This window comes from Ureibacillus acetophenoni (genome assembly GCF_900220965.1).
Classification (GTDB): domain Bacteria; phylum Bacillota; class Bacilli; order Bacillales_A; family Planococcaceae; genus Ureibacillus; species Ureibacillus acetophenoni.
The window spans coordinates 24,470-65,047 of the sequence record NZ_OBQC01000019.1; the positions used below are offsets into that span (position 1 = coordinate 24,470).

At 36.1% G+C, this 40,578-nt stretch carries 44 protein-coding genes and 1 pseudogene; 8 read left to right on the forward strand and 37 right to left on the reverse strand.

What is annotated here, in order from left to right; translation table 11 throughout:
• Positions 1-936: 936 nt before the first annotated feature.
• The 7 genes from CRO45_RS18075 to CRO45_RS18105 all read right to left on the reverse strand — a co-directional run bounded on the left by CRO45_RS18075 (position 937) and on the right by CRO45_RS18105 (position 6,919).
• Complete coding sequence (locus CRO45_RS18075; protein WP_097151029.1) at positions 937-2,337, reverse strand: M20 family metallopeptidase; 1,401 nt, start codon at positions 2,335-2,337, stop codon at positions 937-939.
• Entirely contained in the window at positions 2,334-3,554 is a 1,221-nt protein-coding gene (locus CRO45_RS18080; RefSeq protein WP_097151030.1) for an MFS transporter, read from the reverse strand. The genes CRO45_RS18075 and CRO45_RS18080 overlap by 4 nt, the downstream gene beginning before the upstream one ends.
• 198 nt (positions 3,555-3,752) lie before the next feature.
• Positions 3,753-4,148: an acyl-CoA thioesterase gene (locus CRO45_RS18085; RefSeq protein ID WP_097151031.1), complete on the reverse strand. Its 396-nt coding sequence runs from the start codon at positions 4,146-4,148 to the stop codon at positions 3,753-3,755.
• Between the two features lie 103 nt (positions 4,149-4,251).
• Complete coding sequence (locus tag CRO45_RS18090; RefSeq protein WP_097151032.1) at positions 4,252-5,187, reverse strand: LLM class oxidoreductase; 936 nt, start codon at positions 5,185-5,187, stop codon at positions 4,252-4,254.
• 91 nt (positions 5,188-5,278) lie between these two features.
• On the reverse strand, positions 5,279-6,286 hold the full coding sequence (locus tag CRO45_RS18095) for an LLM class flavin-dependent oxidoreductase (protein ID WP_097151033.1): 1,008 nt from the start codon (positions 6,284-6,286) through the stop codon (positions 5,279-5,281).
• 106 nt (positions 6,287-6,392) lie between these two features.
• Positions 6,393-6,662, reverse strand: a complete 270-nt coding sequence (locus CRO45_RS18100) for an ArsR/SmtB family transcription factor (protein WP_097151034.1) — start codon at positions 6,660-6,662, stop codon at positions 6,393-6,395.
• Positions 6,663-6,697: 35 nt separating this feature from the next.
• The gene (locus tag CRO45_RS18105; RefSeq protein ID WP_097151035.1) at positions 6,698-6,919 is read right to left on the reverse strand and encodes a DUF896 domain-containing protein; all 222 of its coding nucleotides are present in this window, start codon (positions 6,917-6,919) and stop codon (positions 6,698-6,700) included.
• Positions 6,920-7,166: 247 nt separating this feature from the next.
• Here CRO45_RS18105 and CRO45_RS18110 point away from each other — a divergent pair, with 247 nt between their 5' ends.
• Positions 7,167-7,610: a YfmQ family protein gene (locus tag CRO45_RS18110; RefSeq protein WP_097151036.1), complete on the forward strand. Its 444-nt coding sequence runs from the start codon at positions 7,167-7,169 to the stop codon at positions 7,608-7,610.
• A gap of 149 nt (positions 7,611-7,759) precedes the next feature.
• On the opposite strand, the gene CRO45_RS18115 is transcribed toward CRO45_RS18110, so the two are convergent.
• Positions 7,760-7,978 (reverse strand): hypothetical protein, encoded by a 219-nt coding sequence (locus CRO45_RS18115; RefSeq protein WP_097151037.1) that lies wholly within the window; start codon positions 7,976-7,978, stop codon positions 7,760-7,762.
• Between the two features lie 133 nt (positions 7,979-8,111).
• On the opposite strand from CRO45_RS18115, the gene CRO45_RS18120 reads away from it, so the two are divergent.
• Entirely contained in the window at positions 8,112-8,699 is a 588-nt protein-coding gene (locus CRO45_RS18120) for a VanZ family protein (protein WP_097151038.1), read from the forward strand.
• A gap of 607 nt (positions 8,700-9,306) precedes the next feature.
• Here the strand turns inward: CRO45_RS18120 and CRO45_RS18130 are convergent.
• The 5 genes and pseudogenes from CRO45_RS18130 to CRO45_RS18155 all read right to left on the reverse strand — a co-directional run bounded on the left by CRO45_RS18130 (position 9,307) and on the right by CRO45_RS18155 (position 12,873).
• Positions 9,307-10,005, reverse strand: a complete 699-nt coding sequence (locus tag CRO45_RS18130; RefSeq protein ID WP_097151040.1) for a PoNi-like cognate immunity protein — start codon at positions 10,003-10,005, stop codon at positions 9,307-9,309.
• Between the two features lie 16 nt (positions 10,006-10,021).
• Positions 10,022-11,686: a T7SS effector LXG polymorphic toxin gene (locus CRO45_RS18135; RefSeq protein WP_097151041.1), complete on the reverse strand. Its 1,665-nt coding sequence runs from the start codon at positions 11,684-11,686 to the stop codon at positions 10,022-10,024.
• A gap of 24 nt (positions 11,687-11,710) precedes the next feature.
• Positions 11,711-11,962: a hypothetical protein gene (locus tag CRO45_RS18140; protein WP_097151042.1), complete on the reverse strand. Its 252-nt coding sequence runs from the start codon at positions 11,960-11,962 to the stop codon at positions 11,711-11,713.
• A gap of 3 nt (positions 11,963-11,965) precedes the next feature.
• Positions 11,966-12,571, reverse strand: a pseudogene (locus tag CRO45_RS18145) (T7SS effector LXG polymorphic toxin).
• Complete coding sequence (locus CRO45_RS18155) at positions 12,571-12,873, reverse strand: YwqI/YxiC family protein (protein WP_097151045.1); 303 nt, start codon at positions 12,871-12,873, stop codon at positions 12,571-12,573. The pseudogene CRO45_RS18145 and the gene CRO45_RS18155 overlap by 1 nt, the downstream one beginning before the upstream one ends.
• 471 nt (positions 12,874-13,344) lie before the next feature.
• Between CRO45_RS18155 and CRO45_RS20360 the strand changes: the two genes are divergently transcribed.
• Together CRO45_RS20360 and CRO45_RS19945 are read left to right on the forward strand one after the other, a co-directional pair.
• Positions 13,345-13,479: a hypothetical protein gene (locus tag CRO45_RS20360; RefSeq protein WP_268878138.1), complete on the forward strand. Its 135-nt coding sequence runs from the start codon at positions 13,345-13,347 to the stop codon at positions 13,477-13,479.
• Between the two features lie 171 nt (positions 13,480-13,650).
• Positions 13,651-13,926: a hypothetical protein gene (locus tag CRO45_RS19945; RefSeq protein WP_141400343.1), complete on the forward strand. Its 276-nt coding sequence runs from the start codon at positions 13,651-13,653 to the stop codon at positions 13,924-13,926.
• A 9-nt stretch (positions 13,927-13,935) separates the two neighbouring features.
• On the opposite strand, the gene essA is transcribed toward CRO45_RS19945, so the two are convergent.
• The 6 genes from essA to CRO45_RS18195 all read right to left on the reverse strand — a co-directional run bounded on the left by essA (position 13,936) and on the right by CRO45_RS18195 (position 23,803).
• Entirely contained in the window at positions 13,936-14,427 is a 492-nt protein-coding gene (gene essA / locus CRO45_RS18170; protein ID WP_097151048.1) for a type VII secretion protein EssA, read from the reverse strand.
• Complete coding sequence (gene esaA, locus CRO45_RS18175) at positions 14,417-17,221, reverse strand: type VII secretion protein EsaA (protein WP_097151049.1); 2,805 nt, start codon at positions 17,219-17,221, stop codon at positions 14,417-14,419. Before esaA ends, essA begins: the two co-directional genes overlap by 11 nt.
• Entirely contained in the window at positions 17,218-21,687 is a 4,470-nt protein-coding gene (essC, locus tag CRO45_RS18180) for a type VII secretion protein EssC (protein ID WP_097151050.1), read from the reverse strand. The genes esaA and essC overlap by 4 nt, the downstream gene beginning before the upstream one ends.
• 22 nt (positions 21,688-21,709) lie before the next feature.
• Entirely contained in the window at positions 21,710-23,101 is a 1,392-nt protein-coding gene (essB, locus tag CRO45_RS18185; RefSeq protein ID WP_097151051.1) for a type VII secretion protein EssB, read from the reverse strand.
• Between the two features lie 15 nt (positions 23,102-23,116).
• Positions 23,117-23,356: an EsaB/YukD family protein gene (locus CRO45_RS18190; protein ID WP_097151052.1), complete on the reverse strand. Its 240-nt coding sequence runs from the start codon at positions 23,354-23,356 to the stop codon at positions 23,117-23,119.
• 153 nt (positions 23,357-23,509) lie between these two features.
• Complete coding sequence (locus CRO45_RS18195; protein ID WP_097151053.1) at positions 23,510-23,803, reverse strand: WXG100 family type VII secretion target; 294 nt, start codon at positions 23,801-23,803, stop codon at positions 23,510-23,512.
• A 352-nt stretch (positions 23,804-24,155) separates the two neighbouring features.
• On the opposite strand from CRO45_RS18195, the gene CRO45_RS18200 reads away from it, so the two are divergent.
• On the forward strand, positions 24,156-24,512 hold the full coding sequence (locus tag CRO45_RS18200) for a YwqH-like family protein (protein WP_097151054.1): 357 nt from the start codon (positions 24,156-24,158) through the stop codon (positions 24,510-24,512).
• 494 nt (positions 24,513-25,006) lie between these two features.
• On the opposite strand, the gene CRO45_RS18205 is transcribed toward CRO45_RS18200, so the two are convergent.
• The 3 genes from CRO45_RS18205 to CRO45_RS18215 form a co-directional block, all read right to left on the reverse strand.
• Complete coding sequence (locus CRO45_RS18205; protein ID WP_097151055.1) at positions 25,007-26,179, reverse strand: M20 metallopeptidase family protein; 1,173 nt, start codon at positions 26,177-26,179, stop codon at positions 25,007-25,009.
• A gap of 144 nt (positions 26,180-26,323) precedes the next feature.
• Positions 26,324-27,463 (reverse strand): cation:proton antiporter, encoded by a 1,140-nt coding sequence (locus tag CRO45_RS18210; RefSeq protein WP_097151056.1) that lies wholly within the window; start codon positions 27,461-27,463, stop codon positions 26,324-26,326.
• 175 nt (positions 27,464-27,638) lie between these two features.
• Complete coding sequence (locus CRO45_RS18215) at positions 27,639-28,145, reverse strand: GNAT family N-acetyltransferase (RefSeq protein WP_235864659.1); 507 nt, start codon at positions 28,143-28,145, stop codon at positions 27,639-27,641.
• 203 nt (positions 28,146-28,348) lie between these two features.
• Here CRO45_RS18215 and CRO45_RS18220 point away from each other — a divergent pair, with 203 nt between their 5' ends.
• The gene (locus tag CRO45_RS18220) at positions 28,349-28,831 is read left to right on the forward strand and encodes an SRPBCC family protein (protein ID WP_235864660.1); all 483 of its coding nucleotides are present in this window, start codon (positions 28,349-28,351) and stop codon (positions 28,829-28,831) included.
• A 62-nt stretch (positions 28,832-28,893) separates the two neighbouring features.
• Here the strand turns inward: CRO45_RS18220 and CRO45_RS18225 are convergent, their stop codons facing one another.
• Complete coding sequence (locus CRO45_RS18225) at positions 28,894-29,478, reverse strand: nucleotidyltransferase family protein (protein ID WP_097151058.1); 585 nt, start codon at positions 29,476-29,478, stop codon at positions 28,894-28,896.
• A 147-nt stretch (positions 29,479-29,625) separates the two neighbouring features.
• Here CRO45_RS18225 and CRO45_RS18230 point away from each other — a divergent pair, with 147 nt between their 5' ends.
• Entirely contained in the window at positions 29,626-29,982 is a 357-nt protein-coding gene (locus tag CRO45_RS18230) for a VOC family protein (protein WP_097151059.1), read from the forward strand.
• Between the two features lie 130 nt (positions 29,983-30,112).
• Here CRO45_RS18230 and CRO45_RS18235 read toward each other — a convergent pair whose 3' ends face one another.
• From CRO45_RS18235 to CRO45_RS18295, 13 genes are all read right to left on the reverse strand, one after another.
• A complete protein-coding gene (locus tag CRO45_RS18235; RefSeq protein ID WP_097151060.1) occupies positions 30,113-30,616 on the reverse strand; it encodes a DNA topology modulation protein in 504 nt (167 codons plus the stop codon).
• Between the two features lie 19 nt (positions 30,617-30,635).
• Positions 30,636-31,079: a GNAT family N-acetyltransferase gene (locus CRO45_RS18240; protein WP_097151061.1), complete on the reverse strand. Its 444-nt coding sequence runs from the start codon at positions 31,077-31,079 to the stop codon at positions 30,636-30,638.
• A gap of 138 nt (positions 31,080-31,217) precedes the next feature.
• A complete protein-coding gene (locus tag CRO45_RS18245; RefSeq protein WP_097151062.1) occupies positions 31,218-31,748 on the reverse strand; it encodes a hypothetical protein in 531 nt (176 codons plus the stop codon).
• Between the two features lie 123 nt (positions 31,749-31,871).
• The gene (locus CRO45_RS18250) at positions 31,872-32,492 is read right to left on the reverse strand and encodes an NAD(P)-dependent oxidoreductase (RefSeq protein WP_097151063.1); all 621 of its coding nucleotides are present in this window, start codon (positions 32,490-32,492) and stop codon (positions 31,872-31,874) included.
• Between the two features lie 224 nt (positions 32,493-32,716).
• Positions 32,717-33,265 carry a hypothetical protein gene (locus CRO45_RS18255; protein WP_097151064.1) on the reverse strand — a complete coding sequence of 183 codons (549 nt, stop codon included), beginning with the start codon at positions 33,263-33,265 and terminating at the stop codon, positions 32,717-32,719.
• A gap of 204 nt (positions 33,266-33,469) precedes the next feature.
• On the reverse strand, positions 33,470-33,883 hold the full coding sequence (locus tag CRO45_RS18260) for a flavoprotein (RefSeq protein WP_097151065.1): 414 nt from the start codon (positions 33,881-33,883) through the stop codon (positions 33,470-33,472).
• Between the two features lie 89 nt (positions 33,884-33,972).
• Positions 33,973-34,632, reverse strand: a complete 660-nt coding sequence (locus CRO45_RS18265) for an HAD family hydrolase (protein WP_097151066.1) — start codon at positions 34,630-34,632, stop codon at positions 33,973-33,975.
• 66 nt (positions 34,633-34,698) lie between these two features.
• Positions 34,699-34,881, reverse strand: a complete 183-nt coding sequence (locus tag CRO45_RS18270; protein ID WP_097151067.1) for a hypothetical protein — start codon at positions 34,879-34,881, stop codon at positions 34,699-34,701.
• Positions 34,882-34,898: 17 nt separating this feature from the next.
• Positions 34,899-35,354, reverse strand: a complete 456-nt coding sequence (locus CRO45_RS18275) for an 8-oxo-dGTP diphosphatase (RefSeq protein ID WP_097151068.1) — start codon at positions 35,352-35,354, stop codon at positions 34,899-34,901.
• A 26-nt stretch (positions 35,355-35,380) separates the two neighbouring features.
• Positions 35,381-35,611: a hypothetical protein gene (locus tag CRO45_RS18280; protein ID WP_235864661.1), complete on the reverse strand. Its 231-nt coding sequence runs from the start codon at positions 35,609-35,611 to the stop codon at positions 35,381-35,383.
• 103 nt (positions 35,612-35,714) lie between these two features.
• Positions 35,715-37,328 (reverse strand): PAS domain S-box protein, encoded by a 1,614-nt coding sequence (locus CRO45_RS18285; protein WP_097151069.1) that lies wholly within the window; start codon positions 37,326-37,328, stop codon positions 35,715-35,717.
• A 375-nt stretch (positions 37,329-37,703) separates the two neighbouring features.
• On the reverse strand, positions 37,704-38,060 hold the full coding sequence (locus CRO45_RS18290) for a cupin domain-containing protein (protein WP_097151070.1): 357 nt from the start codon (positions 38,058-38,060) through the stop codon (positions 37,704-37,706).
• 71 nt (positions 38,061-38,131) lie between these two features.
• Complete coding sequence (locus CRO45_RS18295) at positions 38,132-38,614, reverse strand: hypothetical protein (RefSeq protein ID WP_097151071.1); 483 nt, start codon at positions 38,612-38,614, stop codon at positions 38,132-38,134.
• Positions 38,615-38,858: 244 nt separating this feature from the next.
• On the opposite strand from CRO45_RS18295, the gene CRO45_RS18300 reads away from it, so the two are divergent.
• Positions 38,859-39,230, forward strand: coding sequence for a hypothetical protein (locus CRO45_RS18300; RefSeq protein WP_097151072.1), 372 nt, complete (start codon positions 38,859-38,861; stop codon positions 39,228-39,230).
• Positions 39,231-39,859: 629 nt separating this feature from the next.
• Here the strand turns inward: CRO45_RS18300 and CRO45_RS18305 are convergent.
• Positions 39,860-40,477 carry a nitrite reductase gene (locus CRO45_RS18305; protein ID WP_097151073.1) on the reverse strand — a complete coding sequence of 206 codons (618 nt, stop codon included), beginning with the start codon at positions 40,475-40,477 and terminating at the stop codon, positions 39,860-39,862.
• Positions 40,478-40,578: the final 101 nt, after the last annotated feature.

The window sequence follows — 40,578 nt, forward strand, 5'->3', positions numbered from 1 at the left end:
TCTGTCCTTTAGAGGCCTTATAAAAGACAGTTCTCCGTGAATTTCCGGTTCTTTTGTCCTTTAGAGGCCTTATAAAAGACAGTTCTCCGTGAATTTCCGGTTCTTTTGTCTTTTAGAGGCCTTATAAAAGACAGTTCTCCGTTATTTTCCACTTCTACTGTCCTTTAGAGGCCTTATAAAAGACAGTTCTTCGTTAATTTCCCTTTCTTTTGTCCTTTAGAAGCCTTATAAAAGACAGTTCTCCGTGAATTTCCGGTTCTTTTGTCTTTTAGAGGCCTTATAAAAGACAGTTCTCCGTGAATTTCCACTACTTTTGTCTTTTAGAGACCTTATAAAAGACAGTTCTCCGTTATTTTCCACTTCTACTGTCCTTTAGAGGCCTTATAAAAGACAGTTCTCTGTTAATTTCCACTACTTTTGTCTTTTAGAGACCTTATAAAAGACAGTTCTCCGTTATTTTCCACTTCTTCTGTCCTTTAGAGGCCTTATAAAAGACAGTTCTTTGTGAATTTCCGGTTCTTTTGTCTTTTAGAGGCCATATAAAAGACAGTTCTCCGTTATTTTCCACTTCTACTGTCCTTTAGAGGCCTTATAAAAGACAGTTCTCCGTTATTTTCCACTTCTTCTGTCCTTTAGAGGCCTTATAAAAGACAGTTCTCTGTGAATTTCCGGTTCTTTTGTCCTTTAGAGGCCTTATAAAAGACAGTTCTCCGTGAATTTCCGGTTCTTTTGTCCTTTAGAGGCCTTATAAAAGACAGTTCTCCGTGAATTTCCGGTTCTTTTGTCCTTTAGAGGCCTTATCTCCGTGAACTTCAAATTTCCATACTCAAATGTCCTTCATCCTCTCGGAATACCTGCGCAAACTACCCTTTTCCTCTATAGTACCAAACTATCCATAAAAAGAGATGCCCCTCCGCGGAACATCTCTTTCAACAGTTAATTCGTTGGGATTAATGAAGTATATTTTTGACCGTTTAGTCTCTTCTTCAACTCGTCTTTCGCTTCCTCAATCACTTGAGGATTTTCCATACAGCTGATCGCTGTTCTTGCCATAATTTCCGCTGCATAGAGCATCCCTTTATGGCCAATCGATGTTTTTCCTACAGAAACGACTTGCCATGTATGAAGAGGAGTTCCTAAAACTAAGCATGTTGTAGTACATTGAACAGTTGGTGTGACCCAACTAACATCGCCAACATCTGTTGAACCGTAAAGCATAGCTTCAGGAGCCAAAGGAGTAATCACATTACATAAACGCTTGTCCCCTAACTGGTTCTTCTGTTCCTGAGTCAAGATTGAATGGGCTACAGCTTTACTTTCCGAATCCAATGTTTCAAAAATCTTTCCCGCAAACTGAAGTTCCTCATCATTAAACTCAAGTGGCTCTGCTGTTTCAAACTGCGCCTGCATTACTTTTGCAAGAGTCTCATTTGGAATTAAATCCGATGCTGTCCCCTCGAATTGTTCTTCAAAAGTCGTCTCCGTCATTAACGCTGCTCCAGAAGCAATCTTTTGAATACGGTTATAAATTTCAACTACTTGTTCCTTTTTAGGAGCACGAATTAAATACGTCACTTCCGCGTAAGGCTGAACAACGTTTGGTGACGTTCCACCTGTGTGAGTCACTGCATAATGAACCCTCGCATCTTGAATGATATGTTCACGCAAGTAGTTCACACCTACATTCATTAACTCGACAGCATCTAATGCACTTCGTCCGAGATGCGGAGCTGCTGCAGCGTGGGCACTTCTTCCTTTAAACTTGAATACGGCAGCATAGTTAGCTAAGGATCTTAAATTCATTGTTGAATTAAAAAAGTTTGGATGCCATGAAATTGCTAAATCTACATCATCAAAAACACCTTGTTTTACCATGTGTGCTTTACCTGAACCATTTTCCTCAGCGGGACAACCGTAATATCGAATCGTAAATGGTGCATTTGTTTTTTCTACAAAAGCCTTTGCAGCAACGGCTGCCGCAAAAGAACCAACTCCAAGAAGGTTATGTCCACAACCATGACCAGCTCCACCTTCTTCAATCGGATTGTATTCCGCCTTACCACCTTCCTGACTTAAATACGGGAGTGCATCATACTCTCCCAGGAAGGCAATAACAGTGGGACCGTTACCGTAGCTCCCCATGATAGCTGTTTCCAAATTCGCTACATTTTTCGTAACACTAAATCCCTCGGCAGTTAAAGCTTCTTCCATCGTGCCTACCGCAAATTTTTCTTGGAAATGCAATTCAGGATGTTCCCAAATTTGATCGCTTAGAGAAGTGAAAAATGGTTTCTTTTCATTTAAATATCCCTTTATATCAAATTCCGGTGCGTTCATGCTGCTTCCCCCTCAACGTTTTCATCTTTTTTAACAATTGATAATATGGCAAGCACGCAGATGACAGAGATTCCAACAAGTAACCAAACAGCCGCATTATATGAACCGTCAAATGCATCGACCATCGCACCAATTAATGTTGGTGTCACAAAACCTGCTAACTGTCCACCCGTATTTGCCATCCCCATCGCAGACCCTGAATATTCTGCAGGTATGTTCTTTAAAATGAAGGACGGTAGAAGTAAGACAACAAACGTCATCACAAACGTCACGATACATTGATAGACGATAAATAATGATATTGAATTTGCGTTAAACATTAGAAGTAAAAATACTGCCAATAACAGTGCAAAAAACGCGCCAATATATTTCGAAATCCTTAGTTCAATTTTATCGATAATATATCCACTTAAAATCATAGAAACAATCATTATAAAACCAGGAATTAGTTGTAACCCACCAATGGACAATAAATCAAGGCCACGAACATCAGTTAAGTACTTTGGTAACCATGAATTCAGTCCCCAGTTTACAGCGTAAATCGTAAAGTATGAGATAACTAAACTCCACATAAAAGGCATCCTTAGTAATTTGCCTAATATTCCTGTTATCTTTGGTGCACCATCCGTATTAACAGCGACTCTATCTTTCGGAATAACTTTCCAATATAAAACAGCAATGATTGCTCCAATCGCACCTGCAATGACAAAAAATGCTCGCCATCCAATGGATAATAATAGAACGGCGGAGATAATTGGTACTAACATCGCCATAATAGCGCTTGATGAAAGCATAATGGACATCACTTTACTACGCTCATTTTTAGGATAATATGTCGTAATTAATTTCGATGCAGAAGGTTGGAACCCGCCTTCTCCAATTCCAAATAAAAAACGAATAATTACCATAATACCTAAGCCCCACGCAATAGCAGTGAGTCCTGTAAAGATTGACCACACAATGACAGCAATTAGCAATATCCGCTTAGCGCCAAATCGGTCGGCCAAAATTCCTCCGGGTAGTTGCATTAAAGCATATCCGAGAAAAAATGAACTTAATACTAACCCTGTTTCTGTGTTCGTCAATGACAAATCTTCTCCAATATTGACGATGGCATAGTTCATTACATAGCGATCTAGATTACCTAAAGCCCATCCTAAAAAAAGAAGTACTAACAAGGTAGTTCTTGCTTTTTTCTCTAAAATCAGTTCATTCATATAACAATCCCCTTTTACCGACATTCGTAATTTTTTCCTTGTGCACATGAATAAAAGGACAAAAGAAAAAGCATTTTCATATGTTGAAAATGCTTTAATTTACGTATTAATTTAACCGATTAAGAACAAAGTATTCTTTGTTTTCAGTCGGATCATTTATTAATTTTTAGGCAAAACGATCGTTTAATCTCACTAACTTTAGAGGTTTACCTTAAATTTTGCAATTTCAGCAGGAACTGGAATTGCTTTTCTTTTTTGTAAATCCATAATTGCCATAATCGCCGTAGTTGTTGCAGAAGTTTGACCTTCATGTATCATAGTTTGCTCAAGAGTAAAGCTTTTCGTCCCCACTCTAATTAAGTGTGAACGTATTTCCACTGTATCACCAAGACGAACTTCTTTTGAATATTCCGTTTCTAGTTTTAACAGAACCGGTCCAAGTTGTTCTTCTAATAAATTTTCAAAGCGGAGTCCAATTTGCTCGAACCAACCGAAACGTGCAGTTTCAAAAATCTTTATATATCTCAAGTAATTCATATGTCCAAGTTCATCAAGATCACTTTCCACGATGGTATATGTTTTTGAATGTTCCATATCATTTCACAGCCTCTCAATCATTTTCATAAATTTTACTAGAATATCAACACTATTTATTATTCAACTTCGGTGAAAATATCCCTTTATTAACTAAGTAAGTTTAACGAAAATGCGGAATTACTTGTTCTCCGAGTTCTTGTATGACTTCTTCTACCGGACGTTTACTTCCTTTCAAGCTAATGATGATATGATTTACCCCGGCTTCTTGATAAGCATGGAGATAGTCTAACAAAAATTTATAACCTGTTCTAAATCCAATTCGTATCGGCTTAGGGGCCTCATTCGCTCTTTCAGACAAATCAAGGGCTAACGGTTGTATAAATGGTTTAAATTCACCACTTACACGACGCCAATCTTGAATTAATTTACGCTGAGATGCAACGTCTTGTGGATAAAACAACCAACCGTCGGTATTCGCGCCTAACCATTCAATTGACTGACCTGCGTAACCAGTTCCTAACATTGGAATATCTGTTAAAAGCGGTTTTGGAACAACATCGCCTTGAGTCATTTCCACTCTTTTTGTATGAATTTGTGGAAACGACTCTCCCCACACTTTTCTCATCACTTCTATGGATTCCCTAAAGAGCTCACCTCTTTCATCTCTGTCCACCTTAAATGTAGGAAATTCGATTATCCGATCACCAGTCGCAACGCCAAATAAAAATCGTTGGTTTGACAGTTTATCTAAAGTCGCTGCTGACTTAGCTAAATGGAGAGGGTGACGAAACGTTGTAACGATGCTTGCTGTCCCTAAAGCGATTTTTTCTGTATGTGCAGATACATAACTAAGAAACATCATTGGATCATAGAGAAATCCAACTTCCCCCAAACCCGGATCATAAAGAGGAGCATCTCTAACAAATAAAGAAGCAAATCCATAATTCTCCGCCATTTTGGCTAGTCCCATTTGTTCTTCTAAATCCATTTTAGGAAAACTTCCTGTATAGGATTCTAAAGGCATAAAGAGCCCAATCGTTAATTGATTTTGTTTAAATGTTCGAGCAAAACCTTGGTGTGATTGAAATTTTTCCATGTAAATGTTTCTCCTAATTGGTTTTGAGTTAATTAACATTCGAGCTATCATTCAAGTCTCCAAAGTAATAACTCTACTACCAAACTTTTATTTATTTGTTAAATCCATCAACTACCTCTTTTAAAATTTCATATGATCGAATTAGTTTTTCCATATCATAAATATACGTAACAGCCATAATCTCATCCGCAACAAATTGTTGTTGGAAACTCATTAACTGTTCATAGATGTTTTGACGGTCACCAATAAACGTAGTGGATAAACTTGAATTTAGTAAGTTCACTTCTAATGGAGTTAAAGATTGCTCAAAATTTTCGACTGGTGGTTTTAATGGACCACTTTTGTTAGTGAAAACATCACGATAAAATTGTAATAGAGATGATGATAGGTAGTTTGCTTCTTCCATACTGTCTGCCGCAACCACATTTACACATGCAATCGTATAAGGTTTTTCTAAATAGACAGATGGCTTAAATCGACTACGGTAAATCGCAAAAGCATCCGCCATAGCTGTTGGCGCAAAATGAGCTGCAAAGGCATACGGTAAGCCAAGTTCTGCAGCTAAGTAAGCAGAGCTTGTGGAAGAACCAAGTATATACACGGGTACATTTGTCCCAACACCTGGAAATGCCTTTACAGGTCCTTGTATTTCTTCAGGACCTACATATGTTAAAATATCCCTTACTTCATTTGGAAACTGTTCTACAGCTTGATGTTGTGAACGTCGCAATGCATTTGCTGTTAATCCATCTGTCCCTGGCGCACGACCTAACCCTAAGTCAACACGACTCGGAAACATCGTTGCCATCGTACCGAATTGTTCAGCTACCACTAATGGTGAATGATTAGGCAGCATAATTCCCCCTGAACCTACACGAATACTTTCCGTATGCTCGAGTGTATGGTTGATTAAAATGGCTGTTGCAGAACTTGCCACGGACGTCATATTATGATGTTCAGCAATCCAATAACGTGTGTAGCCCATCTTTTCGGTTGCTTGGGCTAACGTCACCATATGATCAATCGAATCTTTCACAATTTGATCTTGGCGATTAGGTACTAGATTTAAAACAGATACAGGTATATTTAGACTTTTCATTATTTACATCCCTTTCTAACATCTATTAAGTCTTAATTCATTTTCATGCTTCATTCCTTATTTCTATAAATATCGAAATATACACGAAAATTTTTTTACTAAAATATCATTCAGAAATTAAAGTTGGTGCGTATTTTTTCAGAACATCCTTCTGTAAACTGTAGTAACGATAAGTACCTTCTTTTTCTACCACTAACAATCCACAATCTGTTAACAACTTTAAATGATGTGTTAATGTAGAATTCGCTTGTATGTCTAGCTTTTCTGCTATATCCTGACAAGCCATTTGCGGTGCAGATACCAAAGCTTTGACGAGCTTTAATCGAGTTGGCTCTCCAAGTGCTTTATATACTTTTACTAATTGTTCTTCATCCATGTGCAGATCCTGCCTTTTCGAGAATCATAAATCCTTTAATCTTCTTTTGTATTTAAATTACGTATTTTCTCAGGTGTTACATCATTCCCTAGCGGATCCATTACCTTTATCCCTGAAAAAGTATCGAGAACTTGTCCTCTTATTTGACGCAAGTAATCTTCTCGAAGTACTTGTTGTTCGACTTTTTCCGCATTTGTTAATCCTTCTTCACGTTGCTTTTTTGCTAATTGATTAATTCGATTTAATATTTCTATCATGTTGTTCACCTCTAGTTAAGTTTTTGGTTATTTAGATAAAAACTATCATGTAATAATAACAGACTATTAAAGATTGTCGAATCATTTGCTCTCTAACATCAAATTGAACTAAGTTATTGTAGCCACTATTGTTGAAAAATGGTCAAATTAAGAATCAAAATTTTATGATAATCTATAACTATTATTGTTTAAATAAATCCCTACTAGCGATTAGGAAACAATTGCAGTATACGAGGAGTTGGCTTATATGACATGGTGGGCTGTCTTACTAATATTGATTGGCGTAATTCTTAAATTTGCGATGAGTCCTCCAAGTGCCTTGGTTGGATGGGTTGTCAGTAAATTTGCCCTTCATCCAAAACTGGATTCAAAGGATGTGACAATTACATTCAATGAGAAGAAACTGGTAGATGAAGAGAAAGATACACTTATTAACTATTTTAATGAATCATTATTTTTAGAAAGAAATCATATTTTTCCTGGAAATGAAGAAGCCTTTCTTAATCCTGATACTGATATTACTCCTTTTGTCATTAATGTAAAAAAGAAAAACAAAGAAATGAACTTCTTCCTATATTGTTCCACTGACCAAATTGAAGTCGTGAAGCAATGGAAGAAAAAAGTCGCATCTTATAGTCTAAGTTCTGAGCCGCTACAGAAGTTTACTCCTTCAAATGGTTTTAGTGCTTAAAAGATAATAATAGTAATCCCTCATTATTAAAATTTGGGATTACTTTTTTTAGCTTACGGGCTCAAACAAATAAAATATTCAAACAGAAAATAGAACTTTCCCCTCTTCTAGGAAAGTTCTATTTAAATGGATCTGTATTTAGTATTAAACTAATATCCTTCGCGATCGCCTTCTTTAATTGAAGCTTGTGGAGTCAAGTCGTCGTTATCTTCGAGTTTTTTGAATCCTTTATCTAATTGACCTGCATTTTCAATGTCGCCAGAAGCTTGATAGCCGCCGACTGGGGCATTTGAAGTTGTCCCAAAAAGATCCATGCCACCTAATTCCACATTGATTTTTTGTTTGTCTCTTTTCTTCGTCACTTTCATCACCTCTACATTGTAATATGCCCAAAGTCGAAAATTATATAGATTCTTCTTTTTCGGACAGTTAAGGTGTGTAGCTTTGATATAATGGTACTATAGAAAAGGTACATACTAAAACAACGGAGCCTGATGGAATATGAATAAACACATATTACTTAGTTTTTTATTTGCTCAGATTATTTTTATCATTTTATTACCCGTATGGAGTGAACTAACCAACTACTTACATCCAATAGTTATGGCCGTTGTTTGGTTTCTAATCACGTTTCTTTTTGTATTTTTTGTTTGTTGGATTAAAAAAATAAAGATTCATCTATCGAAACGGATCCTCAACATAGCGATTGTGTTCTACGCACTTGGATTGATTATTTTATTATTCTTCAGGCCAGGTGGTTCAAGTTATGGCAGTGTTAATTTAATTCCATTAAATACAATTACTTATTATCTAATTGGAAAAGTGGATTTTTTAATTGCTCTATATAATTTAGGGGCAAATATCGGTTTATTTATACCTTTTGGATTGTATTATCGATATGTACAAAAAGTTGCCTCTATGAAGCATTTGCTTTTGATTAGTTTATGTACTATTAGTGTTATTGAAGGACTACAATTTATAACAAAAAGAGGAAGTTTAGATATAGATGATCTGATCTTAAACGTGCTAGGAATTTGCCTAGGTTATTTACTTTACCCCGTTTTTCGAAAAGTTTTGGTATTTTACTGAAAAAGAAATGAGCTGTTAAAACAGCTCTTGTCCAATTTATTTATTCATGTCTCTTGCTGAAATAAGTAAAAATGGTTGTTAAAATAAATCCCGCTCCTAAACCAATGAACATCCCTGCTGCAACTTCATCCATCGCTAAACCGATCCCCATTCCCAGTAGCAAACCACCTGGAATGAGCAAGTTTTCTTTATTCGTTAAAATTGCATTCTCCCCCCTTTATATATAAACTATTTATCTTTCTTCGCGATAAGAACATACAATTAAAAACAAAAAAACCATGGAGTTTCCCATGGTTATTAATTGTTTGAACTCAGTTCACTTTAGAGTGTATCTTGTGTTAACTACTTTATGAAAACCTCGTAATAACTAGTTTTGTTTATTTAACTCTTCAATACTTCATCAAAACAAGCTTTGAAAATATTACTCGGCAGAAGCGAATCATCATTAGAATATACTAATTCATAGTTATATTTGCCTTGTAATTTATTATTTTTTATATCGTAACGTAATTTTATTTCAGTTGGCATTTCACGATTAAATTCTTTACACCTTTGATGGATCTCTTCTAAAATAATCTTCAATTACTTTCACTGTTATCCCCTCTGATTATTTATAATGAACCAAATCATAAGGATAATATGGTACTCCTCTTAAATGCTCATCATCTAATTGAAGAATTTTTGCAATTGCACCACTTTCAAAGCTCCAATAGCCAAAATATAATTTTTCATTATGTTTATGACACTCATACCAGCCCATGTCACTATGTCCAACATACCAATGTTTTGTAAGGTATTCCTTCAAATAATTAATAGCTTTTGTATCATCTTCACTTACAATAACATTATTAAGATATTTGAAGGGTTCTTTAAATAACCAAGCACTATTCTGATAATCTATACCTTTCTTTCTAGAATTGATAATAAAGTTATATAAAAAATCATTTATATTACTGTTCTCTACTAATTTCACAAGAGTATTAAATGTATTTTCATCAATTTCAAGCATAATGCCTATAGAAAGCATCCACAACATATCTTCGTAAAGCTCGGAAACCCAAAGTTCTTTCATTTCTTCTACCAGTTCTTTATAGTCTTCTACAAGAGATTCAACTGGATCTCCCATAGAATACTTAGCTATAAAAATCTGAAATCTTAAATCATGAACTTTTTTTCGAACACTTAAAACTCTATCTTCTCTTACTTCGTGATTATTTAGTTTTGTTTCGAATTTTTTTATTCTAGCCGTCTCTTCTGCAATATACTCTATAAAGTATTCTTCCTCTTTAAGTAAATCTCTTATCATTATTATTTGTCACCTCTTACTTTTTTATATTGCCCTTTGCATCTAACACTTTCGTAACTACTGTTCCATCTTCTTTAGTATTCACTAAAACTTTATCATATCCTTCTAGTAAAATATCGTCAGCTGCATCTTTTCCAACTGCTTTTTCTAGTCTGTTCTTTCCTTCGACCCATGTATCACTCATTTGTTTCCCATCTTTAGTTTGACTAAGATTCGAACTACCATATTTAGCTTCACCAATTATATATTTGGGAGGTGGACCTGGGTCAAAATAAACACCGTCTATTCCTTTAATTACTTTATCATCTAAACTAGTTACTCTATCAATATTAATTCTTTCATAACCTTGACTTTCAAAATGAACATCCATCTTCATTTCGCCATAATTCCCTTTGTGTTTGTTCGTTTCTAAAGAGACTTTTCCAGATTCCACGTCATCTATAACCTTTGTTTGAGTCTTATTTACATTTGTAACTTTACCCTTCCCTTTATCAACCACTTCATCTACATTACTTTTCTTAACAACATCATCCACGTCACTATCTATAATTTTACCAACCAATTTGCCACCTTTCACTAATTTTCCAATTGGAATAAAGGAAGCAACAGCGAAGCCTTTGTCAGCACCTGATGCATTGGGATCCATTAGTGTATTAATATCATCTAAAATGATAAAATCTGCTACTTCTTTTCCTACAGTTAGAGCACCTTTGCCTAATTCAACAGCCCCATTTCCAATATCCCCTAAAAAGGCTAAGAATCCATTTTCCTCTTCCGTCACTTCGTTCACGTCTGGTACAGGGCAGGAAAGCTCTTTTGCAATTTCCTCTTCTTGTTTCTTCTTAAATGAAACAAAGTTCGTAGACACCGATGCGCCGTTGATGCCGAAGTTATATATAGGTAGTTGACCAGTCAATTGTATGCTTGATAGCGAGTATGGATTTGCTCCACCAATCATTCCAGGTGCTAGTAGTGGGTCCATGCCGATGATGCTGTCCATTGACATTGTTCGCGCTGCTAATGTAATCATTAGCGGATTTTGCTGTGCAAATGCCTTCCACTGCTCAGCTGGGAAGTTCACATCCGTCAACCCTTCGGTAATCATAGATTCAATGTTAGTAATCCATGTTTTCATTAATATAAGGTCGTTTTGAATTGTGTTTAAAGCCATAGTTTGCGTGAGGTCAAATACATTTAGTTGTTCTACCGTATCGTCACGATGAGCTTTTGCATCCGCCACTCCCACTTGAACTTCACTATCATCTAAGTTTGGTAGACTTACAATATCTGAAACTTCACTCATGATTTGGTTGGTTTCATTCGTTAGATCTTCTGTTACTTGACTCGCTACTTCTAACCCTTGCTCAACTTCACCTTCTAAATAGGATTGGCTGATATAACCAGATGAATCGGGTTCAAGGGATGTCAATGCAGCATCCATTTGTTGAAGAATATTTGTAAAACTCGTTTTAAAAGTGTTAAAAAATTCGAGAAAGGGTAAATGACAATTTTCATAAAATCCTCGTAATGCTTCTCCACCTTGACCTTTGAGTGACTCTTCTAAGTTTGTAAGCCCCTGAATGGCAGTTTCAATCTGTTTCATTTCACTTTCGAGCCGTCTTAATCGACTAAGATTTCTTTCAAGCCCCTGTTGAAAATTATTAACATCTAATACCTTCATTACATCACCTTCTAAATTATTGGACTAAGGTAAAGACGGATAGTGTAATCCTCCCGAAACCCCGACACTCGTTTCCACATAAGCAACTCCTGAGTGGCTAAGTTTGAACTCTACGAAAACAGGACTGCTTTGAGTTAATTCATGCTTTTGTATATACTCAACCAGTTCCCAAAACTTTACCTGGGATTGTTCATCAAACTGATCCTTAATTCTCGTTGTAATCATCCGGTTTACTGAGAAATAACTTATAAAACGTATTTCTTCTGAACTAGGCATTGCTTAAAAATCATTTTCCTCGATTGGACGGAATATTTCTGCAGTCATTATTTTTGCAGTTGGGTCACTGAGAATAGCGAAAAATAAATGATCTACCACATGAAATCCATATTTCTCTAAGGTTTGATCAGTAACGGTTGTATCTCGATGGCGTTTTGCATTTTGATTTTCTGTTTGGACCTCACTGTCATCAAGATTTGGTAGAGAAACGATATCTGAAACTTCTCCCATAATCGAATTCGTTTCGCTTGTTAATGTTTCAGCCACTTCTTTCGCGTTGTCGAGCCCTTGTTCCACTTCGCTTTCTAAGTAGGATTGGTCAATATAACCAGATTGGTCTGGTTCAAGCGTATTAAGTGCTTCTATCATTTGCGTAAGTACATCATTGAAACTACTTTAAAATAAATAGAAAAATTGTAAAAAGGGCAGGTGGCAATCCCTATAAAATGCACGAAGCGCATTGCCACATTGCCCCTTTAAAGAATTCTCTAACTGTGTGAGTCCTTGAATGGCAGTTTCAATTGTTTTCATTTCCGTCTCTAGTCTCGTTAACATGGTTAGGTTGCGCTGAAGTCCATCATGGAAGTTTGCGGTATCTAACACTTTCATTAGCTCATCAGCCTCCTAGGACCTGAAACTGCACCGCTAATGTTTGTTGAAATGCGTTGATCTTGTTCACGCATATATTGGACAGAATTTTTCGTTGTTTCAATATTGTTCAGTAACACTGTTTGATAGCTTGTTAAGATGCGTTCTAATTCCAAGGCAAGCTCATTCAGTTTTGTAACAACATCTAATGTATTTCCTTCTATTGGTGGTTCAGCAGCAGGGTTTAGTGAGGACGTTGCATTTTCCATCACCCCTAGTTGCTCCTCGACATCTTCGTATACCATTTTCACTTCGTTAGCCATTTGACTTCTCCCCTTTGCGGTTGGATTTTGGAATTATATAATTTTGCCTATTTACGGGCGAGTTTCTATTGCTTACGGACGGTTCTCGCGTGTTTATGAGCGAGTTTTGCACTTTTACGGGCGAATTTTATTTTACGGGCGAGTTTCACATGTTTATGTGCGAATTTCTATTGCTTACGGGCGGTTCTCACGTGTTTATGAGCGAGTTTTGCACTTTTACGGGCGATTTTTATTTTACAGGCGAGTTTCACCTGTTTATGTGCGAATTTCTATTGCTTACGGGCGGTTCCCGCATGTTTATGAGCGATATTTGCACTTTTATGGGTGAATTTTATTTTACGGGCGAGTTTCACATGTTTATGTGCGAATTTCTATTGCTTACGGGCGGTTCCCGCATGTTTATGAGCGATATTTGCACTTTTACGGGCGAATTCCGATTTACTTGCGAATCCCAGTGCTTTATTTGCGAAAATGGAATGGTTACTTGCGAATTCCGATCACTTACTTGCGAATTCCGGAATCTTATTTGCGATTTCCGATTTACTTGCGAATCCCAGCACTTTATTTACGAAAATGGAATGGTTACTTGTGAATTTCGATCACTAATTTGCGAGTTCCGGAATCTTATTTGCGATTTTTGATTTACTTGCGAATCCCAGCACTTTATTTGCGAAAATCAAATGTTTATTTGCGATTCCTAGGTATTTACTTGCGAATTCCGGAAGCTTATTTGCGATTTTTGATTTACTTGCGAATCCCAGTGCTTTATTTGCGAAAATGGAATGGTTATTTGCGAATTTCAATCACTTACTTGCGAATTCCGGAATCTTATTTGCGATTTCCGATTTACTTGCGAATCCCGGTGCTTTATTTACGAATCCCAGCACTTTATTTGCGAAAATCAAATGTTTATTTGCGATTCCTAGGTGTTTACTTGCGAATTCCGGAATCTTATTTGTGATTTCTGATTTACTTGCGAATCCTGGCACTTTATTTGCGAAAATCAAATGTTTATTTGCGATTTCCGGCACCTTACTTGCGATTTCAAGTTAAGCTAGAAACTCAACCCTTCTCCCCCTGAATCATTTTCGGAACAAGCCATATTAGCACCACAACGATACATGCCACTAACAGTCCAATATAGATGTATATCAACTCTTTACTGCCTCTTTCTCTTTCAGAACTTGGCTGTTCCATTCGAACCTTCGCAGCTTGTTTTTCGGTTGAAAATAATCCAAGTTTCATAGATTCATAAGCGACCGTTTTTCGTTCTTGGAAGTCTTGGATGAAAAGCTCTTCCCTAATTTTTTCATTTTTATCGTAATCAGTTGGAATAAAGTCTAACGGCTTTTGCTCTTCTGGAATAGCTTTTTTATCCTTTAATAAGGATTGATTGTGAAGGTATTCTTTGTTGTTTTTAAACTCTTTTTCTTTATACTCATTTGGATTTAGGCTGTTGATATCCTTCGAAGCTGTAGCGTAGCCGGATTCACCACCGAATCCGACCACTAGCAATAACGCTAACCCTAGCACTAAGCTGACCCTACGCTTCATATGTTGCTTCCTCATCATGATTGTTCCCACGATTTTTCGCTCGACCAATAAAATATGGCACGGCTGCAGCAACTCCAATAATCACAACCAGCGCAATACTTCCTGGGACAATTAACGACTCAGGCCCATATTGAATGGATAAATACACCTTCGACATTGGATCTATATAATCAATGTTCGATGCTAGTAGCGCAAGCATCGGTGTGACGAAGAATGCAATAACGGCCACATTTACAAACCATCCAATCAGATGACCTATCGAAAAACTTGCAAAGATGAGGGATGAGACTGCTGTTAATAAAAGAACCGTGAAAATCGTCCATTCAATCGCACCTGTTCCATCCAATCCATAAATATCTAAGCCATAAATACTAATGATTAACCCAACAATTACGTTCAATAATGTAAATAATGCAATTCGCACGCTCGTTTTATTATTTTTTAAGTAATAACAGAAATATCCAATTAGTAAACTACTAATCAACACAATGAATAACACAATGACTGGAGGCATTTTATCTTCCGGTACTGTAGGATCTAAGCTATTTACTGATAGCGGAGTAGATAAATGATCGTAAATTTGACCATTCTTTTGCCCGTCAACAAACGCATTATTTAATACATCGTGAATATCATCACGGTATTTCTCCGTTGTTCCTACGTTTTCATTCCACTTAAAGGCAAGATCACTTGTATCTGCATTTACGTTTGCAGCCTTTGAAAGAAGTGACTCTGTTACTGATCTGATGTTTTGTTGATTTAGTGCAATGCTGTTCATGGCATTACTCATCGCATGGATGTTTTGGCTAAGACTAGAGTGATTTGTTACAAGTCCATTTCCTTCTGCAATTTGCGAAGATGTTCCTTGAGCACCAGCGATTAAATGATCTAAGCTCTCCTGAACTTGACCTGCACTTGCTTCAACAGCGTCTAACTGTTTAAATAGTGCTTCATATTCTGTTTCGAGATTTTTCAAGTACACCGTGAAGAATGTAGTTATTCCATCTTCTAGTGATGCAAATTGTTGTTGAGAAGTAGGAATCCCCGTTTGTAATTGATTGATATAAGTGTCAGTATCTTCGTTGATACCGAGTATTTTATTCACACTAGAAGCTATTAATTGAGATGCTTCTTCCGAACTTAAACTCGTCATTAACGTAGATTCATATTGCGCTAACGCTCCGTAGTACTCCAACAGCAAATCTACGTCATCACTTGCCAACGGTTGGTTAAACACTTTTTTCAACCGCTCTTTTTTCCCCTCATTCAAATCTGAGTGATTTAGGATTTCCGTTTCTTTCTCATCAATTTTCTCTAACATCGTGTTTGCATCTATAGGTGTCAAAGGATCGTTCTCATCAACCTCTTCTATTAATTTTGAATCAGTTTGGTCTTCTTCCTGTTGAATTTGTTCAATCGTCTCTTCGATATCTATAATTTCTTCTGTTAGCTCATCAAGTTTGTCTTTTACACTTGAATCTTCCTCTTCAGTTTCCGGACTTACTGGTTCTTCCTCAGAATTTCCCGGAGCTTCTTCAGTATTTCCCGAAGCTTCTTCGCCTTCAGTTGGAATCGTAGGCTCTATTTGGTCTTTCAATGAATTGATTTCCTCAATAAGACCTAGCAATCTTTCACGCTCAGTATCTAGTGCTGCAATTTTCGTAGAAGCTAATAAGTTCGACTTGTTGATTTTGTTTCTACCTGCATTTGCTTGTTTCGTAGGATCTACTGCAGGTACACTATCAATTAGTTGATTTCTTAATTGAATGACTTGTGCTTCATATTCAACTAGCATTTCCCCTTCAACTTGCAATAGGAGATTGATAATTTCATTTCTTTGATTCACAACCAGGTTCGATAAATTAGTTGCACTTTGATGATTCAGCGCTAATTGATTCTCAAAGGTTTGCAAACTCTGAAACAATTTCTCATTATGTTCTTCCAGGTAGGTCATCATATTTGTATAGTGAAGACCGTACCCATTTTTCATATCCAAGACTGCCGTAAAGTTGTTACGTTGTAAGTTTTGCACAAGCTGTTGCTGAGTAGTTTGAAAATCTCTGTATTGATTTACATACATTACAAATTGAGCGAGATTTTCTTGGAACTCATCGGTTTGCTCAACATTCCCCTCGTATGGCACGCTGTTAATGGAAGATAAAATACTTTCCAACATTCTTTTTTGGTTTTCAATATCTCCGACAACACTTTCTAAATTTGGTCGATAGAATTCCGAGATCGTCTCAAGAAACTCCATTTCTTTTTGTAGAATACTATCAAACTCTGCTCGCACTTTTTCTAAATCCTGAGATACATAGCTCCAATATAATGTGGAGATTTTCCCGTTCACACGAGCTGATGCATTACCAATTTCACGTAATACTTTTTCACGATTTGCGGTATTTAATTGACCTGAAACCGTGTATTTAAACTCTGCTTTTACCGGTTGTTGCTCTTCATAGGTCATAATGTTTTCAGAGAAGTTGGATGGGATATATAAAATCGCATCATATTCTTGATTTGCTAACCCTTTTTCCGCAGTGCTTCGACTTACTACAGACCACTCATAAGCAGATTCGGTAGATAATATTGGCACCACTTCTTTCCCAAAATCAAGTGCACTTTCTCGTAGTTCTGCACCTGCATCCTCATTAACAACGGCGATTTGTTTTGTTCCGTTTGATTTACCTTCTAACGGGTTATCACCAATGAATAGGAAGTATAGAATCGGGGCTCCAACAATCAAAATCATGACGATGACGATCTTTAAAATCAGCTTCTTTTGAGCCGTCATGAGTAAATCTTCCTTTCAATCGTACTTAATGGAATTTTTATTTTTACTTCTTTGTTGTTCACTACGTAATAACCAAATCCAGCTTGAATTTCCTCTTCTTTTCGATCATACGGAAGGCTGAAAATGGTTTGCTCCGATTTTTTCATTAATAGTACAGCTTGGCGTATTTGTTTCACTTCTGTCGTTAAAGGATCATAGCCCTTCGTTAATTCGTTGGAATTGCCCGCCACAATGATATTAAATCCGAGATAGTTTGCATGTTTCATAAACTTCACGATACGTTCTTGCAGTTTGGCATCAAGGCTTGAAAGGAAGCGAGTATAATCATCCACGACAAGTAGAATTGGCGTAAACTGATGTACGCTTCTGTCGCTCGAATTTACATAAGTCGCTTCACGGGATAAAAGCTCTCCTTCTATTTCGATTAACCACTCTTCAATACGTTCTTTTGTTTCTAAATATGAAACAGCCTCTTCTTCTGCAAAGCCCGCTAATCCTCTGTCAAATGAATCAAACAACCCAATATGCTTAATGTTCTTTTGGAGGGCTATATCCAAGATTACCTTCAGCAAATTGGTTTTCCCTTTTTGCGCTTGCCCTAACACCATGCAATGCTTATTGTTTAGAAGGTTAATGAAAACAGGCTTTACAAACTCTTCATCCAATCCAATTGGGAATAGTTGTGGCTGCTCAACATGCTTCACATAATCTGTAAATTGAGTCAGTGTTAACTCTGAAGAAAGCATTGGAATTGGCTCAGGAACACCATAGCCTGCATATTTTTCCTTCAATGATTTCACTGTTTCTTTCACAGCTTCAAGAATTTCAAGATCATTTGCACCTTTTGCAGGCAAGAAGATTTGTGAGAAATATGCTTCATCAGTTTTTATAATCGCCCGACCTGGAATCGGTTCAGGTGATAAAGTGGTTTTCCCTAAAACTGTATATGCTTCACTATGATCCATGAGGTAATGAACAATCTTTGTTTTCAAGTTGTTCATGACTGCTTGTCGGATTGATGAAATTCTCGTAGCCGTGAAGATCATGTAAATACCTAACGATTGGCCATCGCGTACAAACTGATTAAAGTAAGTCTCAAACTCTTGCATTTCTTCTCGAATGAAATCAAAGTTTTCTACAACTACATAGAGTAATGGAAGCTTTTCATCAGAAATATTGTTGTAAAGCTTAATACTACTTACTTCCTTTTGCTGTAGTAGCTGTTTTCTACGAACAATTTCCGCACGTAACATCCGCGCGAATTTCTCCATTTTGCGAACATCTTCCATCAAGAAGAAATCAGCCGTGTGTGGCAACTGTTTAAGTGGAAGCATTGCCCCATTCCCAAAGTCCATTAAGTAAAAATGCACTTCTTCTGGGCTGTATTTTTCCGCCATATTTAATAAAAAAGTCAATACTGTTGTTGATTTTCCATAACCAGCAGATCCGAAAATGCCTAGGTTACCATCTTCCATCACCTGATAGTGATATGGTGTTTGGCTTTGTTTTTCAGGTTCGTCGATTAATGCAATCGAAATTTGGTCCTGCTCAACCGAATAATAGCCATCTTTAAATAGTCGTTCCTTAAGTGGTGGCAACCATGGGCTTTTCAGCTTCTCAATGCCAAATTCGTTTTGTGTCTCTTCGATTTTCGTAACGATGGCCTCGATTTCTGTGAGCCCTTTTCGTTTATTCTCCTTGGCTGCAATATTTGATAACGGAATTAAACCTAAATCAGTAACAATGGCGATTTCATCTTCTCCATCCGAATGGTCTGAAAGATAAGATGCACCACTCCATGCAGATTGGAAAAGCTCATAGACTTCGTTGTTTCCTACTTGCAAGTACCCCCTACCCGTTACGGTTATGGAAGCAGCGTCTGCATTTTTCAAAATCTCTTTACTATCATTAGAGTCTTGTACTTTCAACGCAATTTTGAAGCGGGCATTACTCCAAATCTGATCATCAATGACTCCACCAGGTTTTTGTGTCGCTAAGATTAAGTGGACACCTAAACTCCGACCAATTCGAGCGGCACTTACTAGTTCGCGAATGAATTCAGGCTCTTCATTTTTCAACTCCGCAAACTCATCGGAAATTAAAAATAGATGCGGTAGTGGCTCATCAACGTGCTGTTGCTTATAAAGACTCGTGTAATCATTAATGTGCGTCACATTATTTCGATCAAACAGGCGTTGTCGTCGTTTTAACTCACTTCGGATCGATGCGAGTGCCCGATTCGTAAAGTTCACGCTACCTTCGATATTCGTAATGGTTCCTAGTAGGTGTGGCAACTTTCTAAATGGTTGCGCCATTCCCCCACCTTTGTAGTCGATTAGCAAGAATGCCACTTCATGAGGGTGGAAATGTACAGATAGCGATAAAATATAGGTTTGTAAAAACTCACTCTTCCCTGAACCCGTTGTCCCAGCTAATAGTCCGTGGGGACCATGTGCTTTTTCGTGAAGGTTCAGATAAACGAGGTCATCCTTCCCTTTTAACCCAATTGGGACAGCAAGTGATTTGGATGATTCATTTTCGGACCACTTTTGTGGAATATTTAATTCATCCACTTCTTTCACATGCAACATCTCTAAAAATGACACGCTTTCCGGTATGGAATTCGTCATACCAGTTTGATGATTTAACGTGCGCAACATCCTTGCATATCGCTCGTTATCTTCTTGTTGATGGACATCCAAGGTAAATGGAATGTTTACCGCTTTTTTATCTTGAATTAAAATATCCCCTTCCGAATCATTCAGTAAGCGTACTAGGGTGTGGATATTATCGGATAAGCTTTCCTTAGCGTCACTTGCGAAGATGACGGAGATACCAAGGTTTTGGTGGTTTCCTTCCAGATACTCTAGGATGACATGATCTTCAATCAACTGCTGATTTGTGATAATGAATACAAGATGTGGTGTGAAGCGAAGGTTTTCCTTTTCTTCCTCCAAATCACGTTCTCGAATCATTTCATAAACTCTTGAAAGAAGTTGGTCACGTGTTGTTTCGTTATAAATTAAACCTCTTGCGTACATATTCGGAATGTTGAAATGTGGAAGCCACTTCATCCACTCGATATTTTTGTAATTTGCTTCGTCAAAAATAAATACAAAGCGCAAATCATGATAACTATGGAAAAATGCTAGTTGCCCAATGATGTGGTGTATTTCCCTTTTCACGACACGCTCTTTCCCAATAAGTCCAATGGGCCCTTTTGCTAAATTCGCAATAACTGGTGTGTCTGAACTTTCTTTGTACACTTTTTCTAACTTCTGCAATTGTTCAACCAAATGGTCCATTTCACGATTTGCCATATCATTTGTATTTAAGGTAATTGGAAAACTGGCCGGTACTGTCCCCGAACCTAAACGAAATTGGAGAAAGTCGTCACTTTCAATAGTTCGTTCCCAAATTCTATCGGAAATTTGATTGGTTAAATATTTCATTCGTTCAAACGTCGGAAAGTGGAACTCCATTGCAAATCGTTGTTTTTCCGATAACTCTTGAAGTTCTTTCCGTTTATTTTCCAAGTAAGCAGAGTAAATACGATTTCGTTTTTCCCGCTTTTGTTTTTGATTGGCTCGGTCTCTAAAATATTGAACCGTTGATGTAATTAATGTCATTACGAACATTACCATTGTCACGATGATGAAAATTCCTCGAGGCTGAATCATCACAACAATCCCCATTACAATTAGCATGACAAGCGGTGGTAGAATAATTAACCAAAGTGCTCTATTTGAAGGGTCGTGCTCTTGAGATGGAAATGATAATGAAACCTTCTCTTTTGGCAGCTCATACACCATTCGAGGCGTCCGTCTGTAAAACGGATATTTCTTCTTCATTTCCGATTCAGGTACTTTTAGAAGTGTAAGACGGGACTCGTAATCTTCAAAACTAACTATTTCTAACACATCTTCTTCAACAAGACGTATGAGCATGTAGGGTACGAAGATGATATCTCCGAGTTGAATGGTTTTACGAGATGGCCTTTTCTGCCCGTTAATATAAATTGGAGTGCTAGTATGATTTTCTAGTATCCATTGTTGGCCAACTTTTAAAAATGAAAAGTCTTGCCGCATAGTATGAAGGTTAGAATTCCAAACAATTTCTGCTTCATCGCTCTCTGTTGTAAAACGAACTTCCTGCTTATTTTCAACAAAGTATGTTTCGTGCTTCGCGATCGATTGGAATAGAATGATTTTTAGTGTTTTATTGCTGTTTCTATCTTTCCATTCAAAAAATTGTTTTGGATTGACTTTACCAAGCAAATTTTCATTTTGCATTACTCGAAATCCGTACACGTCCTCTGTAATCATTAGAAAACCATCCGTAAACGGTAAGCTTCGAATAGTTACTGTATGAACTGTATCATTGCCTACAGTTATCGTGTCTTTATTTAGTTCATCCAATTGAATGGACTGATAATAGTTGTCATAAAAAAATAAAAGCGTACTCATCAAATCACCTTCTAGTAGGGACTTATTCATTTGTTGTTTGGTCGCCCGGAGTTTCTGTTGATGCCTCGGTAGAAGTTTCTGAAGTATCAGTAGATTCCTCAGCTGAGTCTGTCGCTGGTTCCTCAGAAGTTGGATCCTCGCTAGCTTCTGAATCTGTTGGAGCCTTATCCTTCACTTCCGTTTTATCCTCTTCCTTCTCCAATTTTTCATCATCCGAACTGCCGTCTTCCTTATCTTCTAGTTCCAACGCTTCTTCCAATTCCTCAAGTTGCTTTTGGATTTCATTTTTTTCCGTTTTTATTTTATCTAGTTGTAGTTCGCGCTCTTCATCCTTGAGATCACGATTAGCTTTCACTGATTCCTCATAGTGCAATAGTGCAAGCATAATGTAATCCAAATCTTCTAATTGTCGCGCCAAACTAAGTGCTTCTTCCGCTTGTCCCCTACCGATATAAATCCAATATTTGAAATAGCGTGGGTCAGTTTGAAGCGTGATCGTTTTTAAGACGTTATCCCTTTGTTCCTCCGTCAATGTTTCGTTGACGATATAAGCAAGTGATAGCTCATATTGAACGACTACTGGCATTTCTTCCACGTCATACTTGGCAAGCTTGTTAATAATTTCACTATAGTTCCCTTGAATATATGGCCCCTGAACTGCAATATAGGCTTCTTGTCTAGGGTGTGCGATCACTGTTGAATAAGCAGTATAAATACTAAGTGGAAGTAGCGCCAAAATGAGGCCGACCAGTCCATAACGCAACCAGTTCCATTTCGTCATTGTAATTTTAGTGAACTTTTTCTCTTCGATTTCAATTCTTTGTATTTGTTTTTTGATGAGGTTAAATAACTCTGTTTCATCCTTCGCATCTATTATTTCTTTTGCTTTTGCACTCATTTCGATTGATTGTGAGAACTGAATGTATTGATCGAATGTGAATTTTGGATCGACCGCTGCGGCTATAGTCGCCTTCGTTTCATTCCAAAGACGTTCGTCGTTTCGTTCATATGGGGGAATACTTTCTTTCACCCCAAAATGTAATAAGTGCGGAGTCAAGCTTTCATCGATTAATAGATTTTCCGGACAAACAATAGCATGTAATCTACTAGACGAATGCACCATTATTGATTTCAACAAGTTAAAAGTAAACATCCAGCGGCTTTTTTCATCGAGCGAACGTAATTTTTTAAAAGTGATAAAGTTTGATTCTCTTTTATATATAAAAATTAACTCATCTTCAGTTAATGTTACTTCTTTTTGAATAAAGGGATTGACCTCGCGTAGCAGTGAGATTTCTAAATGATCTTCTAATTTCACTTTCTCTTTTTGGAAAGTGAGAGTAATCTGTTCCTTTTCAAATTTGAGGGTCGCCTCTAATTGTTTTTCTAGATAAGATTGTTTTTTTTCTGACATCTCTCTATGACTCCCTTACAAGATTTCTAGACGATCCCCTGTCGTAATACCGCTACTCGCTAGTTGCTCATTTCCCGATAATACTTTTTGTTTGTTTGGCACTCTGACCCAATATCCTTCTTTCGGAGGATAAGGAATTGCTTTCGCTTGCCAAACAATATCGATTAATTCCTTAACGGTATTGTAATCTGATAGACGTAAATCAAAGTAATCCTCGTTATAATGTTTCAAGTCAACTGTTAGTTCTATGTACATTTTGATCACCTCAGGCAAAATCTATTACCTTTTCCTAACCCGAATAGATAAGAGTTTTCATTATGAAATAGCTTCTAAATATTTCCCCTCATAAAGGAAAAGAGCGTCTTCATCCAAATATGACGCTCTTTAAAACTAGTTCTTAAGATGAAGTTATCCGCGAATTTGACTCGCGATTTGACGATCTGCATCATCAAGGGCATGTGCAGTATTTTTCAATTGTGTTGACACGTCTTGTAATAGGCGTCCCATATCCACAAATGATGGGCGTAGAGAATCGTATTGCTCTGCGAATGCACGGCTAGATTCCCCTTCCCACATACTTTGTAATTCCTGGATCATACTGTCCAGACGTGAGATTTGTTCTTCAACTTGTGCACTTTCACTGCTATAACGATTAGACATTGCTTCTAACTCAGCTGGGGTAACACGAATAATTCCTGACATGAACCTCTCTCCTTTTAACGGCTTTGATAAATTCGTATCCATTTCGAATTATACGGACTAACAAAATTTAACAAAAACCTTGATCAAATATTCAACTACATTCTATAGAACTCAATTCAAGACGGTCAATAACTATCTGACAAAATACATTAAAAGAGTTAATTGTTCCCAATTTTTTTAACAAAAAATAAGCAAACATTACCATTTTAAGTATTCTGCATTGTGATATATTATAGTGGCGTAATACATTAGTAACTTCTACTTTCTTTTTATTCAGTAATTTTTTGTGCTGAAAAACTCATTCAGAAGTACATTTTGAAGTTGAAAAACTAGCTAAAATAGAGGTGATATGATGTCTTTAGCTTATTGGTATGCGCTTTTACAGAAGAAACGAAGTGACCTACGTCGTTTAGAATCGTGTGAAGGAAAGTTAAGTGGGAAGCAAGGTGAGTTTTCCAGCAATGCGAATCTTATGACAGAACCCATACTTACAGCAACAACTTGGAAAGGGACTTTAGCCACAAAATTTGATGACATTCGAATTGATGGCATCCTCGCAAGCTATCAAGAAATTCAAACAACCCAATTTAACAACGTATTTACGATACTAAGTAACAAAATCCAACAAATCAAACAAGAAATTGAATCGATTCTCGCAACAATTGCCCAGCTTGAAGCTGCGATGGCGGAGGCAAGTGCGAAACATTAGGTTGATTGTCTTAGGCAAATTAGAGCAGGACATATATAATAGAAGAAAAGCACTATGGATGGGGATATCTTTATGAGATATCCTTCATTTTTTCGTATCAAATGAGAATATAATTAATAGACGAAGCTCATGAGAAAGTGATAAATAAATAAGTGCTGATTGGCGAATCTCTGTACTGCTGAGTCTGCGTTTTGTGTAGCTTGGCGAATATTTTATTAATTTTGGCGAATAACTCTCCCTTTCTGACGAATACTTTACTAGTTTTGGCGAATATAAGTGACTCAGAAACCTGTCTTTTAATTTTTGGCGAAAATTCCTCTTATTTTTGCTATTAACTCCTCTTTTCTGGCAAATACTTTACTAATTTTGGCGATATCAGCACTATCCGGCCTAAAATTCACTCTATTTTTGAATAACAAAAAAACTCTACTCCCTTTCGAAGTAAAGTCCAAATTAATAATCTCTTCTACTCTGTTAATCTAGCATGAGTGTTTCTATTTAACTAAATAATAATCAACAATACTTAAAAATGCCCTTGCTCCGTTTTTCATCGCATGTTCGTCAATATCAAACCGTGGATGATGATGTGGAAATTGTGTATTGGGATCTTCTGTTTTAGATCCAGTTAAAAAATAAACTCCAGGTATTTTTTGGACGTAGTATGAAAAATCTTCACTTGCCATAATTGGAGGCAATTCAATTACTTTCGACCCCTCAATCTCACTTAATACTTTCCTCAAACGAACTGCTTCTTTCTCTGTATTAATTAAAGATGGGTAACCATCTGAGTAATCTAGTTCATATGTTGCTCCATATGTCACTGTAACGTGCTTAATAATTTTTTTAAAATGTCCTTCTATTTTTTTACTTTCTGATTGATCATAAGTACGAATCGTTCCCGATATTGTTGCTTCTGTAGGAATCACATTTTGTGAAACACCAGAGTTAAACGTTGTAAACGTAGCGACTACTGGCTTATTAGGGTTAACTTTTTGACTCATTAATAAATGAAGCTGATTCACAATTTGAACACCAATGACAATTGGGTTTACTGAGGTCTGCGGAGTAGCAGAATGCCCACCATCTCCAATTATTTTTAATTCAAAATTATCAATTGCAGCTGTGGCTTTTCCTATTGGAACTGAGAAATTTCCTAATTCAATAGAAGAAATAAAATGATGTCCAAAAATAAGGTCGATTCCAGCTAGTGCACCATCTTCAATCATTTTAATTGCCCCACCCGGCGATTCTTCTTCAGCCGGTTGAAAAATAAAGACTATTGTTCCGTTGAGTTCTTCTCGATACCTACTTAAAATTTTCGCCACTCCTAACAAAGTGGCGGTATGAGCATCATGACCACAAGCATGCATAACTCCAGGTACTTGCGATTTATATGGAACATCATTCTCTTCCTGAATCGGCAATGCATCCATATCCGCTCGCAGTCCTATGGTTGGTCCTGGTTTTGCACCTTTCAATGTTCCAACAACCCCATGTCCTCCAACATTCCGACGTACTGATATCCCATACCCAGCTAAAATATCTCCGACCATTCTCGCAGTATTTTCTTCATGAAAAGGCAGTTCAGGGTTTTCATGCAAATGCCTTCTCCATGCAACCATCTGATCATATACACCTTCAACCTCTTCATGCCATATTTCAAGCAATTAAACACTTCCTTATACCGTAATTACCATTTCAATTACAGTATATACTAATATTAGGAAGTTGTTCTGTTACCTTTCTTCACAACCTTTCGAAAAGAAAAAAAGAGCATCAACCTAAATTTGGTTGATACCCTCTAATAATCCTTACTGCACGCTTCGTGTACCGAAAAATACTTTCAATAATGGCGGTGTAACAAGTGTAGTTACTATAATAACAATAATCATTGAAGTATAGTATTCAGTCGGTAATAATCCACCTTCTAATCCAAGTGCAGCTAGGATTAGTGCTACTTCCCCTCGGGAAATCATACCAGCACCGATTCCCATCGATGAGCGATTATTAAATCCTGATAATCGAGCCCCAATTCCTGATCCAATAAATTTTGAAAGGATCGCAATAATTGAGAACACAATCATGAAACCAATTTGATCTCCAATACCTTCAAATGAAACAGATAACCCAATACTTACAAAGAAGAATGGAACAAAAATTCCATACGCAATTGGTTGAACTTGCTTTTCTATCTCGTGTCCATAGTTTGTTTGGGCAATCGCTACACCTGCAAAGAATGTACCAATGATCCCAGCAACTCCTACATATTCAGCAAAGTAAGCAAAACCGAAGCAGATGATTAGCCCGGCACTCAATACTCCTTCTGTCACTTTAAACTTAGAGAAGATTTGAATGAATTTAGGCACTAACCATTTCGAAGCTAAAATGATGATAATAAAGAATATGATCTTCTTCCCTATTAGTAGTGCGATATTCGTATCTGCTCCTGCAAATACGCTCATAGCAACCGCAATAAGGATCACAACAATAATGTCATCTAATACTGCTGCACCTAATAAGGCCGATCCTTCTTTACTGTTTAACCAACCTAACTCTCTTAAAACTTGTACAGAAATACTAACTGATGTTGCTGATAATAAAAGCCCGATAAAAATCGATTCAGCCATTGAGAAATCATAATATTGTGCAACTGCATATGACATAACGATTGGTGCAAGAATCCCACCAAGTGCAACAAACAAAGCTGACTTTTTATTTTCATTTAGATCTTTTAAATTAGTTTCAAGACCTGCTAAAAACATTAATAGTAATACACCAATTTGACTAAATACACTAACTAATTCCGTATCATGTACCCACCCAAGAAGTGCAGGGCCTAGAATAATCCCAACAATAATCTTACCAAGAACAGAGGGCTGTCCTAAACGAATACTCAGCTGACCTGCTAGTTTCGTAGCTAGTAGAATAATAACAATTTGTAAAATAAACATCCGATACCTCCAAAAACTGAAATTTGAACATAAAAAAACACATAGAGGGGCCAGTAGTGACTGACTCCTCCATGTGTTACGTTTTTACGTTCATTATTTAACTTTATCTATATACTAGTATAATAGTATTTTTCTGCTCTGTAAATAGTTTTTACGCAAAAAGTTTAATATTTTCTCACTTAATACTTTTTTCATAATAAGGCTCTTCTTGATTTGTATCATCAAACCATTTCATTCCTATATAGTCAAACCCAATTTTCTCAAGGATTTTCAATGATCCTTTATTATTTGGATCGGCTGATGCGAAGACTTTCTTAACCTTCGGGTGTTGTTCTGCATATTTCACACAAGCCATTGCAGACTCTGTTGCGTAACCTTTCCCCCAGACACTTTTAGCAAAGTGATAAATTAATTCAACTGGTTCATTTATGTCTTGCACATTAAACCCAGCTGCACCAACAACATTTCCGGATTCCTTTTCGACAACCGCATAGACTGATAGACCATTTACATCATGACATTTTGAATAGCCTTCTTGCACTTTCACTAGATGCTCATGGGGAATCGCACCGTTACATTGTTCCATCACTTCTCGATCTCCCCAAAAAGTCTTCATCGCTTCTACGTCGCTATTTTCAAATACTTTCAATATTAGGCGCTCTGTTTCAGTTATTACTATCATATTGTATCCACTCCTCAACATTTAAATAGATATTTCATTCCACGTAAATCAATTCTAATAAACTTAATCCTACTCTGTCGGCTACTTAGAGTCATTGTTTTTTCATTCCGATAAAAGTTATGTAATATATAGATGTGCAATGAATTTTCCAATTATTATATAGTTTTTAAGATACTACATTCCAATAAAAGAAGGAGGATAAAATGATGAATGAATATGGTACATTACATAAAGTAAATGGCCGTTATGCTTTAAAATTCGAACGATTTTTCTCTCAAAAACCAGAAGATGTTTACAATGTCCTAACCAATCCTAGTCAATTCGTCAAATGGTACCCTTTTGCAACTGGGGAGATGGACCTTAGACTTGGTGGAGAAATTGCCTTTGATGACGACGAAGGAACAACTTATACCGCTACCATTACAGAGTTAGAAAAACCTTATTTATTTGGTTTTCGAGAAATTGATGATCTTGTAAACATTAAATTGAAGGATGAGGATAATGATTGCAGTATGATCTTCACCCATACATTTGACGATGATTCTTGGGCTGTGAATACTGCTGCAGGATGGCATCGTTGTCTAGATGTATTTGAACAAATCGTCAATGGACAGCCTGTTGAGTGGCATGATAACGCAGCTGAGCTACGTCAAGTCTATAGTGAAGCTTTTAATAAGAATAGTTAAAGAATTTAACATCAAAAATCCCTGCTTTGAAGAAGGGATTTTTCTTTTTATTATCATTTGATTCAGGGATAAGGAGTATTGATGTGAAACACTTTTAATTTATTCCACGTAGACTTCCAATTCTTTAGCGTTATGCGCTCTTCATAGATTTTTGCTCGTTGTTGATCTTCTAAAAAAAATGGTGTAGGCTTTACCACCAAATTAACAACATCGTTAATTCCACAAGGGGCTGTTAACAGTACATTCCCATTTACATCTAATTTTACCCCTAAAGCTGTTGCAGTTTCTGGAAACTTGGAAATTGCATCGACAGAAGATGTATACGGAGGCATATTGCTTTTGATATGCATTCTTGCTTCATTCTTGACAGACCATGGAATGTCTGGCATAAACGTTTTAAGTGTTTCTTCAAGTCTCTTTTCCTTATTTTCGTCAATATTTGTCAGATCGAAATAAATTACATCAATGTCTGGGATGGGTGTTCTTTCACTGAAATTATGTAAGGTATCCCAAACTTTAGAACGAACAAATCCAGCACATATCCACCAATCAGGGAGGTTCAGTGATTTTGTAGTCCGCAAAATATCCATCATCCATTTATCTTCTTCAATCCATGAAATAATTCGTTCCTTATTAATCAATGAAATTCGCCCCTAAATATGTATTTAAACTCTTATTCTGTTTAGCATTATATAAGTCCTTCTTGAAATCATTCATAGTAAAGATGTAAATAAAAAGGAAATTTTCAATGATTATATAATATATATACTAATACAAAATTTGGGAGGTATAATATGAAAAATCAAGTATGTGTTATTAGCATTTATGTGCCAAATCTCGAAAAAGCCATCGACTTCTATACGACTACGCTCGGTTTTGAAGTAAACAAACAATATGGGCCTAAGATTGTTACACTTGTTCATGGTGATTTACCACTAGTATTAGAAGAAAAAGAACATGCAACCTTTAATGAAAGTAATTCTGGGGTTGTATTAGGATTACGGACTGAAGATATTGAAGAAACAGTAAAAGCCCTAAAAGAGAAAGAAGTAGACTTTATTGTTGGTGAACCAACGAATTGCCCTCCTGGAAAGTATATTAGTTTTAAAGATCCTTTCGGAAATATATTAGAATATATCCAATTTGATTAACAAAGATTTCTATTGGATTTTTGCTAACAACTTAATTTCTCCATTAAAAAAAGCGATTGCTCTCTTTCAGCAATCGCTCTGTACATATTTATTTCAACTGTTCAATTAACTCAAAAGAAAGGTAAGCAGATCAAATATTCTCTAGAAACCTTTTAACTTCTTTTGGTGATTTTAAGATAATTAGATTTTTTGTTTCTGGCAATTGTTCAAGCTTTTTTAGTATGGCAGGTCTTTTCTTTTTAGGAAAATCCCACAACCATTTTAAAAATTCCAAATCTAATTTTTCTTCGCATCCGTCGCCCATATCCGGTCTTGTTTGATTACGATATTTCATCATTCTTTTGAAGACACGGTAAACACAAATGGTTCTGTGAAAGTCGAGGAATATAATTGTATCTGCTGCATTTAGTCGGATATCTAAAGTTCCACCGTAATGACCATCAATAATCCATTCCTCTTTTTTCACTAGGTCCATTTGAACGTTTATTTGTTCTTCCCTTGGTGCACCTACCCAATTCGGTTTCCAAAACAAAGCATCTAGGTGATATACATCAATCTTCAACTTCTCTCCTAATTGCCTTGCTAGCGTAGATTTCCCCGAACCACCCGAGCCAATGAGTGCAATCTTTTTCATAACATCCCCCTGCTTATCGTTATGATAGTCTTAATTCATACTGATAAAATTGTGAATCTCGAATATAGCCTTTTCTTTCATATAGTCTTTGGGCAGAGAAGTTATCTGGTGCTGTACTAAGACTTATACTTATAGCCCCTGTTTCAACAGCGAAATCTTTCACCCGATCTATAAGCATCTCCCCAACGCCTTGTTTTCTAGCACTTGCATCAACAAATAAGTCATTTAAAATCCATGCTTTTTTCATTGAGATAGATGAAAAGGTAGGATACAGTTGAGTGAACCCAACATATTTGTCGTTGTCTTTCACAACAAATATGATAGACTCTTTATTTTCTATGCGATTCTTTATGTATGTTTTTGCGCCTTCAATGTCCGATGCTTGTTCATAAAACATTCGGTAGAAGTTAAATAAATTTGATACACCATCTAAATCTTCAATCGTTGCTTGATAAATTTCCATAACCTTTTCACCCTCTATAAAAATATTTGCTAATTTCATATTACATTAAAATTAGAATATTTGTTATTTAATTACTATATTCCCATCCCCAAATAAAAAGCCAGTATCAATGATTATTTTCATTGATACTGACGATTTTCAGATTAATTGTTTATCCTTAATGATATTCAACTTCTCTATTGGAATACTGCGTTCTAAATCTCCGTTCGTTACGTCAATCGCCTCCCAATCCGAATAAACAACAAAGTCCTCTGTGATAGGGAGAATTTCACTCCAATTATATTGGTTTAATTCCTGGGCAAGTTCAAAGCGTAATGTTTGGCAATCTTCCCATAAGTCTTCCCAATCATCTCCAAACGCTTTAACTAGTAACTCCTGTTTTTCCCTAAATTCGGGATGGTTCTCATCTATTACTGTTTGATAGTCAACTGGCATCTCGCCTGAATTCCATATAGTCCACTTATCATCAATGCCTACTTCATTAATAATTTCGTTTCGATACGATTCAATCCCTAGTTGGATGAGTCCAAGTACTGGCTCATCATCTGTTCCAAGTAAGGATATGTAACAGACCTTGTCCTCATTTTCTAAAGTTATTTTCTTAACTGCATTCGGTACCTCTTTTAGTACAATTTGTTTTAAGTCATTCATCAATTGTTTTTTATCCATAGAACACCTCTTTAAAGAGTAAGATGAAATCATTCATATACTAACCCGCGCTTAGATAAAGAAATAAGCTATTTTATATATATGTAAAAATAACTTTAGTAATTCGGACTTAGTAGAATATTATTAATAGGCAATCCCTACACGTGATTTAATATATTCATCGATATAAATCTGACTATAAGTAAATTCGGCAGTATCTGGTACCGATATTTTAACTCCATCTACTGGCAAAAAGTCACGTTCTACACGGTATTCCCCTACTCTTTCTCCATCTGGTAAATACGTAGGACATACGATGGTCCAGTCGAGTGTTGTTTGTGTAAGCAGATCGTAAACTTTATGGTGTTCTTCTGCTGCTCTTGTAATTTTACGCTTCGATTCGCTTGATTGATAACGAAGTAAATTTGGTTCAGTCCTACTTTGAAGGATTCCTGCAGTACCAACTGTAATAATTCGTTGAATTTTTTTGTTTTCCATCGCTTCAATAATGTATGGCATACTTTCTGACAAAGTTGTTGTTCCATCAGTATTCAGGGCACTAATTACTACATCAACCCCCTGCATCGCGCCTGAGATATCTTCTTTATTTAACACATTACCTTGAAAAACCGATAAGTTCTCATTATTTGTTTGAATCTTCTCAGGGGTACGAACGAATGCAGTTACTTTATGTCCGTCTTGAAGGGCATAGTTAACGATTTGACTTCCAACACGTCCAGTTGCACCGAAAATTAAAATATTCATAAATAAAATCCTCCTTTATTCCATGTGAGTGTACCATACATATGTCGAAGATTATCACCTATCATTTATTACTTGCCACTTTGATACAAATTTATTGTATTAAGCACCGTTTGAAATCAACAAAAAACGTTGACTCATTCTTGAATCAACGCGCATTGGCTACTTAATATTCATTTATCTTACTTTAGGTGCATCTACATAGATGTCAGATTAATGGTCATATTTTAGTTAGCTGTCACTCCACTATAATAACCATCTTCATAGACCCCATCTTTCCATAACACGTTTCCATTCTTATCAAATGCCTCAATCTTCAATGGGTCTGGTTCTCCGGGATCTGAATCCTCTAAAGTATTAAAGGTTACAAACCAATATCTCAAACCATCATCAGTCTCAATAATAGTTGCTTCTTTTTCCATTGTTTTTTGTTTTATAAGTACAGTTGTAATATCCTCATTCGTAATCGTACCACCAAACAATGTAATCGGTACGGTTGGATTATTATTCATTACCCAGTCAAAACCATCTTCCGGGTTGATGTCCCCGTTACTAGTATGTGTCCAAGTCTTATCATCTTGCTTTTTATACCCTACACGAAATCCAGTTTCATCTTGATAAATCACAATTTGATGGTCATCAATTTGTTCTTGATAGATGATTTTTGTGGACTCTGGATGAGGGAAACTTTCCATTATTTCCTCTATATTACTAGAGGTATTTGAACATGCTGACAAGAACAGTAACATAATGGGAATTAAATATATTTTCTTCATTACCTTCCCCCTAAAAACTCCCTACGTCTTCCTACTATTGCAATATAAAATAAAATAGTAGCGCGACCATAAAGCACGGTAATCATCGTTATAATATAAATCTCTTGTTCTTTTGAGGTATTCTAGTTGGGTATCCCAATAATACTCCTCCATTTAAATCCCCCTTTATGAAACTCTACAAATACTTACTCGCAACCTGACATGTCAGTTATAGAAAATGCTATTTGTACTGATTGAACGAACTCCTGCTTCAATATAGCTTCTTAATAACTTCCAACTGTCATCACTCTTTTTAAATGTCTGAATGAATAGATTCGTTGTTTCTATATGCTTTTCTTTAATGACTAAAGTTGCAGATAAAATAACCATTGTTTCATCTTCCCTTAAAGGAATAGTTGCATGTACATTTATTTTCCACTCAGCATTATGTTCTCTAGCAAAATTAAAACCTTGTTCCCATCCTAAAATAGATTCTTTATAGCCAAAATCATCAATCTCTCCACCTGTTACTTCCCTTGCTTTATAATCTTCTGAAATGAAATTCTTTAAGTCTATTAAAGATGAATTTCTCCATGCATCTAAGTAACTATTTAAAAACTTCGGAAATGTGTTATTCAATGAAAACCCTCCTGACATTTGTTTGTAGTTAGTATTCTATGAAAAGAGCTCTATTCCTTTAAAAAAGTCCATTATTAAGGATTGAGACTTCACAATTCCAATTGAGCCAACAATGTTTTTAACTCAATTAAATCATTGATGATATAATCCGCCTGTGCAAGTTCATCTTCCTTTGCGAAGTCAAAATTACATCCGATTGCAACTAAACCATTATCCTTCGCTGCTTGAATGTCAGATAGGCGGTCCCCTACAACTGCTCCATGAGTAATACGATATTTTTCTATGATCTTACACACTAAGTCTGATTTATTTAGTGAATCAATTTGCTGGATACTGAAAGTTTCAGTTACCCAATTGTTCAATTGATAATAACTCACGATTGCATTTAAGTAATTTGTTAACCCGTTACTAGCTATGAAAATTGAATAATAATTTTTCTTTAAAAACTCGAATACTTCCTTAACATTTGGATAAAGGGCACCTTTGCCACTTTTTATGTTTTCAATTAGTCTTTCTAGAAAATAAAGATCAGTTTGTTTTCTAATTTCATCGGAATGATCAGGTAACAAAGTTTCCCATACTTTTGGTAACGGCACTCCCATAATTTCACGGTATTTGTTTATAGGAGTAACTGTATGCCATTGATTCAAAGATCGTAAATAATTAAAAGTATCTTCAAGGGACATTTCTAAAATTTTATCTGTTTGAAATAGAGTCCCGTCCATATCAAAAATGAATGCTTTGTTCATCGTTATTCTCCTATTTAGGTCGATAAAAAAGGAAACTCCAACTATGCGGGTTCCCTTGAAATCTATTTATTTTTTCTTAAAAATCGTCGTGTTTTCAATTCGAATTGAATCCACTTCTCCACAATCTAAACAAAAAGTGAATATTTTATTTGAACCATTGATAGACATCTTACTCGGTTTGATGGGCATAAAATCTGTACCTTCTACAAATTCAGTGCCTCCGCATTTCAGGCATTTTTTATTTTCCATAGGCAAATCCCCCATTGTTATTGAAATTTCATTTGACCAGGACGATATTCATTCCATACTCCGAATCCTTCCGAATACTCTTTTTGTAGAAACATTGCTAGTCTCTCTTCCATTCCTGGTGAAAAGTTAAGGTTTGCTAAGTCCTCAATGTCTACCCAAAAATTATTGCCCTCATGGGTTGTATGTATTAATTCACCGCTAAATACTTCTGTCCGGTAATTAAATACGAAATATTTTTCTCCGGTTTCATCATTGAACCAATATATGACTCCACATGGTTCTAAATTCGAAACAGTTAGTCCGGTTTCTTCTTTCACTTCCCGAATTGTGGAATCAATTAGACTTTCTCCATCTTCCACATGTCCCCCAGGAAAGGATATGCCTTTCCAAGATTGAACCCGCTCTTGGACTAGTACTTTATGATTCTTACGATCGTAAATCATGCACATGTTTGTTAGTGTTACTTTTGACATTATTTAAAGTCCCCCGCGATGTTGTATTAAAAACTCATCATTTGGCTAAATATAAAAAGTTGGAAAAATGCCGGTACAAGTAATGCAAGAACTAGCGTTATTACTGCCCCCATTTTTGTTTGTTTCATTAATCGATCATCATCATATTTTAAATGTTCGAAATATGAAAGGGTAAAATATAAGCAAAAACCCAATAGTATTACCGATAGTATTCCAATCCAAATTCCGATGGAGCCCATTGAAGCGATTTGATTCATATAAGGTCACCCTCCTGTTTAATTATCACTTTATAAATTATTTCGACAAAAATAGCGCTAATCCTTTATTGTGGATTAGCGCTGGAGAGTTTCTCTAAGATTTTTATCCCTCATAAATTGTATATAGCTTATTTGTTTTCTTCGCCATGTACATGGCTGAATCTGCGTTACGGAGTAGTGATTCCACATCATTTCCATGTTCTGGACTAAACACAATTCCAAAACTAGCAGTAATCTCAACAATTGAATTAGAAATATAGATCGGTTGTTTCATAACAAGAATAATCTTATCAATTAAATTCTTTACTTCTTCCTCGTTTTTACGTTCAGGCAAAATTACCGCAAATTCATCTCCTCCGATTCGATATACTTTACCGATTGTATCAAGGACTCCACTCAAGCGAGATGTGACTTTAATAAGGACTGTGTCACCTGCTTGATGTCCATACGTATCATTAACTGGTTTTAACCCATGCGTATCTAAATACATGATGGTAAATGAAGTATTATTCTTTATTTCTTCATTTAAATCGATTTGGAATTTAAGCCGATTTGGTAAGTCTGTTAATGTATCATGATATGCACGATACTGAACGAGATCCGCTTCTTTCTTTTTCTCCGTTACATCCCAGAATACGATTTGAACAGCGGAAGCTCCATTGGATTGAATCGGTATGCCATTCACTTCAACATCGATTGCTTTACCATCGAGGCGAATAAACTTTTCATATTTGGTTGGAGCGTATTCACCTTTTTCTATTGATTCATCACGTTTCGAGGCAATGGACTGATATTCGGGGTGTATGATATCATAAATATTTTTACCAATTAGATCGTTTAAGTTTTTAGCACCCAGTAACCTTAAGGCAGTAGAGTTGGCAAAATGTATCGTTCGATGTTGGTGTAGCAGAATCCCTAATGGAGAATTTTCAACTAAAAGCCGATAGCGTTCTTCACTTTCTTTTAAAGCCATTTCAACTTTTTTCCGTTCTGTAATGTCGCGATAACTGACCATTATTGCTTTTTTATTCTTATAGGTAAACGGAATTGCTGAGAGGATCGCATCCTTTTTTTCCCCAGTTGTGCTTTGAATACGGAAATCAAAATCATGGAGTGGTTGATTCTTCTCCAAAATTTCAGTAATAATTTTCTGCGCAAACTCAATATAGTCCGGATCAACATATTGAATGATTGAGTTCCCGATAATATCATCTAAAGTTGTTTCCACGAGATTGGCAGCAGATGGATTCGCAAACATAACGACATGACCATCATGTACGATGATTGGGTCTGGCATTTGGTTGAAAAGTGATCGGAAGCGTTCTTCACTTTCATATAGTTCAAGTTCCAATCGCTTTCTATTTGTTATATCCTGAATTTGGGATAGGAAAAATAAGCTTTGATCACCCTTTCGAACAATAGATACAGAATGCAAAGCCCAAATTATACTGCCATTTTTGTGAATACACCTTATCTCCATTTCGTAAGAGTGTTTAGTACCTTGTAGCAATTCATGAATTTGATGAAGCTCTTCATCTAAATCATCTGAATGAATTAAATCACGATATCTAAGTGATAAAAGTTCTTCTTCTTCATAGCCTGTAATTTTGGACAAAGCAGGGTTTACTTTTAGCCATTGACCATCAATTGTTAAGATCGCCATCCCAATAGTTGAATGATAAAAGGCTTGTTCAAATTGCTCAATAAAGTTTTCCATAGTGCTCCCTCGAGAGAAAATTTAAGTACATAGTCCGGTTGTTAAACTGTTTTCTAGTGTTTTCTAACAAGGGTGTACAAAAGTGAATTGAAACATACTATTTAAGCTGCTTTTAAATAGATGTATTTGCTTGTTCATCGATTTCGGGATAGTACATAATTGCAATTATGTGCAATAATTTCGAGAATGCACTTAATTATTAATAAGTCGTATAGCGAAAAGCGCTGTTTTTAATTTTTGCTAGATTTATTTTTGATTTTAATTACTAGTTTAGAATTCCAAAATGAAAAAGTCTCATAGATTCATCTACGAGACAAATTTAGCAATTTTTTAGAATGCGTTCCGTAAAATTGGTGAACTATTCCGGTGGCCTATTTATTCCCTCATCTTCATAAACATTGAAGGGTTTAATTCTTCACTTTCAATGACAATTGCCGTTAAGCCATTATCTGTTCTCGTTTCATGCCATTCATCTTTTTCCCAGAAGACTGCTTCTCCAGGTTGAACTTTAACAAACTCCTCTTCTTGCCCGCGAACATAACCTTCACCATTCATTATTAGTAGTAATTGAGGGACGGTCGCTTGATGGTATCCAATGATCCCATTCTTCTCTAAATACATACACCCTACTCTTGCAGATTTTTCAGTTTGGATAATCCGTGACATCACAAAATCTGAATCAAATTTATTAATCTTGTTTCCACTTTCTTTATCAAATTTATAGATTTTCATGATTTCCCCCCAAAAAGTGTTGAATTATAGCAATTCTACAACTTTGGTGAATTTCCTTGTTAGTTATGAAATTACTTGTGATTTTGCTTAGGTTTATTTGCAAATTCAATTGGATTACTTGCCAATCTGGACAGTTTATTTGCGGTTTCCCGGGTTCTATTTGCGAGTTGGAATTTACTTGCGATTTTACTAAGATTATTTGCGAATTCAGCTGGGTTACTTGCGAATTTAGATTGTTTATTTGCGATTTCCGGAAACTTATTTGCGATTTCGAATTTACTTGCGATATTGCCTAGGTTATTTGCGAATTCTGCTGGGTTACTTGCGATTTTGGGAATTCTATTTGCGGTTTCCCGGGATTTATTTGCGATTTCGAATTTACTTGCGATATTGTCTTGGTTATTTGCGAATTCTGCTGGGTTTACTTGCGATTTTTGATTGTTTATTTGCGATTTCCCGGAACTTATTTGCGATTTAGAATTTATTTGCGATTTTACTAAGATTATTTGCGAATCCAGATGGGTTACTTGCGATTTTTGATTGTTTATTTGCAATTTCCCGGGATTTATTTGCGATTTCGAATTTACTTGCGATATTGCCTAGGTTATTTGCGAATTCTGCTGGGTTACTTGCGAATTTGGGAATTCTATTTGCGGTTTCCCGGGTTCTATTTGCGATTGGAATTTACTTGCTATTTTACTAAGATTATTTGCGAATTCTGCTGGGTTACTTGCGAATTTTGATTGTTTATTTGCGATTTCCCGGGATTTATTTGCGATTTCGAATTTACTTGCGATATTGCCTAGGTTATTTGCGAATTCTGCTGGGTTACTTGCGAATTTGGGAATTCTATTTGCGGTTTCCCGGGATTTATTTGCGATTTCGAATTTACTTGCGATATTGCCTAGGTTATTTGCGAATTCAGCTGGGTTACTTGCGAATTTAGATTGTTTATTTGCGATTTCCGGGAACTTATTTGCGATTTCGAATTTATTTGCGATTTTACTAAGATTATTTGCGAATCCAGATGGGTTACTTGTGAAATTGGGAATTCTATTTGCGGTTTCCCGGGTTCTATTTGCGATTGGAATTTATTTGCGATTTCCTAAGTCAGCACCCTATCCCTACTCTATGTACCAATCCTCTCTAGAATATGAACTAGGTTTATAATATCTCTTCCTCATGAACAAGATGATATCCCACTTGCGAATGATAATATAACAAACTATTAATAGAAAAATCATAATTCCACCGAATACAGTTTCATGGTGCTCCAATGGTACGATATTATCCAGAAAAACATATGGCGGAAGGAACATGGCCATAAATAAGACCATCAAATGGATGGACGTAACGAATGATACTCCACTCCTTGAAAGGTCGTATTTCGCGATCCACTTAATTGAAAATAAATAAGAAAAAACTAAAACAAATAACATCAATGAATTCACAATATAAATGATAAACATTTCTCCATATTTTATGGATTCTAAAAAAATGCCAAAGATAATCATCATTACAAAAGCTGCGGATATGAACAATGAATATTGAATAAGTTTAATAATTGATATCATCATTTTTATTCCTCTCTTAATCACTAACCTTTTCAAATATATACCAGTATTCATCAATATAATATTTCGCTGTACACTTCCCACTCAAATTCCATCTTTTTAACTAATCTACACATTCATTCCTATGCAAAATTTCATAGTGTAGAAAATGACCATTTTCATAGTAATTTTAAGGGATTTAAAAAGCCTGCAAACATTCATTTAGAAATGTCTGTAGGCTTTTACTTAACCTATTAAAATGTCGCTTCCTACCCTATTAATAAATTTATAAAATGTTTCGCGTTTTTTCCCCATTTGCGAATATACTTCGATCATCTTTTCAACTGTCTCATATAATTCTTCTGGCGTTAAATTCTCCTTCAACAGTTTACCAACTTCAGCGTCTTTCCCCTTTGCTTTTCCTCCAACATATAGATTGTAATGGTCTCTTATCTTCATAACTCCTATGTCATTTAGCATTGGTTCACCGCAACCAACTGGACAGCCTGTATAGGCAACTTTTAAAGTAAAAGGTACTGCTTTACCGGCAATGCGACGGTTTAACTCTTTTGCAACAGGCATACCTTCCTCTTCTTCCCCTTTGCAAAAGTTACAAGTTCTTAAGCTTTTTACGAAGTTTCCAACTGGATAACATGCTAATCCAACACTTTGAAATTCTTCAATAATCTCATCTTTTTTATCTTCAGGAATTTCTACATAAAGTTGTTGAAATGTAGTTAATTCAAGTTCATCGTCTTCATTCATATATTTTGATATTGTCAAAAGTTGTTTTGAATTAAGTTTTGCGCCAAATCCAATTCCCCCGTTGATGGCGATCTTAACTTTTTTGCCTCTGTCTTCCATTACTTTCCCCCTCGTATATTAGTAGTAAGAGCTCTTTCTAATAGAATTTCCAGTTGATCCGGACAACTGGAGGATCTATTGGATTTCCTATAGGATGTGGT

Excerpts from the sequence above, each read along its gene's own strand:
- CRO45_RS18075 (WP_097151029.1), bottom strand. The coding sequence starts at position 2,337 with ATGAACGCACCGGAATTTGATATAAAGGGATATTTAAATGAAAAGAAA.
- CRO45_RS18080 (WP_097151030.1), bottom strand. The coding sequence starts at position 3,554 with ATGAATGAACTGATTTTAGAGAAAAAAGCAAGAACTACCTTGTTAGTA.
- CRO45_RS18085 (WP_097151031.1), bottom strand. The coding sequence starts at position 4,148 with ATGGAACATTCAAAAACATATACCATCGTGGAAAGTGATCTTGATGAA.
- CRO45_RS18090 (WP_097151032.1), bottom strand. The coding sequence starts at position 5,187 with ATGGAAAAATTTCAATCACACCAAGGTTTTGCTCGAACATTTAAACAA.
- CRO45_RS18095 (WP_097151033.1), bottom strand. The coding sequence starts at position 6,286 with ATGAAAAGTCTAAATATACCTGTATCTGTTTTAAATCTAGTACCTAAT.
- CRO45_RS18100 (WP_097151034.1), bottom strand. The coding sequence starts at position 6,662 with ATGGATGAAGAACAATTAGTAAAAGTATATAAAGCACTTGGAGAGCCA.
- CRO45_RS18105 (WP_097151035.1), bottom strand. The coding sequence starts at position 6,919 with ATGATAGAAATATTAAATCGAATTAATCAATTAGCAAAAAAGCAACGT.
- CRO45_RS18110 (WP_097151036.1), top strand. The coding sequence starts at position 7,167 with ATGACATGGTGGGCTGTCTTACTAATATTGATTGGCGTAATTCTTAAA.
- CRO45_RS18115 (WP_097151037.1), bottom strand. The coding sequence starts at position 7,978 with ATGAAAGTGACGAAGAAAAGAGACAAACAAAAAATCAATGTGGAATTA.
- CRO45_RS18120 (WP_097151038.1), top strand. The coding sequence starts at position 8,112 with ATGAATAAACACATATTACTTAGTTTTTTATTTGCTCAGATTATTTTT.
- CRO45_RS18130 (WP_097151040.1), bottom strand. The coding sequence starts at position 10,005 with ATGATAAGAGATTTACTTAAAGAGGAAGAATACTTTATAGAGTATATT.
- CRO45_RS18135 (WP_097151041.1), bottom strand. The coding sequence starts at position 11,686 with ATGAAGGTATTAGATGTTAATAATTTTCAACAGGGGCTTGAAAGAAAT.
- CRO45_RS18140 (WP_097151042.1), bottom strand. The coding sequence starts at position 11,962 with ATGCCTAGTTCAGAAGAAATACGTTTTATAAGTTATTTCTCAGTAAAC.
- CRO45_RS18155 (WP_097151045.1), bottom strand. The coding sequence starts at position 12,873 with ATGGCTAACGAAGTGAAAATGGTATACGAAGATGTCGAGGAGCAACTA.
- CRO45_RS20360 (WP_268878138.1), top strand. The coding sequence starts at position 13,345 with ATGGAATGGTTACTTGCGAATTCCGATCACTTACTTGCGAATTCCGGA.
- CRO45_RS19945 (WP_141400343.1), top strand. The coding sequence starts at position 13,651 with ATGGAATGGTTATTTGCGAATTTCAATCACTTACTTGCGAATTCCGGA.
- essA (WP_097151048.1), bottom strand. The coding sequence starts at position 14,427 with ATGAAGCGTAGGGTCAGCTTAGTGCTAGGGTTAGCGTTATTGCTAGTG.
- esaA (WP_097151049.1), bottom strand. The coding sequence starts at position 17,221 with ATGACGGCTCAAAAGAAGCTGATTTTAAAGATCGTCATCGTCATGATT.
- essC (WP_097151050.1), bottom strand. The coding sequence starts at position 21,687 with ATGAGTACGCTTTTATTTTTTTATGACAACTATTATCAGTCCATTCAA.
- essB (WP_097151051.1), bottom strand. The coding sequence starts at position 23,101 with ATGTCAGAAAAAAAACAATCTTATCTAGAAAAACAATTAGAGGCGACC.
- CRO45_RS18190 (WP_097151052.1), bottom strand. The coding sequence starts at position 23,356 with ATGTACATAGAACTAACAGTTGACTTGAAACATTATAACGAGGATTAC.
- CRO45_RS18195 (WP_097151053.1), bottom strand. The coding sequence starts at position 23,803 with ATGTCAGGAATTATTCGTGTTACCCCAGCTGAGTTAGAAGCAATGTCT.
- CRO45_RS18200 (WP_097151054.1), top strand. The coding sequence starts at position 24,156 with ATGTCTTTAGCTTATTGGTATGCGCTTTTACAGAAGAAACGAAGTGAC.
- CRO45_RS18210 (WP_097151056.1), bottom strand. The coding sequence starts at position 27,463 with ATGTTTATTTTACAAATTGTTATTATTCTACTAGCTACGAAACTAGCA.
- CRO45_RS18215 (WP_235864659.1), bottom strand. The coding sequence starts at position 28,145 with ATGATAGTAATAACTGAAACAGAGCGCCTAATATTGAAAGTATTTGAA.
- CRO45_RS18220 (WP_235864660.1), top strand. The coding sequence starts at position 28,349 with ATGATGAATGAATATGGTACATTACATAAAGTAAATGGCCGTTATGCT.
- CRO45_RS18230 (WP_097151059.1), top strand. The coding sequence starts at position 29,626 with ATGAAAAATCAAGTATGTGTTATTAGCATTTATGTGCCAAATCTCGAA.
- CRO45_RS18235 (WP_097151060.1), bottom strand. The coding sequence starts at position 30,616 with ATGAAAAAGATTGCACTCATTGGCTCGGGTGGTTCGGGGAAATCTACG.
- CRO45_RS18240 (WP_097151061.1), bottom strand. The coding sequence starts at position 31,079 with ATGGAAATTTATCAAGCAACGATTGAAGATTTAGATGGTGTATCAAAT.
- CRO45_RS18245 (WP_097151062.1), bottom strand. The coding sequence starts at position 31,748 with ATGGATAAAAAACAATTGATGAATGACTTAAAACAAATTGTACTAAAA.
- CRO45_RS18250 (WP_097151063.1), bottom strand. The coding sequence starts at position 32,492 with ATGAATATTTTAATTTTCGGTGCAACTGGACGTGTTGGAAGTCAAATC.
- CRO45_RS18255 (WP_097151064.1), bottom strand. The coding sequence starts at position 33,265 with ATGAAGAAAATATATTTAATTCCCATTATGTTACTGTTCTTGTCAGCA.
- CRO45_RS18265 (WP_097151066.1), bottom strand. The coding sequence starts at position 34,632 with ATGAACAAAGCATTCATTTTTGATATGGACGGGACTCTATTTCAAACA.
- CRO45_RS18270 (WP_097151067.1), bottom strand. The coding sequence starts at position 34,881 with ATGGAAAATAAAAAATGCCTGAAATGCGGAGGCACTGAATTTGTAGAA.
- CRO45_RS18275 (WP_097151068.1), bottom strand. The coding sequence starts at position 35,354 with ATGTCAAAAGTAACACTAACAAACATGTGCATGATTTACGATCGTAAG.
- CRO45_RS18280 (WP_235864661.1), bottom strand. The coding sequence starts at position 35,611 with ATGAATCAAATCGCTTCAATGGGCTCCATCGGAATTTGGATTGGAATA.
- CRO45_RS18285 (WP_097151069.1), bottom strand. The coding sequence starts at position 37,328 with ATGGAAAACTTTATTGAGCAATTTGAACAAGCCTTTTATCATTCAACT.
- CRO45_RS18290 (WP_097151070.1), bottom strand. The coding sequence starts at position 38,060 with ATGAAAATCTATAAATTTGATAAAGAAAGTGGAAACAAGATTAATAAA.
- CRO45_RS18305 (WP_097151073.1), bottom strand. The coding sequence starts at position 40,477 with ATGGAAGACAGAGGCAAAAAAGTTAAGATCGCCATCAACGGGGGAATT.